The 57671-nt window shown below is 64.1% G+C and carries 48 protein-coding genes, 1 tRNA gene and 1 riboswitch (1 of these 50 running past the window's edge); of the genes, 28 read left to right on the top strand and 21 right to left on the bottom strand.

The window, feature by feature from the left end; genetic code table 11:
• A protein-coding gene (locus ASD82_RS14070) for a fumarylacetoacetate hydrolase family protein (protein WP_056718445.1) crosses the window boundary here: on the bottom strand, positions 1-430 show its 5' portion. Its footprint begins 257 nt before the window's first position; only the first 430 of its 687 coding nucleotides appear in the window; its start codon is at positions 428-430; its stop codon lies off the left edge, out of view.
• Between the two features lie 212 nt (positions 431-642).
• Here ASD82_RS14070 and ASD82_RS14065 point away from each other — a divergent pair, with 212 nt between their 5' ends.
• The 4 genes from ASD82_RS14065 (at position 643) to ASD82_RS14050 (ending at position 5391) form a co-directional block, all read left to right on the top strand.
• Complete coding sequence (locus ASD82_RS14065) at positions 643-1884, top strand: efflux RND transporter periplasmic adaptor subunit (RefSeq protein WP_235580726.1); 1242 nt, start codon at positions 643-645, stop codon at positions 1882-1884.
• A gap of 67 nt (positions 1885-1951) precedes the next feature.
• A complete protein-coding gene (locus ASD82_RS14060) occupies positions 1952-2641 on the top strand; it encodes an ABC transporter ATP-binding protein (RefSeq protein WP_056718443.1) in 690 nt (229 codons plus the stop codon).
• Between the two features lie 250 nt (positions 2642-2891).
• A complete protein-coding gene (locus ASD82_RS14055; protein ID WP_056718442.1) occupies positions 2892-4052 on the top strand; it encodes an ABC transporter permease in 1161 nt (386 codons plus the stop codon).
• Between the two features lie 10 nt (positions 4053-4062).
• Complete coding sequence (locus ASD82_RS14050) at positions 4063-5391, top strand: ABC transporter permease (protein ID WP_056718512.1); 1329 nt, start codon at positions 4063-4065, stop codon at positions 5389-5391.
• 110 nt (positions 5392-5501) lie between these two features.
• Here ASD82_RS14050 and ASD82_RS14045 read toward each other — a convergent pair whose 3' ends face one another.
• From ASD82_RS14045 to ASD82_RS14035, 3 genes are all read right to left on the bottom strand, one after another.
• Positions 5502-6890 (bottom strand): TIGR00366 family protein, encoded by a 1389-nt coding sequence (locus ASD82_RS14045; RefSeq protein ID WP_056718511.1) that lies wholly within the window; start codon positions 6888-6890, stop codon positions 5502-5504.
• A gap of 186 nt (positions 6891-7076) precedes the next feature.
• On the bottom strand, positions 7077-8009 hold the full coding sequence (gene yedA / locus ASD82_RS14040) for a drug/metabolite exporter YedA (RefSeq protein WP_056718441.1): 933 nt from the start codon (positions 8007-8009) through the stop codon (positions 7077-7079).
• Between the two features lie 122 nt (positions 8010-8131).
• Positions 8132-8407 carry a hypothetical protein gene (locus ASD82_RS14035; protein ID WP_056718440.1) on the bottom strand — a complete coding sequence of 92 codons (276 nt, stop codon included), beginning with the start codon at positions 8405-8407 and terminating at the stop codon, positions 8132-8134.
• A 77-nt stretch (positions 8408-8484) separates the two neighbouring features.
• Here ASD82_RS14035 and ASD82_RS14030 point away from each other — a divergent pair, with 77 nt between their 5' ends.
• Positions 8485-8841 carry a Rieske (2Fe-2S) protein gene (locus tag ASD82_RS14030; protein WP_056718439.1) on the top strand — a complete coding sequence of 119 codons (357 nt, stop codon included), beginning with the start codon at positions 8485-8487 and terminating at the stop codon, positions 8839-8841.
• Positions 8842-9055: 214 nt separating this feature from the next.
• Here ASD82_RS14030 and ASD82_RS14025 read toward each other — a convergent pair whose 3' ends face one another.
• The 7 genes from ASD82_RS14025 to ASD82_RS13995 all read right to left on the bottom strand — a co-directional run bounded on the left by ASD82_RS14025 (position 9056) and on the right by ASD82_RS13995 (position 15505).
• Positions 9056-11176 carry a YjbH domain-containing protein gene (locus ASD82_RS14025; RefSeq protein WP_082585365.1) on the bottom strand — a complete coding sequence of 707 codons (2121 nt, stop codon included), beginning with the start codon at positions 11174-11176 and terminating at the stop codon, positions 9056-9058.
• A gap of 238 nt (positions 11177-11414) precedes the next feature.
• A complete protein-coding gene (locus ASD82_RS14020; protein WP_056718438.1) occupies positions 11415-12188 on the bottom strand; it encodes a capsule biosynthesis GfcC family protein in 774 nt (257 codons plus the stop codon).
• Complete coding sequence (locus ASD82_RS14015; protein WP_235580725.1) at positions 12185-12946, bottom strand: YjbF family lipoprotein; 762 nt, start codon at positions 12944-12946, stop codon at positions 12185-12187. Before ASD82_RS14015 ends, ASD82_RS14020 begins: the two co-directional genes overlap by 4 nt.
• Positions 12947-13046: 100 nt before the next feature.
• Complete coding sequence (locus ASD82_RS14010; protein ID WP_056718509.1) at positions 13047-14066, bottom strand: polysaccharide biosynthesis/export family protein; 1020 nt, start codon at positions 14064-14066, stop codon at positions 13047-13049.
• A 171-nt stretch (positions 14067-14237) separates the two neighbouring features.
• Positions 14238-14507, bottom strand: coding sequence for a hypothetical protein (locus ASD82_RS14005; RefSeq protein ID WP_007807159.1), 270 nt, complete (start codon positions 14505-14507; stop codon positions 14238-14240).
• Positions 14508-14743: 236 nt separating this feature from the next.
• Positions 14744-15064, bottom strand: a complete 321-nt coding sequence (locus ASD82_RS14000; RefSeq protein ID WP_007807157.1) for a hypothetical protein — start codon at positions 15062-15064, stop codon at positions 14744-14746.
• Positions 15065-15235: 171 nt separating this feature from the next.
• Positions 15236-15505 carry a hypothetical protein gene (locus ASD82_RS13995; protein WP_007807155.1) on the bottom strand — a complete coding sequence of 90 codons (270 nt, stop codon included), beginning with the start codon at positions 15503-15505 and terminating at the stop codon, positions 15236-15238.
• A 299-nt stretch (positions 15506-15804) separates the two neighbouring features.
• On the opposite strand from ASD82_RS13995, the gene ASD82_RS13990 reads away from it, so the two are divergent.
• The 16 genes from ASD82_RS13990 to ASD82_RS13920 all read left to right on the top strand — a co-directional run bounded on the left by ASD82_RS13990 (position 15805) and on the right by ASD82_RS13920 (position 36085).
• Positions 15805-16239, top strand: coding sequence for a low molecular weight protein-tyrosine-phosphatase (locus ASD82_RS13990; protein ID WP_056718436.1), 435 nt, complete (start codon positions 15805-15807; stop codon positions 16237-16239).
• A 35-nt stretch (positions 16240-16274) separates the two neighbouring features.
• Positions 16275-18479, top strand: a complete 2205-nt coding sequence (locus ASD82_RS13985; RefSeq protein ID WP_056718435.1) for a polysaccharide biosynthesis tyrosine autokinase — start codon at positions 16275-16277, stop codon at positions 18477-18479.
• 194 nt (positions 18480-18673) lie between these two features.
• The gene (locus ASD82_RS13980) at positions 18674-19954 is read left to right on the top strand and encodes a nucleotide sugar dehydrogenase (protein WP_056718434.1); all 1281 of its coding nucleotides are present in this window, start codon (positions 18674-18676) and stop codon (positions 19952-19954) included.
• A gap of 67 nt (positions 19955-20021) precedes the next feature.
• Positions 20022-21158, top strand: a complete 1137-nt coding sequence (wecB, locus tag ASD82_RS13975) for a UDP-N-acetylglucosamine 2-epimerase (non-hydrolyzing) (protein ID WP_200950316.1) — start codon at positions 20022-20024, stop codon at positions 21156-21158.
• 46 nt (positions 21159-21204) lie between these two features.
• Complete coding sequence (locus ASD82_RS13970) at positions 21205-22470, top strand: oligosaccharide flippase family protein (RefSeq protein WP_162253831.1); 1266 nt, start codon at positions 21205-21207, stop codon at positions 22468-22470.
• Positions 22467-23636 (top strand): hypothetical protein, encoded by a 1170-nt coding sequence (locus ASD82_RS13965; protein WP_157599283.1) that lies wholly within the window; start codon positions 22467-22469, stop codon positions 23634-23636. The genes ASD82_RS13970 and ASD82_RS13965 overlap by 4 nt, the downstream gene beginning before the upstream one ends.
• 498 nt (positions 23637-24134) lie before the next feature.
• On the top strand, positions 24135-25397 hold the full coding sequence (locus ASD82_RS17445) for an O-antigen polymerase (RefSeq protein ID WP_082585362.1): 1263 nt from the start codon (positions 24135-24137) through the stop codon (positions 25395-25397).
• On the top strand, positions 25394-27535 hold the full coding sequence (locus tag ASD82_RS13960; RefSeq protein ID WP_056718430.1) for a bi-domain-containing oxidoreductase: 2142 nt from the start codon (positions 25394-25396) through the stop codon (positions 27533-27535). Before ASD82_RS17445 ends, ASD82_RS13960 begins: the two co-directional genes overlap by 4 nt.
• A gap of 230 nt (positions 27536-27765) precedes the next feature.
• Positions 27766-29355, top strand: a complete 1590-nt coding sequence (locus ASD82_RS13955; protein WP_200950314.1) for a heparinase II/III-family protein — start codon at positions 27766-27768, stop codon at positions 29353-29355.
• The gene (locus tag ASD82_RS13950; protein ID WP_056718428.1) at positions 29356-30582 is read left to right on the top strand and encodes a glycosyltransferase family 4 protein; all 1227 of its coding nucleotides are present in this window, start codon (positions 29356-29358) and stop codon (positions 30580-30582) included.
• Positions 30579-31757, top strand: coding sequence for a LegC family aminotransferase (locus ASD82_RS13945; protein WP_056718427.1), 1179 nt, complete (start codon positions 30579-30581; stop codon positions 31755-31757). The genes ASD82_RS13950 and ASD82_RS13945 overlap by 4 nt, the downstream gene beginning before the upstream one ends.
• A 124-nt stretch (positions 31758-31881) precedes the next feature.
• Complete coding sequence (locus ASD82_RS13940) at positions 31882-32517, top strand: DUF6088 family protein (protein WP_235580724.1); 636 nt, start codon at positions 31882-31884, stop codon at positions 32515-32517.
• Positions 32510-33526, top strand: a complete 1017-nt coding sequence (locus ASD82_RS13935; protein WP_082585369.1) for a nucleotidyl transferase AbiEii/AbiGii toxin family protein — start codon at positions 32510-32512, stop codon at positions 33524-33526. Before ASD82_RS13940 ends, ASD82_RS13935 begins: the two co-directional genes overlap by 8 nt.
• Positions 33527-33619: 93 nt before the next feature.
• Positions 33620-34807, top strand: coding sequence for a UDP-N-acetylglucosamine 4,6-dehydratase (locus tag ASD82_RS13930; protein ID WP_056718424.1), 1188 nt, complete (start codon positions 33620-33622; stop codon positions 34805-34807).
• A 3-nt stretch (positions 34808-34810) separates the two neighbouring features.
• Positions 34811-35476: a sugar transferase gene (locus tag ASD82_RS13925; protein WP_056718423.1), complete on the top strand. Its 666-nt coding sequence runs from the start codon at positions 34811-34813 to the stop codon at positions 35474-35476.
• 6 nt (positions 35477-35482) lie between these two features.
• Positions 35483-36085, top strand: a complete 603-nt coding sequence (locus ASD82_RS13920) for a GNAT family N-acetyltransferase (RefSeq protein ID WP_056718422.1) — start codon at positions 35483-35485, stop codon at positions 36083-36085.
• Here ASD82_RS13920 and ASD82_RS13915 read toward each other — a convergent pair.
• From ASD82_RS13915 to ASD82_RS13900, 4 genes are all read right to left on the bottom strand, one after another.
• The gene (locus ASD82_RS13915) at positions 36061-36798 is read right to left on the bottom strand and encodes a YdcF family protein (RefSeq protein WP_056718421.1); all 738 of its coding nucleotides are present in this window, start codon (positions 36796-36798) and stop codon (positions 36061-36063) included. The two genes, ASD82_RS13920 and ASD82_RS13915, sit on opposite strands and share 25 nt — an antisense overlap.
• Before the next feature lie 12 nt (positions 36799-36810).
• Positions 36811-37914 carry an undecaprenyl-phosphate alpha-N-acetylglucosaminyl 1-phosphate transferase gene (locus ASD82_RS13910; protein ID WP_082585361.1) on the bottom strand — a complete coding sequence of 368 codons (1104 nt, stop codon included), beginning with the start codon at positions 37912-37914 and terminating at the stop codon, positions 36811-36813.
• 697 nt (positions 37915-38611) lie between these two features.
• Positions 38612-39964: a phosphomannomutase/phosphoglucomutase gene (locus ASD82_RS13905; protein ID WP_056718419.1), complete on the bottom strand. Its 1353-nt coding sequence runs from the start codon at positions 39962-39964 to the stop codon at positions 38612-38614.
• Positions 39965-40430: 466 nt separating this feature from the next.
• Complete coding sequence (locus ASD82_RS13900; RefSeq protein ID WP_200946054.1) at positions 40431-42272, bottom strand: SLC13 family permease; 1842 nt, start codon at positions 42270-42272, stop codon at positions 40431-40433.
• Between the two features lie 321 nt (positions 42273-42593).
• On the opposite strand from ASD82_RS13900, the gene ASD82_RS13895 reads away from it, so the two are divergent.
• On the top strand, positions 42594-42941 hold the full coding sequence (locus ASD82_RS13895) for a DUF559 domain-containing protein (protein WP_056718417.1): 348 nt from the start codon (positions 42594-42596) through the stop codon (positions 42939-42941).
• Between the two features lie 113 nt (positions 42942-43054).
• Here the strand turns inward: ASD82_RS13895 and trmB are convergent, their stop codons facing one another.
• Both trmB and ASD82_RS13885 read right to left on the bottom strand, forming a co-directional pair.
• A complete protein-coding gene (trmB, locus tag ASD82_RS13890; RefSeq protein ID WP_056718416.1) occupies positions 43055-43759 on the bottom strand; it encodes a tRNA (guanosine(46)-N7)-methyltransferase TrmB in 705 nt (234 codons plus the stop codon).
• A gap of 197 nt (positions 43760-43956) precedes the next feature.
• On the bottom strand, positions 43957-46137 hold the full coding sequence (locus tag ASD82_RS13885; RefSeq protein ID WP_056718415.1) for a DUF6600 domain-containing protein: 2181 nt from the start codon (positions 46135-46137) through the stop codon (positions 43957-43959).
• 249 nt (positions 46138-46386) lie between these two features.
• Here ASD82_RS13885 and ASD82_RS13880 point away from each other — a divergent pair.
• The 5 genes from ASD82_RS13880 to ASD82_RS13860 all read left to right on the top strand — a co-directional run bounded on the left by ASD82_RS13880 (position 46387) and on the right by ASD82_RS13860 (position 50157).
• Positions 46387-46460: transfer RNA gene (locus ASD82_RS13880), tRNA-Gly, on the top strand.
• A 39-nt stretch (positions 46461-46499) separates the two neighbouring features.
• Positions 46500-46952, top strand: a complete 453-nt coding sequence (locus ASD82_RS13875) for a RimK/LysX family protein (RefSeq protein ID WP_056718414.1) — start codon at positions 46500-46502, stop codon at positions 46950-46952.
• Positions 46953-46962: 10 nt separating this feature from the next.
• On the top strand, positions 46963-47883 hold the full coding sequence (rimK, locus tag ASD82_RS13870) for a 30S ribosomal protein S6--L-glutamate ligase (protein WP_056718413.1): 921 nt from the start codon (positions 46963-46965) through the stop codon (positions 47881-47883).
• A gap of 320 nt (positions 47884-48203) precedes the next feature.
• Positions 48204-48890 (top strand): response regulator transcription factor, encoded by a 687-nt coding sequence (locus ASD82_RS13865; RefSeq protein ID WP_007809337.1) that lies wholly within the window; start codon positions 48204-48206, stop codon positions 48888-48890.
• Positions 48874-50157 carry a HAMP domain-containing sensor histidine kinase gene (locus tag ASD82_RS13860; protein WP_056718412.1) on the top strand — a complete coding sequence of 428 codons (1284 nt, stop codon included), beginning with the start codon at positions 48874-48876 and terminating at the stop codon, positions 50155-50157. Before ASD82_RS13865 ends, ASD82_RS13860 begins: the two co-directional genes overlap by 17 nt.
• A gap of 168 nt (positions 50158-50325) precedes the next feature.
• On the opposite strand, the gene ASD82_RS13855 is transcribed toward ASD82_RS13860, so the two are convergent.
• The 4 genes from ASD82_RS13855 to ahcY form a co-directional block, all read right to left on the bottom strand.
• Positions 50326-51243 carry a branched-chain amino acid transaminase gene (locus ASD82_RS13855; RefSeq protein WP_056718411.1) on the bottom strand — a complete coding sequence of 306 codons (918 nt, stop codon included), beginning with the start codon at positions 51241-51243 and terminating at the stop codon, positions 50326-50328.
• Positions 51244-51309: 66 nt separating this feature from the next.
• Positions 51310-51891 (bottom strand): DUF4124 domain-containing protein, encoded by a 582-nt coding sequence (locus ASD82_RS13850; RefSeq protein WP_056718410.1) that lies wholly within the window; start codon positions 51889-51891, stop codon positions 51310-51312.
• Positions 51892-51917: 26 nt separating this feature from the next.
• On the bottom strand, positions 51918-52742 hold the full coding sequence (gene metF / locus ASD82_RS13845) for a methylenetetrahydrofolate reductase [NAD(P)H] (RefSeq protein ID WP_056718409.1): 825 nt from the start codon (positions 52740-52742) through the stop codon (positions 51918-51920).
• Between the two features lie 233 nt (positions 52743-52975).
• Positions 52976-54415 carry an adenosylhomocysteinase gene (gene ahcY, locus ASD82_RS13840; protein ID WP_056718408.1) on the bottom strand — a complete coding sequence of 480 codons (1440 nt, stop codon included), beginning with the start codon at positions 54413-54415 and terminating at the stop codon, positions 52976-52978.
• Positions 54416-54496: 81 nt separating this feature from the next.
• Positions 54497-54629: riboswitch (S-adenosyl-L-homocysteine riboswitch) on the bottom strand.
• A gap of 111 nt (positions 54630-54740) precedes the next feature.
• Here ahcY and ppc point away from each other — a divergent pair.
• Positions 54741-57446 carry a phosphoenolpyruvate carboxylase gene (ppc, locus tag ASD82_RS13835; RefSeq protein WP_056718407.1) on the top strand — a complete coding sequence of 902 codons (2706 nt, stop codon included), beginning with the start codon at positions 54741-54743 and terminating at the stop codon, positions 57444-57446.
• Positions 57447-57671: the final 225 nt, after the last annotated feature.

Below are 57671 nucleotides of genomic sequence, written 5' to 3'. Positions count from 1 at the left end.
GGCGCAGCGCCGACACCGGCGCGGAATGATCGAAGGCCTTGGCCACGTCCCACGGGTGACCCTTGGCCTTGGCCTGCGCCTGAAGGTCGCGGCGGGTCAGGTCCAGTCCCACGCCGTAGCCGAAGATCAGCGAGCCCGCCTGTTCCGGGGCGATGTCGCAGCCACCGCCGGCCAGCGCCACCACCATCTCCACTTCGTGGTGCAGTTCCGTTGTCATCGAGGGATACGGTACGTCCGCACCGTCGCTGACCACCGCGTCGGCCGGCTTGCAGAAAAACATCGGGGCGGACTTGTCCACCGCCGCGCCCATCTCGCGGGCGTGCTCGGCGTAGTTGCGGCCGATGCAGAACACGCGGCGGACCGGAAAGCGCTGGTCGCTGCCGATGATCGGCAGGCTCGGGACGGCGGGAGTGGCGATGGCGTAGGTCATGCGGCAAGCGTAGCAAAGGCGGCCCTGTCGGCGCAGGCTGCGAGCCAGGCGCGGGTGCCGGGCTGTCGATCCGCCACGGTCCCGTTCGTCGACAGACAGTGGGGCGGATGACAGCTGTCACGTCCGATGATTGATGCTGGCTCATGGCGACGCCCCGGCGCGTCGTTCAAGCTTGTCTCATCGGGAACATGGCCTGGAACGCGGGAGTGGATGTGGACAACACCGAGCTGCTGAAGGAACTGCGCATCGAGCGCCATCAACGCGAGGAACACGGCGGTGGCGGCGCCCGCTGGCCGTGGATCGTGGCCGCCGGGCTGGCCCTGGTCGTGCTGCTCGGCGGTGCCGGCTGGTTCTGGCTGGGCCATCGCGCCGTGCCGGTGCAGACCGCGACGGCGGTGGCGGCCGGTGCGGACAGCGGCGCCGGCGCCGTGCTGCAGGCCACCGGCTACGTCACCGCCCGTCGCCAGGCCACCGTGTCCGCCCAGATCACCGGCACCCTGACCGCGGTGCTGATCGAGGAAGGCGACCACGTGAAGCAGGGCCAGGTGCTGGCGCGCCTGGACGACAGCGGCTACCGGGCCAACCTCGCCGCGGCCCGGGCCCAGGCCGACGCGGCGCATGCGCAGGTCGCCCAGTACCAGGCGCAACTGGCCCAGGGCGTGGCCGACGCGCGGCGGCTGCAGTCGCTGGTCGGTCGCGGGCTGGTCTCGAAGCAGAGTGCCGAGCAGGCGCAGACCCAGGTGGACAGCCTGCGTGCCCAGCTCGGCGCGCAGCGGCAGCAGGCCAAGTCCGCCGATGCACAGGCCGCCGTGGCCCAGGTCAATTTCGACTACTGCGTGGTGCGTGCGCCGTTCAGCGGCGTGGTCACCACCAAGGACGCGCAGGTCGGCGAGATCATCTCGCCGCTGTCCGCCGGTGGCGGCTTCACCCGGACCGGCGTCGGCACCATCGTCGACATGAGTTCGCTGGAAGTGGACGTGGACGTCAACGAGGCCTATATCGGCCGGGTCAAGCCGGGCATGTCGGCCGAAGCCGTGCTGGATGCCTACCCGGACTGGAAGATCCCCGCCCGCGTGGTCGCCATCGTGCCCACCGCCGACCGTGGCAAGGCCACCATCAAGGTGCGCGTGGCGCTGGAACAGAAGGATGCGCGCGTGGTTCCCGACATGGGCGTGCGGGTGTCCTTCCTGGAGGAGCGGCCGGATGCCGCCGCGCCGATCCCGCAAGGCGTGCTGGTGCCGGCCACGGCGATCGTGCAGCGCAACGGCCGCAGTGTGGTGTTCGTGGTCGACGGCGGCGCAGTGCGCCAGCGCACCGTCAGTCCCGCGGCGCAGGCCCGGGGCGAGTTGCGCCTGCTGCCGGCGGCGGTGAAGCCGGGCGACAGCGTGGTGCTGGCGCCGCCAGCCGACCTGCACGACGGTTCGGCCGTCCAGACGAAAGTCGCCACGCCATGAGTCATGAACAGATGTCCTCTTGCGGCGGCCTCCGCCGCAACCGTCACGCAGCCTTCGGAGAAACAGCATGGGCACCCTGATCGATATCCAGAACCTGGCCAAGACCTATGAGCGCGGCAAGCAGAAGGTCGAGGTGTTGCACCACGTCAACCTGGCGATCGCCCAGGGCGACTTCCTGGCCCTGATGGGCCCGTCGGGTTCCGGCAAGACCACCTTGCTCAACCTGATCGGCGGGCTCGATACGCCCAGCGCGGGCAGCATCAGCGTGGGCGGCCAGCGCATCGATCAGCTCGGTGGCGCCGCGCTGGCCAAGTGGCGGGCGTCGAACGTGGGCTTCATCTTCCAGTTCTACAACCTGATGCCGATGCTGTCGGCACAGCGCAATGTCGAACTGCCGCTGCTGCTGACGAAGCTGTCGGCGTCGCAGCGCCGGAAGAACGCGGCGATCGCGTTGCAACTGGTCGGCCTCGCCGATCGCGCCAGCCACAAGCCGAGCGAACTCTCCGGCGGCCAGCAGCAGCGCGTGGCGATCGCCCGCGCGATCGTCTCCGATCCCGAGCTGCTGGTCTGCGACGAGCCCACCGGCGACCTCGACCGCCAGTCCGCCGAAGACGTGCTCGGCCTGCTGCAGCAGCTCAACCGCGAGCACGGCAAGACCATCGTGATGGTCACCCATGATCCGAAGGCGGCCGAATACGCCAGCCATACGCTGCATCTGGACAAGGGCACGTTGGTCGAGCAGGGGGCGCTGGCGTGATGGGCTCGCGGCGAAGAGCGACCCCACCCCGGCCCTCCCCTGCGATGCAGGGGAGGGAGCGCAGCGGCTTTGCCCCTCCCCCTGCTTGCAGGGAGAGGTTGGGAGGGGGTAAGGCTTTTGACCTTGCGATCAAGAGCGCCCCCACCCCAACCCTCCCCTGTAAACAGGGGAGTGGGCTTTACGCGCACTTCTCCGGCTTCCGCGTCGCCGTGCCGACGTGGCAGCACCGTGATCCGCAGAGGATTCCGTCATGAAATATCTCCACCTGATCTGGGCCGCGCTGTTCCGGCGCAAGACCCGCACCTTCCTCACCTTGGTCTCGATCATCGCCGCGTTCCTGCTGTTCGGCATGCTCGACGCGGTGCGCACCTCGTTCGACCAGGCGGGCAAGAGCGCCAATGGCGCCGAACGCCTGCAGACCGGCTCGAAGCTGTCCTTCATCCAGACTCTGCCGTCGTCGCTGGAGCTGCCGATCGGCAAGGTGCCCGGGGTCAAGGCGGTGGCCTATGCGAACTGGTTCGGCGGGGCCTACCAGGACCCGCACAACCAGATCTTCAGCTTCGCGGTGAGCCCGAACTACATCGACCTGTTCCCCGAGGTCGAGGTGCCGGCGGCGCAGCGCAAGGCGTTCGACGAGACCCGCACCGGCGTGCTGGTCGGCGAGGATCTCGCGGCGAAGTACCACTGGAAGGTCGGCGACAAGCTGCCGCTGCAGTCCACCATCTTCCCCACGCACGACGGCAGCAAGAACTGGTCGTTCGACATCGTGGGCATCCTGCACCCGAAGGACAAGAACGCCGGCGGCATGTTCAAGCAGCTGATCCTGCTGCACTGGAAATACTTCGACGACAGCACGCCCTACAACCGCGGCTCGGTGGGCTGGTACGTCAGCCGCGTCAGCGACGTGAACCAGGCCGACCGCGTGGCCAAGGCGATCGATGCGATCTCGGCCAACTCCGACCACGAGACCCGCACGCAGACCGAACAGGCCGCCACGGCGAACTGGATCAAGCAGCTGGCCGACATCGGCCTGATCGTCAGCTCGATCATGGGCGCGGTGTTCTTCACCCTGATGCTGCTGTCGGGCAACACCATGATGATGGCCGTGCGCGAACGGACGTCCGAGCTGGCGGTGCTGAAGACGATCGGCTTCTCCAGCGCCAGCGTGCTCGGCATGGTCCTGGCCGAATCCGTGCTGCTGTTGCTGATCGGCGGGGTGATCGGGCTGGGCATTGCCACCGCGCTGATTCCCGCGGTGGCGGCCGGCAGCGGGCTCGGCCTGCCACCGGTCGGCGCGGGCAACTGGGTGCTCGGCATCGTGCTGATGGCCGTCATCGGCCTGGTGGTGGGGGTGATACCCGCGGTGCGCGCGATGCGCCTGAACATTGTCGATGCACTGGCCGGCCGCTGAGGAGATCACCATGAACAAGTTCGGAAATTTCATGATCGGCCTGGGCCTGGTCGTTGCGCTGGTGGTGACGCTGGGCATATGGGTGCGCCTGCCATGGCCGGCGGTGCTGGGGCTGGCGGTGCTGTTCGCACTCTGGATGGCGTTGACTCGACAGGGGCGCCAGGCATCCTCGGTCACGGCGGTCGGCGTCAGCACCTTGCGCCAGCGGCTGGGTTCCTCCTCGGTGATCGTGATCGGCATTGCCGGCGTGGTCGGCGTGCTGGTGGCCTTGCTGGCGATGGGCGAGGGCTACAGCGAAACGCTGCGCAGGACCGGCAGCACCGACACCGCCATCGTGATGCGCGGTGCCTCTGCGTCGGAAGTGATGTCGGTGCTGGAGCGCGACAACGTGGTGGTGATCCCGCAGGTCGCCGGCATCGCCCGCGACGCCCAGGGCAAGCCGATCGCCTCGCCGGAGATCGTGGTCGCCGCGAACCTGCAGCTGAAGGGCGGCACCGAGGACGACGTCGGCAGCGTGCAGTTGCGCGGCATCGGCGACGAGGCATGGACGGTGCGGCCGAACGTCAAGGTCGTCGCCGGGCGCAAGTTCAAGCCGGGCATGCATGAGCTGATGGTGGGGCAGGGCGCCCAGCGCGAATTCGCCGGCCTCGAGGTCGGCCACCAGGTGAAGCTGGGCAACCAGCAGTGGACCGTGGTCGGCCAGTTCGCCTCCGGCGATGCGCTGGATTCGGAGCTGTGGGCCGACGCCAACGTGGTCGCCGATGCCTATCGCCGCGGCGGCAGCCGCAACTCGGTGACGCTGAAGCTGGCCGACCCTAACGGCTTCGACGCGTTCAAGGCCTCGCTCGAAGCCGACCCGCGCCTGAAGGTCGACGTCGACACCACCCTCGACTACTTCAGCAAGCAGTCCGAAGGCACCAGCAAGATGATCCAGGGCATCGGCATCACGGTCGGCGTGATCATGGCGATCGGTGCGATCTTCGGCGCGCTCAACTGCATGTTCGCCGCCGTCGCCGCCCGCGCCCGCGAAATCGCCACGCTGCGTGCGATCGGTTTCCGCGGCACGCCGGTGGTGGTGGCGATCATGCTGGAAACGATGCTGCTGGCGCTGATCGGCGGCCTGCTCGGCGGCGCCCTGGCGTGGCTGATCTTCAACGGCTATACCGCGTCGACGCTGGCGGCCGGTTCGGTGGGCAAGCTCAGCTTCGAGTTCAGCGTCACCCCCGCGCTGCTGTGGAGCGGCCTGAAATGGGCGCTGGCGATCGGCTTCATCGGCGGCCTGTTCCCCGCCATGCGCGCCGCGCGCTTGCCGGTCACCACGGCGCTGCGCGAGCTCTAGAAGGCAGAAGTGAGTGGAGAGGAGTGAGGAGTGAGAGAAGGCAGGAGCGGGCATGGTCGGCACGGCGCGCTTTCTCTCATTCCTCACTCCTCCTCCCTCGCTCCTCGCTCCTAAGGCATCACCGGCGGCACATACTCCAGCGTCATGCCCAGCAGCCATAGCATGCCCAGCACCAGCGGCACGTGTACCACCAGTTGCACGAAGGTGTAGCCGACCACGTCGCGCGCCTTCAGCCCGAGCACGCCGAGCAGCGGCAGCATCCAGAACGGGTTGATCAGGTTGGGCAGCGCCTCGGCCGCGTTGTACACCTGCACCGCCCAGCCCAGGTGCACGTGCAGGTCGTTGGCCGCCTGCATCACGTACGGCGCCTCGACCAGCCACTTGCCGCCGCCGGATGGCACGAAGAAGCCGAGGATCGCCGAGTACGCGCCCATCACCGCGGGGAAGCTCTCGGTGCCGGCGATGTGCACGAACAGGTTCGACAAGCGGTGCGCCAGGGTGGCGCCATCCGCGCCGGGCACATGGGTGAGCAGCGCGGCGATGCCGCCGTACAGCGGAAACTGGATCAGCACGCCGGCGGTGCTGGGCACGGCGCGATGCACCGCATCGAGAAAGCTGCGCGGGCGCCAGTGCAGCAGGATGCCCAGGGTCAGGAACAGGAAGTTGTAGGTGTTGAGGTTGGCGATCGCGCTGATCGCCGGCTTGCTGGCGAACTCGTGGCCGAGCCAGCCCAGTCCCAGCAGGCCGATCGCCAGCGACAGCAGCGGGCTGTATTCCAGCCACTCGCCCGGACGCGTTCGCGGCGGCAGCGCCGGGATCGAGTTTTCCGCCACGTCGAAGTCCTGCGCGGTGCGTGCGTTCGCGTCCGACGGCGCGGTGAACCAGCACACCAGCAGCGACACCACGATCAGCACTGCGGTCAGCACGATCGACTGCCACAGGAAAATCGTCTGGCTGAAAGGCAGCACGCCGGTGATCGCCAGCAGGCCCGGCGGCATGCTGGCCGGGTTCGCCTGCAATTGCGCCGCGGACGATGACAGCCCCATCGCCCAGATCGCGCCGAGGCCCAGATACGCCGCCGCGCCGGCCGCGCGGTAATCCATGCGCAGGTCGCTGCGCCGTGCCAGCGCGCGCACCAGCAGGCCGCCGAACACCAGCGAGAATCCCCAGCTCAGCAGCGACGCCAGCATGCTGACCAGGGCGATGTAGACGATCGCGCCGCGCCCCGTGCGCGGCGCCCGCGCCAGCACGTCGATGAAACGCGCCACCACCGGCGCGGTGGCCAGCACGTAGCCGCCGATCACCACGAAGGCCATCTGCATGGTGAACGGGATCAGGCTCCAGAAGCCGTCGCCGAACGCGCCGACGGCGGCGACGGGTGTCGCGCCAAAGGCCAGCGCCGCCAGCGCCACCAGCACCACGCCCAGCGCGGCAAACACCCACGCATCCGGAAACCAGCGCTCCGCCCACGCCGCACTGCGCAGCGCCACGCGCGCCATCCAGCCATCGTGTTGTGCATTCATGTCGTGCTCCTTCCGCAATCGGTCCATCGTCACGCCTGACTCGACCGAAGAGCAACCCCACCCCAGCCCTCCCCTACTTCGCAGGGGAGGGAGCAGAGCGCGCAACGCTCCTCCCCCTGCATGGCAGGGGGAGGTTGGGAGGGGGTGCGCTCTTGATCTCGCTCAGGTGGAAGCCGCGACTCCAACCTGCTTCTTCTGCTTCGCCAGCGTGATCACGACCAAGCCGCCCAGGATGATCGCCATGCCCAGCAAGTCGTACGGTCCCAACTGCTCGCCGGCCAGCAGGATGCCGAGCAGCACGGCGACGGGTGGATTCACGTAGGCATAGCTGGTAGCCAGCGCGGGACGCGCGTGCTTGAGCACGTACAGGTAGGCGCTGAACGCCACGATCGAACCGAACACCGCCAGATAGATCAGGGCCAGCGTGGCATGCATCGTGGGATGCGCCGGCAGGCGTTCGCCGCTGAGGAAGCCGAACAGCAGCAGCGCGACGCTGGCGGTCAGCATCTGAGCGGCGGTATTCATCGGGCCTTGCGGCATGTCGCGTCGACGGCTCCAGGCCGAACCGAACGCCCAGCACATCGCCGCCACCAGCAGCGCGATCGCGCCGAGCCGCGAACCGGACAGGCTGCTGCCCAGGTTCAACACGATCACGCCGACGAAGCCAATCACCAGGCCGATGCTCTCGCGCCGGTTCGGCCATTGCCCATACATGCCGGTGAACAGCGCGGCGAACAGCGGCATGCTGGCCACTGCCACCGCGGCGATACCCGAGCTGACCCGCTCCTCGGCAAAGCACACCAGGCCGTTGCCCATGCCGAGCAACAGCAGACCGGTGAACGTGGCGTTGCGCCATTGCAGCGACGTCGGCGCCGCCATGCCGCGCCAGCGCAGGAATCCGTACAACGCGACACCGGCACCGAGGAAGCGAATGCCGGCCAGCAGGAACGGCGGGTAGCTTTCCAGCGCGAACCGGATGCCCAGGTAGGTCGAGCCCCAGATCACGTACAGCGCCAGCAGCGACAGCGGAATCAGGACGCGGGGATCGGTCAGGCTGCGCGGCCTGGCCGCGTCAGAGGCAGAGGTAACTTGCATGGAGGCGGATCGTGTGGGGACGGCGCATTATCCGCGTGTTACCCGTAGGAGCGCACCCTGTGCGCGATAGCTCTTCGTCACCTGACGGAAAACTATCGCGCACAGGGTGCGCTCCTACAGGATCAATGCGCGACGGGGCGACCCTGGCGGATCACCACGAACTCGCCTTCCAGCACGGCCGGCTGGCCATTCCCAGCCGACGCCGTCCGCTGCACCGGCGAACGCCCCTGCTTCCACTGGCGCACGGCCAGCAACAAGATGCCGCCGACCAGCAGCACGCCAGCCACCACCAGCCCGAATACCAGCAGCACACCGAGCACGGCCACGCCCAGCACCAGCGAGAGGGCGCGCGCCAGCGGGTGGCGGGGACGACGGAGAGGCGGCAGGGAGAAATGCATGTGTTAAAAATCCGTGTGGTAAAATCAACGACTTACGCGACCACCATGGGGCCATGCGGTCCCCGAGGCAAGTGCCGATGGATATACCTACCCCCGCCGAATTGTCGCAACCACCGGCCCTGTGCCGGCTCGACGACATCCCCGACGGCGGCGCCACCGCGGTGGACGCCAGCCTGGCTGACGGCGAGGAAAGCGTGATCCTGCTGCGTCGTGGCGAGCAGGTGCACGGCTATCTCAACGTCTGTCCCCACGCCGGCCGCCGCCTCGACTACGCCCCCGGCAAATTCCTGCTGAAGAACGACACCCTGATCTGCGCCGTGCACGGCGCCACCTTCAACCAGGGCGATGGCTTGTGCATCGCCGGGCCCTGCCGCGGCGAGCACCTGCGCATGGTGGCGGTGCAGGTGGAAGAGGGCGAGGTGAGGCTGGCGTAGCGCGGTCGGCCGGAAGAGCGACCCCACCCCAACCCTCCCCTACACGTAGGGGAGGGAGCAAGGCGGCTTCGCTCCTCCCCCTGCTTGCAGGGGGAGGTTGGGAGGGGGTGGCGCCGGGTGGCGAGGAAGCAAGATCAAGAGCGAACCCCACCCCAACCCTCACTGCGACCGAAGGGAGTCCCCTTGCGGGACGAGCGGGGAGGGAGCAAGGCGGCTACTCGGTGATCTTCTGCAGGTTGTCATCCAGCAGGTCGCTGTCGCGGTCGCTGGTCAGGTCGTAGAGGTTGTAGCGCTTGGCCAGGCGGGCGCCGCCGTCGCGCAGCAGGGGCTGCCACAGGATGTTGGCGCTGCTGGTGTGCGAGCTGGGCAGCATCAGGTCGAACGGGATCGACAGGTAGATGCCCTTGTCGAAGCTGCCTTCGCCAAACTGTTTCGCCGAGACATTGGTGAACGTGGCATACGCGCCCATGCGCACGCCGTTGTGGAACTGGCGCGACACGTCGATGGTGGCGCCACGGTCGCCGGCCAGGTAGCGGCCGTAGCTGAGCGCCAGGGTGACGTCCTTGTAGCCCAGGTCGAAGTAGCCCGTCACGTGGCCGGTGGCGACGTGGTAGCGGCGGAACGAGAAGTCCTGGTCGAAGCCGCGCTGCTTCACCCAGTTGGCATCGACGCCGATCGCCCAGCGTTCGCCCATCGGCCGGTACAGCACTTCGCCGCCCACGCCGCCGTACATGCTTTCCAGCATGCCGCCGTATAGAAGGCCATACAGATCGGTGCCAAGACGACGGCTGGCGGTGAGCTGGAAGACAGGCATGGTCAGCCGCGAGCTGGTCAGGTACTCGCGCACATAGGTGCGCACGCGCGGCAGGTTGCTGGGCGCGTCGTACTTGAAGTGGTCGTAGTTGTTGAGCAGGTTGGCGCTGAAGTTGCCGCTCCACCACAGGTTCGGGGTGAAGTGGAAGTTCGCGTCGTAGTTCGCGTACACCTGATACAGGATGAAGGCATCCGGGCCGCCCAGCGATTGCGCGTAACCCACCGCCAGACTGCCGCTGAACTTCTTCGGCGCGGCCCGGTACAGCACCTCCTCACGCTGTGGCAATGGCGGGTTCTGCTCGACGCTGCGGCTGAAGGCGGGCAGGTCGATGTCGTAGTTCAGCAGTTCGTCGAAGCGCTGCCGATGCATGCTGGTCGCCACGATCGGCAGGCCTTCGCGGGTGGACACCACGGTGTACCAGTCGGTGCCCGGCGCCAGCTGGTTGTCCAGCACGCGCGCGGTGCGACCCAGCGCCTTGGCTGGATAGAAATAGCGCTGCTGTTCGCCGGTCACCACCACTTCGCGGCCACGACGGCTGATCTTCGACACCTCGATGCCGGCGTTGTCGCGCAGCTGCTTGCTCACGGCCGTCCAGTCGACCTGCTGCGGGGTTTGCGTGGGCGGCTTGTCGGCGCGATCGGGTAAAGGCGGATCGAGCAGCTTGGTGGGGCCGCTGCTCTGGGCGAGGTTGGTGTGCAGGGTGAAACCGAACATCGCCACGCGCCCGCGCTCCAGCGCCAGGCTGAAGTCGACATTGCGGTTCAGGCGGTAGACCGCGCCGATATTGATCGGCATGCGTTGCGGCTGGTTGTTGCTGGATGGTTCGTGCTTGTAGTCGTTACCTTCGTATTCGAGCTTCAGGATCAGCGGCTGCCATGGCGTCTGGTAGCTGATGCCGCCGAACAGCGCTGCGCGCCCGCGGAAATAATTGTGGCTGTTGAACTGGCCGCCGGGATTGTTGCCGCGTCCGGGTCGCGTATCGAACTTGTCGCTGAGGATCGAGAACGGATTGCCGATGTCGCCGCGATTGCCCATGTAGCCCCAGGCCATGCCCAGGCTGGCGTCGATCGGTCCGAAGCGCTTGCTGGCCACCACGTATTCGCTGGAGAACAGCCCGGTGCCGCCGAGGTCGCGAATGCCTACGGACACGGCCGGCAGGTAATGGCTTTCGCGCCACAGTCGGACCTTGGCGTCGATCGACTTGTCCTTGAGGCTCTGGTCGCCGCTCAGGCTTGACGGCCCGTATAGACGGTTGGCGATGTTGATGTAGCGAAAACTGCCTTCCAGCCACGGCAGCGGCTGCAGGGTGAAGTTGTAGCGCGTATACGGCGAGGTGCGGCTGGCGGTGAAACCCACTTCGCCCTCATCGGCCATGCGCGCGGTGGGCGTCTGCAGCAGGCCGGCGCCGCCGAAGTCACTTTGCGTCGGCGCGTTCTGCGCGTGCACCGAACAGGTCAGCAACCAGCCGGCCAGCGGCAGCAGGCAGGTGCATTGACGGCGGATGTGCTGGAGGGTGTTCAAGCCTGTGGGGTCCGTGGCGTGGTGCGGTGGTGCGATGTGTTTGATGCGATGAGCCGGGGCTGGTGCAGGCGGGCAAGGAGATCAAGAGCGACCCCACCCCGGCCCTCCCCTGCAAGCAGGGGAGGGGGCACAAGCAGCGGCGCGCTCCGGCTCTTCTCCCTCCCCTGCTTGCGACCGAAGGAAGTCCCTATGTGACAGGGGAGGGCTGAGGTGGGGTGTTCTTCGCGAACTACCATCATCACGGCGACCTCTCCGGCCCCGGCAACACCTGCGTTGCCAGGAACGCGGCGATGTCGCGGTTCATCGTGGCGTCCACCCTGCGGGCGGCGCTTTCGCGCAGCGGCACGTAGATCACCGCGCCTGGCGCCAGTGCCTGCGCCTCGCTGCGATTCCACAGGGCCACGCCCTGCACGAACACGTGGCCATCCGGCTCGATCACGTAGATGTTGTCGCGATCCGCGGCGTCGCCGAGCGCACACGCGTCCACGTAAAGCCGCGCATCCTGCAATGGCACCAGCGGCAAGGTGCAGGGTTGCTGCACGGCGCCGACCACGCGGATGCCCTCGGGACGCAGCGGATAGAACAGCTCGTCGCCAGCAGCCAGCAGGTGATTCTTCGGTGCATTCACTTCCACCGCGCGTGGATCGAGCAGCGCCGGCGACTCACGTCCGGTCACCGGCAGCGAGCTGATCCAGCTCCGCAGCGCCGCGCTGCTCGCGGCCAGTGCCTGGTCGTCGCCTGCCAGCGCCCGCTGCTGCAGGCTGGCCAGGTCGAACAGCACGCCGGCTTTCATGCGCTGCTGCGTGGCCAGCAAGCCTGGCCGCAACCAGGCCGTGCCTTTCATGTAGGCCTGCGGCAGCGGCTGCGCGGCGATCGCGGCATCGCTGAGGCGGGCAGGGTCGTTCAGTTCCGTGTGACCCGGGTGCGCCACGGCGCCGCTCACCTGGACCTGCACGGCGGCGGCCGCCGTCGACCAGGCCAGCATCAGCAGCACGAAGCATGCGCGGTTCATGGCTGCGGCTCGCGGTAGGGGCGCAGCTGCACCAATTGCAGACTCAATCCGGGCGCCACCTGCTGGTCACTCTTCCAGATGAAACCGTCGCGTGGGTCCACCCAGTAGTGGTTGGTGACGCGGTAATGCAGCGACGGCACGTCGAGCTGCTCGTCCACCCGCAGCACGTCGTGGGTCTGATCGAGAATCGTGATCTGCTCGCGACCCGCCGGTGTCAGCGTGGCGTCGACCGGCACGCCGTAGCGATAGCCCGGCGACCAGTCCTTGCCCATGCGATAACTGAGCGGCGCGGTGAGCGTCTGCAGACCGCGCGCGAACGGATCGTCGGCAGGCAACTGCACGCCGTCGAGGTCCTGTCCCAGTCCGGTGGTCTGCACCACACGGCCGTGCTCGATGAAGACAACCACGCCATGATTGCCGTACCACGCCTGGCGTCCGCCGTCGACGTTGCCCAGGATCAGCACCGCGCTGCCTTCCGGACTGGTGGCCTGCAGCTGGAAATACGGCTTGGCCGCCACCTCGGCCGCGGTCGGCTGCACCTGCGGCCGGCCCTTCACGGCAAGCCGCATGGCCTTGATCGAGGATCGTGACAACTCGCTGCAGCCGTGCAGGCCGAGCAGCAGCGGGCAGGCCAGCAGCAAAAACCACGCGGGCAACGTACGCGCGGCAGCGGCATGTGCTGTCGACACGCCGGTGCGTTCGCTGTTCGTCAACTGGTCTGGTGGCAAGCCGAAGTCCTCATCCTGATCGGGTGGCATGGCTTCGTAGGGCGGGTACTGCCCGCCGCACCCGCCCATCGCAATGTATCGAAAAGACGGCGGGCATTGCCCCCCTACGCAATCCCGCAACCGGCCGCGCTCAGAAATCCTTGTTCGCGTTGGCCGCCGAATTGATCAGGCCCGAGAACGGCAGCAACTGGCTGAAGAAGCGGTTCCAGCGGGTCACGCCGGCCGGTCCCACGAACACCACGTCGCCGGGCTTCACCATGAACTGGTCGGCCAACGCGAAGGCGGCCGGCGAGCGTGCGTCCAGGCTGAACACCTTCGACGGCGCCTGCTCCAGATCCTTGACGCCACGGATCACGTACACCGCCTTGCCCTTGGCGCTGAGCGGGTTGAGCCCGCCCGCGCGTCCCAGTGCCTGGGTCAGGCTGAGGTCGGACGTCTTGAAGTTGATCGCCATCGGCCTGACCACTTCACCCACCACGTACACTTCCTGGCGATCGTTGTACGGCAGGAACAGGCGATCGCCCGGTTTCAGGTAGATGTCCTGCGCCAGCTTGTCGCCGCTGTTCAGTGCGTCCAGGTCCAGCGGGTAGTCCTGGCCGTCGCGGGTCAGCACCAGGCCGGAGAGATTGGCTTGCTCGGTATTGATGGTGGCCGTGCCCAGCACCTGGGCCAGGGTCAACGGCACCGCCGTGATCGGCTGCGGATCGGTCTTCACGAACGCACCCTGCAGCAGCACGCGCTGGCTGCCATAACCGACGACGCTGACGTCAACCTGCGGCTTCTCCACATAAGCGGCCAGCTTCTTGCTGATCGCTTCGCGCAATTCCTCGATCGTCATGCCGGTCACCTTCAATGTGCCGACATAGGGGTAGAACAAGGTGCCATCCGAGCGCACCAGACGGCCATTCGCCACCGTGGCCTGCTGCGGGCCGGCTGGTGAGGTCAGTTCCGGGTGTTCCCACACCGTGATGAACAGGCTGTCGCCCGCACCGATCCGGTACGACTCCGGCTGGTACGCCAGCAAGGCTGGAGGCACGGCCGTGGCCTGGGCGCTGGCGCGATCCATGGCGATCAGCTTCGGCGTGATCGGGACCAGTTCGACCTGGCTGTTGTCGACCGTGTCGCCGCGGGAGAGTTCGCTGGTCGACATGTGCTGGCCCGGCGCAAGCGCACAGCCGTTCAACAGGGCGACACAGGCAACGAGGAGAAGGGCAGGTGATGTTTTCACGATGGAGGGGGCTCAAGGCGACGGAGGGAACGACAGACACGACAAACGTGCCGAACGAAGTCGGCACGTTTGTTCGAGATCAGTCACAGGATATCAGTGGGTACCGGTGGTACCAGGCACCGGATGCGAGTCGTCGCGAGCCACGCCAGCCACCACGCCGACGGTTGCCACCACCGCGATGGTCACCGCGATCACCTGGCCAGCGGTGATGCCGCCCGTGGAGGCAACACTGGCGGCGTTGGCGCCTGCCACTGTTGGCTGGGCCGGTGGGTTTTGGGCGTTGTCCGATTGCGGCTGCGCCGCCATGGCCAAGCCGGAAGCCATCAGTCCAGCGGTCAGAAGTGCGGGAAGAATCATTTTCATGTGTTGCTCCTTGTGACCGGTGTTCGGGAAAAAACAGCGCCGTCAGTATAACCAGCGGTCGTGAAGGAACCATGTACGCGGAGGCTGGTGTAGTGAAGGTGAAGGCCGACAGGGGCAGCAACGCAGAGCAGGAGCACCCCACCCCCGCCCTCCCCCTGTCGAGGCAGGGGAGGGAGAAAAGCCGCTCGCAGGAGGAGTGGACAAGTCGGGGAAGGGCCGCCCGACTTAAATACGTGTCAATGCGTGCCGGTGGTGCCGGTCGTTCCCGTGGTGCCGGTCGTCCCCGTGCCTCCGGTGCCGGGAACATGTCCATGGCTGTCGTCATTGCCCGCTCCTGCGGCGACGGCGACCACGGCAGTCACGGCAATGCCCGCGGCGATGGCCTGGCCCGTCGTGATGCCACCGGTGGAGGCGGAACCGGCGGCGGCTGCGCCGGCGACGGCCGGGGTCTGCGAGGGGCTCTGGTTCTGGGCGCCCGACGGCGTCGGTTCTGCGGCCTGGGCCATTCCCGTAACGAACAGGCCAGCGGCCAAAAGACTTGCAAGCATGATTTTCATGGGCTATCCCACGGCACCGGGATCCCGCCTGTCACCGAACCATACCAAAGCGAGGTTAAGGAAAGATGTATGGGGAAGAGTGAACCCCAAGCTTGCGTCCCAGGCCTCGCGGCGCGCGCACAAAAAAGCCGCGCCAGAAGGGGCGCGGCTTCAATGAGGTGGTGCGTTCGCTCAGTTCGTACCGGTGGTGCCGGTCGGCGGCGGTGTGCTGGTCTTGTGGTCGTTGCCGCCACTGGAGGCAGCCACGATGGCGCCTGCGACAACCACGCCACCGATCACATAGAACGGGGTCATCTCACCCAGCGACTGCGTCGTGGCGGTCTTCGCGCCGGCAACCGCGGGTGCCGGCGGCGGGGTGGCGGGCTGCTGCTGATCAGCAGACTGGGCCAGCGCGGAACCCATCAGGCCCGTCGCCAGAAGCGCAACGATCATCTTCTTCATGAATATTTCCCCGGGAGATATGGCGTCAAGCGGACGTGAATTCCGTGCTCGGCGAGTATAACCACAATTTCGCAGGGGTACATACATGAACCAGTCAGGCTGAGGCCGCCAAGCTGGCCGGGCTTCGGTTATCATGCCGGGCTGGTCAGGGAACGTGCATACGTCGCGGTTGTGGAGATGTCCACGGAACGTTGCGCAATGCCCAATCAGCAGCTCCAGGGGGAGTGTTCAACAATCCAGAGGAGCGCGGGGCGCCGGCACGACGGGCGACCTTGCCGGGTAATCGAGGAGTCATCGAGTTGTTCAAACGGATATTGACCGTCTGTATTGGCAACATTTGCCGCAGCCCCACCGCCGAATATCTGTTGCGCGAGCGCCTGGTTTCGAAGGACATCGAAGTGAGCAGTGCGGGTTTGCACGCCATGACCGGTTATCCGATGGATGCCACCGCGATGCAGGTGATGGCTGAGCACGGCATCGACGGCGCGGCCCATCGCGCACGTCAGCTGACGCCGGCCATGCTGCGCGAAGCCGACCTGGTGCTGGGCATGGAGAAAAGCCACGTCGACGCGATGGTGCGACTGGCTCCGGAAGCCAGCGGCAAGATCTTCGTACTGGACAAATGGGTACAGGCACGTGACATCCCCGACCCGTACCGCCAGCAACGCCCTGCGTTTGATCACGTACACGATTTGATCACACAAGGTGTTGATAGCTGGCTGCGCTACCTGTAACCCACCTTATATATAACGACTAGGAAAGCTCCTGCATGGCTGCTACGCAAACCCCGTCGTCCAGCGACGACGAAATCGATCTGGGCGAACTGCTCGGCACCCTGGTCGACCACAAGTGGCTGATCCTCATCGTCACCGGCGTGTTCTTCGTGGTCAGCGTGGCCTACGCGCTGCTGGCCACGCCGATCTACCAGGCCAATGCGATCGTGCAGGTGGAGCAGAAGGTGCCCAGCCTGCCGGGCCTCAGCGATCTTACCCAGACCCTGGGCGCTTCCAGCTCCGAAGCCACCACCGAAATCGCGCTGATCACCTCGCGCACGGTGATCGGCGGCGCCGCCGACAACCTGCATCTGGCGATCAGCGTCACGCCGCACCACTTTCCGCTGTTCGGCAACTTCCTTGCCCGTCGCTATTCGCCGGACAAGCCGGGGGCCGTGGCCCCACCCAAGTTCGGCATGAACAGCTACGACTGGGGCGGTGCCGCGCTGGACATCTTCCAGCTCGACGTGCCCGCCCGCCTGCAAGGCAAGACGCTCACCCTGGTCGCAGGCAACAGCGGCGCCTTCAGCCTGCGCGATGACGACGGCAACGTCTTGCTCAACGGCCAGGTCGGCCAGCCGGCCAGCGGCCACGGGGTCACCATCCAGGTGAAGGCGCTGGCCGCCAACCCCGGTACCTGCTTCGACGTGGTGCGTCAGCGCGATCTGGCCGTGATCACGCAGTTGCAGCAGGACATCAACGCCAGCGAGCAGGGCAAGGACTCCGGCATCCTCGCGCTCACCTACAACAACGCCGACCCGGCCTTGGCGACCAACCTGCTGGATCAGGTCAGTGAGATCTACGTCAAGCAGAACGTGGACCGCAACTCCGCCGAGGCGGCCAACAGCCTGAAGTTCGTCAAGGAACAGCTGCCCAACGTGCGCCGCGACCTGGAAAAAGCCACCGCCGCGCTCAACGCGTTCCAGACCCAGGCGCACTCGGTCGACATCACCATGCAGACCAAGGGCCTGCTGGACCAGACCGTCGCCATCGAAACCAGCATCCAGCAGCTGCGTATGCAGCAGGCCGACATCGAGCGTCGCTTTACTCCCGAGCACCCCGCCTACAAGGCGTTGATGCAGCAGATCGGCCAACTGCAGGCGCAGAAGGATGCGATGGAGAAGCAGGTCGGCGAACTGCCCGACACCCAGCAGGAGCTGCTGCGCCTGACCCGCGACGTGCAGGTCAGCAACGAGACCTATACCAACCTGCTCAACCAGGCCCAGCAGCTGGACATTGCCCGCGCCGGCACCGTCGGCAACGTGCGCATCATCGACAAGGCGGCGGTGGATACCAGCCACCCGGTGAAGCCGAAGAAAGCCATCATCGTGCTGGGCGGCACCTTCCTCGGCGGCTTCCTCGCCGTGGCCTTCATCTTCCTGCGCCAGATGCTCAACCGCGGCGTGGAAGATCCCGCAGCCATCGAGCAACTGGGTTTGCCGGTCTACGCCTCGATCCCGCTGAGCGAGCAGGAAATCGCCATCTCGGTGAAGGACGTGCACCACCACGGCAGCAACGGCAGGCAACACTTGCTGGCGGTGAGTGCCCCGGCGGACCTTGCCACCGAAGCGTTGCGCAGCCTGCGCACCAGCCTGCATTTCGCCCGGCTGGAGGCAAAGAACAACCTGCTGATGATCTCCGGCTCCAGCCCCAACGCCGGCAAGACCTTCGTCTCGGCCAACCTGGCCGCAGTGATCGCCCAGTCAGGCCAGCGCGTGCTGCTGATCGACGCCGACATGCGCAAGGGCGGCCAACACAAGGTGATGGGTGGCAAGCCGGAAAACGGCCTGTCCGAGCTGATCACCGGACAGCTCGAACTCCCCGCCGCAATCCGCCCCGTGCAAGGCGTCGACAGCCTGCACTTCATTGCCCGCGGCAAGGTCCCGCCGAACCCGTCCGAACTGCTGATGCACGCCAACTTCACCGCGTTGCTCAACAAGCTGATGCCGATCTACGACCTGATCATCGTCGACACCCCGCCGATCCTCGCGGTGACCGATGCCGCCGTGATCGGCCACCACGCCGGCACCAGCTTGCTGGTGGTGCGCTTCGGCCTGAACCAGGCGCGCGAAATCGCCCTGGCCAAGCAGCGCTTCCAGCAGAACGGCGTCGATATCAAGGGCGCCATCTTCAATGCCGTAGAACGTCGCGCCGCCGGCTACTACTCCTACGGCTACTACGAATACAAAGCCGCCAAGTAGCGGCACTTCTTCCTCCCCTGCGTGCAGGGGAGGACCGAGGTGGGGTAGCTTTTGCCCCAAGCTTCTGCTCCAAACCCGCATCGCCCCTGCAACAAGAAAACCCCATAATCACCGGTCGAGCCAGCCCCACACGCTCCCGCTAGACGTCTGCCCACACCAGACGAACCCAATTCAAATCGCCCTACGGAAGCCCCATGCATTCACTGGACAACACGAAGATCGCCATCATCGGCCTCGGCTACGTCGGCCTTCCGCTCGCCGTCGAATTCGGCAAGCACTTCGACACCGTGGGCTTCGATATCCACGTCGCGCGCATCGAACAGCTGCGTGCCGGTATCGACCACACCCAGGAAACCTCGGCCGAGGAGCTCGCCGCCTCCCGCCGGCTGACCTACACCAGCGACCTGCAGGCACTGCGCGACAGCAACGTGTTCATCGTTTCCGTGCCCACCCCCGTGGACGAGCACAAGCGCCCCGACTTCACCCCGCTGATCAAGGCCAGCGAGTCGATCGGCAAGGTCCTGAAGCGCGACGACGTGGTGATCTACGAGTCCACCGTTTACCCCGGCGCCACCGAGGAGATCTGCGTGCCCGAGCTGGAGCGCGTCTCCGGCCTGAAGTTCAACGTGGACTTCACCGTGGGCTACAGCCCCGAGCGCATCAACCCGGGCGACAAGCAGCGTCGGCTGGTCAACATCCCCAAGATCACCTCCGGCTCCACGCCGGCCGCGGCGGATTACGTGGATGCGCTGTATCGCACCATCATCCTCGCCGGTACGCACAAGGCGCCCAGCCTGAAAGTGGCCGAGGCAGCCAAGGTGATCGAGAACACCCAGCGCGATGCAAATATTGCGTTGATCAACGAGTTCGCATTGATCTTCCATCGCCTGGGCATCGACACAACCGACGTGCTGGAAGCGGCCGGCACCAAGTGGAATTTCCTGCCATTCCGTCCCGGCCTGGTCGGGGGACATTGCATCGGCGTGGATCCCTATTACCTGATCCAGAAGGCACAGGCGGTGGGCTATTACCCCGACATCCTGCTGGCCTGCCGCCGGATCAACGATGGCATGGGCCAGCACGTGGCCAGCGAAGTGGTGAAGCTGATGATCGGCAAGGGCCACGCGATCAAGAACAGCCGTGTGCTGGTGCTGGGCCTGACCTTCAAGGAAAACTGCCCCGACCTACGCAATACGCGGGTCGTTGATCTGGTTCGTGAATTCGAGAGCTTTGGAGCAATGGTCGACATCTACGACCCTTGGGCGGATGCCGCAGAGGCCAAGGCTGAATACGGAGTAGACGTATTGCCAGAGGCTCCGACGCCCGGTAGCTACGATGCGGTTGTCATTGCCGTAGCGCATGACGAGTTCAAGTCTGGCGGGAGTGCCGGGGTTCATGCCCTCGCGAACGGCCGCGCTGTGGTCTATGACATCAAGGGCATCCTGCCAAAGGATGAGGTAGACGGCCGTCTTTGAGTTGCACAACGGATGCAGCCATTTCCGTTTCCTAATCAATTAACTTTGGATCAGCGTTGATATGCCGATGAAAAAACTTCTCTGCATCGTGGGTGCGCGCCCCAACTTCATGAAGATCGCTCCGATCATGCGTGCTCTTCGCGAAGATGCTCCGGGCATCGAGGCGAAACTGGTGCATACCGGTCAGCACTACGACTATGCGATGAATGAAGCGTTCTTCCTGCAACTAGAAATTCCGGCGCCGGATATTTCGCTGGAGGTCGGCTCTGGCAGTCATGCGCAACAGACCGCCGAAATCATGAAGCGCTTTGAGACAGTCGTCGACGCTGAGCAGCCAGATTGCGTATTGGTCGTGGGCGATGTGAATTCCACCATTGCTTGCGCCTTGGTCGCTGCAAAAAAAGGCATTAGGGTGGTGCATGTCGAAGCAGGGCTACGTTCGCGTGATCGCAGCATGCCTGAGGAAATTAATCGGATATTGACCGATCAATTGTCGGACCGGCTCTACGTGACTGAGCGCGAGGCTATCGGTAATCTCCGGGCCGAGGGGATTGCGGAAGAACGAGTTGTATTCGCCGGTAACGTGATGATCGATACGTTACTGCATAGCCTCCCGAGAGCGATTGCTGCACGACACACCATCGAACAAGCATGTGCGCTGGCGGGTTCAGAAAAAGATGCAGATACTTTCCTGCGTGCTGATCGTGGATATGCGGTACTGACCTTGCATCGGCCTTCAAATGTGGACGATCCGACTGTGCTGGTGAACTTGCTGACGGTGCTTGAGCAGCAATGCCAGGAACTGCCTCTCGTTTTTCCGGTGCACCCGCGCACCCGCGCCAAGATCAGCGAGGCGGGCTGCGGGCCATTCTTGGAAAATAGTCGCGTGCTGGCGCTGCCTCCCATCGGCTACTTGGAAATGCTCGGATTGATGAAGGAGGCGCGGGTTGTGCTCACGGATTCAGGCGGTCTGCAGGAAGAGACAACTGCCCTTGGTGTGCCTTGCCTCACTCTGCGCGAAAACACGGAGCGGCCGATAACAATCGAACAGGGAACCAATACCTTGGTTGGGGTTGAACCGGACCGCATAAGACTTGCATTGACAAATATCGCCGAGCAAGCCATGTCACCGCGGCAGCCCGAGTATTGGGATGGTGCTGCAGCACAGCGCATTTGCCGGGACCTTGCTGAATGGCTCCGATGAATTGCCATCTTTCGAGTGGCCTTGAAAGGCGTTCTTGGGGACTGGCTTGATCAGGAAACTAGCCGGCACGGCGGCGTTAACCGCGATCAGTGCCGTTGCCTCCCGTGGCGTCCTCTTTGCCGGAGCCTTGATTTTTGCTCGGGCTCTTGGTCCGGTTGATTACGGAACATTCAGTCTTCTGCAGATGACCGCGCTGCTCTTCACGACCTTCTTTGCGCTGGGTCTCGGGCAGATGGCAACCAAGATTGTTGCCGAGGCAAAAAGCGGATCAGTAAACGCCGTTGCAGTTTCTGTGACAGTGTCCTTCGGTGCTGGCGTGGCGTGTGCGGCCCTGTTCATGGTGGTCTTGATTGCGTTTGCCCATCCATTGGCAGTGGCTGTGAACAAACAGCCGCAGGATGCGCCCCTGTACATGATGTCTGCTCTGCTTGTGCTGACGGGTACGCTCATTCCGATACAGAACGGTATTGCGCTCGGTCTGGGTGAAGTTAAGAGGCAGGCAATAGCCAATGTCGTCGCTGCGCCGCTGGCACTTTTGGTGATTGTCTTCGCTTCTTGGCGTGGGGGCGTTACGAATGCCTTGATAGGCTATATCTGCGCGCAGGCCGTAGTGCTGGGTGCTCAGCAGATGGCCTTGAGCAAGTCGTTCAAGAACCTTCCCTCATGGTGGGATCCGCGAATTCCAACGCGGAAGGATTGGGAGGTAGCCTGGCGCTTCGGCGCTCCAACGTCAGTAGCTGGCATGCTGACGGTACCGAGTTCTTGGCTCGCGTTGTTGTTTCTTGCGCGAACAACGGGAAATGTTCAGGTAGGTCTGTTCTCCTTTGCCAATCAGTTTCGAGCGATTTCGCTATTTGGCATCGGGACGATCGCCAATGCCTCGTTACCGCAGCTGACTACATTTCTAACGACACGCAATTACGTCGGTTACCGTCGACTCTCGACCTTACTGGTTACCGTGATGGTTGCTGCCACATCAGTACTCAGCCTGGCTGTATGGGTATTTGGAGAAGACATGTTCAAGGTTTTCATTCCAAAATATATCTTGGCAGAACCGGCTCTGCTAATCCTGACAATATCATGTATCGCCACTGCGGCGACCTCGATCTACATGCGGAGTGCCACCGCCGCAGGTGATGCACGCACTCTCATCTATGGGAATGCTGCATTCGCCGTCATGCTCGTGCCCCTTGCATATTTCTGGACCCCCAAAGGCGCAACGGGCTTGGCTCTTGCTACTTTGGCCGCGTGCGTACTTCAGACCCTTGTTTTCTATATTTTAGAGCGGCGTCGAGTAAGAGGATTCAAGTGAACGTAGCCAAGCCATCGAATTGCGCGCTACGCCGGCATGAGCGTCTGCGGGTGATAGCTCCCTTGTCGGCATTGTCCAGACGCACACGCTTGTTCAAACTCGCGAAGTTCGTTCGTGCCACCAAGGGACTAGATATTACTTTGCTTGGTTGGGAACGGAGGTTAGGAGAAGGGAAGGAAACCTACCTCGACTTCGACGTGCCGAAGGAATATGTGCTGAAAGGAGGCGGTTACGGTGGCGCGAGCGTTAGGGCGCGGTATGTCTTATGGATGTTTCGGATATTTTTCAGGTCGCTGAAATACCGCCGCGGTGACCTCGTATGGGCGTTGGGTTTCGAAAGTGCGTTTCCTGCCTTGCTCGCAGGAAGAGTGCGTGGCTTCGATGTCATATTTGATGATGCCGACCGCTTCTCGCTCCTGTTTCCGCTGCCGAAGGTTATTAAGGGGATTGTGGCGAGCCTTGAGCGGTGGACTTCACGTCGTGTTGCTGTCCACGTAATCCCGGGTGTGGAACGCTACGACTTCGAGAGCTCCCGCTTCTACCTGTTGCGCAACATGCCAAGTGAGGTAGAAATCGAGACAGCGCGGATGCTTTACCAGCAACGCACGTGGCCCAAGGCGGCTTTGATGATCAATATCAATGGATGGCTAGGTTCGGGAAGGGGAATGAGCGTCGCACTGGCCCTGTCAAAAAGGCTGCAAGGTGCTGATGTCGGTTTCCTGATGGCAGGAAAGTTGGATTGCGACGAGGCCAAAGAGTTGGCCAAGCGCCCCCAGGTGCATTATCTAGGCGAAGTTTCCAACGCCGAGGCATTGTCGACCTACTATGCCTCCGACTACGTTTTCACCTATTACAAGCCAGACAGTGTCATCAACAGGTTCGCCGAGTCCAATAAATGGGGCGATGCGTTCAAGACAGGTGTTGGCATTATTGTGAACAAGGAGGTTGCGACAGCGGCGTACGTAGTCAATGGGGGAGCCGCGATCAGCGTAGAGTACGACGATCTTGATGGACTGGTTGCCGCGATTGAGATGGCTCTTCACGACAAGTCCCTGGTCTTGGGACACAAAGCGGCTAGCAGCGAACTAGGGACAAAGTACGGATACTACGAATCGCAGCTGAAGCAACTATTTCGGAAGCTGGAGGTGGGTCATGGGGTTGGCTAGGAAGTTCGAAAAAATTGTCTGCTTTACGAGTGTCCGCGCTGTGGCCAGCTTTCGGCCGCGCTGGGCCACCAACATTTTGCTCTACTTTTTTGAACGCTGGGGTATGAGGTTTACGGGACGGCCTAATTACATTTCTTCGAAGACATGGTTTGATGGTACAGACTACAGTCTAATAACCATCGGTAATCAGGTGACTATTTCTAGTTACATCCGGATACTGACGCATGACTGGGCGCTACATACTGTCGCAAAGGCTTTTAATCTACATCAAGACAAGCCTATTGGGAGAATTAAACCGGTTACTATAGGTGACTATTCGTTCATTGGCACGGGATCAATTTTAATGCCGGGGTGTGAGATTGGAAAGGGTTGCATTATTGCGGCTGGAACAGTAGTTCGAGGGAGAGTCCCTGATTTTAGCATCTACGCAGGAAGCCCAGGCCAAGTGATAGGTAGCAGCAAAGAGTATTTGATAAAGAATACCGGCGCCGATTTGAAATGATCCTCTTTGCGTTCACTCTTTTCACAGTATTTACCATTTTTGCCATCTATGCTCACAAGAACATAATGGCAATTAATCCAGTTGTTGGTTTTTTGCTATTTAATTGGATTATGGGTTGCGGTGCAATGCTTTTTTTAGATCTAAGGATTGAGGCAGATGTTTCACATTGTATAGTTATTTTGATCTCGCCTTTGCTTCTCATGTCAGGATCGCTGCTTGTCACGCGAACTCTCGGAGTTAGAAGGAATTATGTCCGATTCTGGGGTGCTCCGATTGTAGACGAACATGTCCGAGTTGTGCGGCGGGCTGCTATATTATTTTTGTTATGCGTGCTCATTACGCTGCTCTATTATTCGGCCGTCGGCTATAATCTTTTTGTCTCGACATTGTCGGGTGGTGTCAGCAATTTCACGGATATGAGATTGGAAGCCTATTCGGGAGACAAATATTTCGCGCCTGGATACGTCAATCAGTTTAAAAACACAATGTTGCCACTGCTCTATTTTTACTTCTGCTTTAAACTAAAAGGTCGTAATTTCGGCGTTACGTTCATTATGTTTGGGCTTGCGTTCCTCCTCTATGCGCTCCTCGGCACAGGGCAGAGGACGTTCTTGGTTATATCGTTCCTCATGTTTATTTATTGTTTCATTGCGTATCGTGGCGGGTCTATCCCTGTTCGTTATTTGATAGTTCCGCTGGCAATTGTTCTATTTCTTTTTTCATACATCTCACTTCAGTTAGGTCGGTCAAGCGGTTCGGGGGTTGTTGGAGGCTTTGGGGAAGTACTCCATCGAGTATTCGAGTCTAATCAATATAGCGCGGTTGTTGGTTTTAGGTATGTCTACGAAGTTGAAGGAGTTCGCTACGGCGCACCGTGGCTTCAGGATTTTGCTGGTCTTCTACCGGGTTTGAGAGGGGACGATATATCTAATAAAATTTTCTATATCCTTTTTGGATCTTATAGGGGAACGTCTCCATTAAGCATTTGGGGGTCAGTATATTATAACTTCGGTATGCCTGGGGTTATATTTTTTGGTGCGCTCTTCGGGAGCGTATTTCAGCTTTCTTATTTGACTCTCCTTAAGGGTCCGAAGACGCTTTTCCGGCTTTTATGCTACTCAGCGATATTTTTGTATTTCTCCATTTGGGTCGCTGGCGGTCCTGTTCAACTCATAAATAATGGATTGTTTGCCGTTGTTTTAATGCTAGTAATGGTTAAGTTGACTTATAAGAATGAGAGAGGGGTAACGGCAATATGAGGCAGGTTCTGCAAAACATGGCGAGCGGCGGAACGCTGTTGGTCGAAGCTCCTTCTCCTGAGGCTTCAGTAGGGCAGCTATTGGTTGGAGCCACAGTATCTTTAATTTCGTCTGGCACGGAGCGAATGCTGGTGGATTTTGGACGTGCCAGTTATTTGCAGAAAGCCCGCCAGCAGCCCGAAAAAGTAAGGATGGTCTTGGACAAAGTCCGGACAGATGGGATCGCTACCACGATTGACGCAGTGCGCTCTAAACTGGCGCAGCCCTTGGCGCTCGGGTACTGCAACGTGGGCGTGGTTGCTGAATTGGGTCGGGGTGTGGACGGAGTCAAGGTAGGTGATCGCGTTGTCTCCAACGGACCACATGCCGATGTAGTTCGTGTTGGTAAGAATCTCTGCGCGAAAGTTCCCGACGTGGTTGACGATGAGAGCGCCGCGTTTACGGTCGTGGCAAGTATTGGCCTGCAGGGTATCCGCCTTCTGCAACCCACGTTGGGGGAAGGCATCGTAGTGATCGGGGTCGGCCTGATTGGTCTGCTGACAGTTCAATTGTTGCGAGCGCAGGGCTGTCGGGTGCTTGCCATCGATTTTGACGAGAGCAAGTTGGTTCTTGCGCGCCAGTTTGGCGCGCAGACTTGCAACCCCGCCGCTGGAGAGGATCCTGTGGCTGCTGGAATGGCGTTCAGTCAAGGGCGCGGCGTTGATGGCGTGATCATCACGGCATCAACAAAGTCTTCTGATCCTGTATCTCAAGCAGCCCGCATGTGCCGCAAGCGCGGTCGCATAGTCCTGGTAGGCGTAACCGGGCTGGAGTTGAACCGCACGGAGTTTTACGAAAAAGAGCTTACCTTCCAGGTATCTTGTTCGTACGGTCCCGGCCGATACGACCCTTCCTACGAAGAGAAAGGGCAGGACTATCCGTTTGGACTAGTACGCTGGACCGAGCAGCGCAACTTCGAGGCGGTGTTGGACCTGATGGCATCAGGTCAATTGGACGTTCGCCCGCTGATCACGCATCGGTTCGCTTTCGAGGATGCGCCAAACGCCTACGACCTATTGAGCAGTGACAAGTCGGCATTGGGTATTTTGCTCAAGTACGATTCAGTGCTCACGAGTCGAATGCAGCGACAAGTTACGCTGGCATCCACGCCAGTCGCATTTGATGCCGCTCGCCCAGTCGTGGGCTTCGTCGGCGCCGGAAACTACGCATCACGCATCCTAATCCCTGCGTTCAAGGCAGCTGGCGCCCAGCTAGGCACTATTTGCACAGCTGGCGGTGTAAATGCGGTTATTCATGGGCAGAAAGCGGGCTTCGCGACTGCCTCCACAGACGTGGATGCGATGCTTGCCGACCCTGGGATCAATACAGTGGCGGTTGTTACCCGGCACGACTCACATGCGCGTTTCGTACGGCAGGCGCTGGCGGCCGGCAAGCACGTGTTTGTCGAGAAGCCCTTGGCGATCACTCGTGATCAACTTGAACAGGTAAAGGTTGCTTACGAGCAGTCTCAAGCGAGAGGAACGGCCCAACATCTGATGGTTGGCTACAACCGCCGCTTTTCCCCTCAGGTGCAGAAGATGAAATCCTTGCTTGCGCCGATGCGTGAGCCAAAATCCTTCATCATGACCATGAATGCCGGCGCAATCCCTGCAGATCACTGGACTCAAGACCCTGCTGTTGGCGGTGGAAGGATCATTGGGGAGGCCTGCCATTTCATTGATCTGATGCGCTTTCTGGCCGGCTGCGAGATCACATCGGTGCAAGCTCGTCAGATGGGTGGTACCGCGGGTGTCTCCGTGACGGAGGACAAGGCCGTCATCACACTTGGATTTGCGGATGGGTCGTTCGGCGCCATCCATTACCTCGCTAATGGTGCGGCGAGTTTTCCGAAAGAGCGGATCGAGGTATTTGCCTCCGGCCGCGTTCTGCAATTGGACAATTTCCGCAAGTTGAGGGGGTTCGGTTGGCCGGGTTTCAGTCGCATGAACCTTTGGCGGCAGGACAAGGGGCAGCAGGCTTGCGCCGCAGCCTTCCTCCAGGCGGTGGAGTCCGGTGCAGACACGCCAATTCCCGCTGATGAGGTATTCGAGGTGGCGCGCGTCACCATCGAGGCGGCCGAGATCCTCAGGCAACAATGAGCGCTTTGGTGACCAAGGCAAGGACGGCACTTTCGCTGGGATTGCCGAATCTGATTCGGGTAGCGAATTTTCGCTTGGGGGTGCGCCTGGGTTGGAATCCGGTCCGTCGATTGAGCGCCAGGTTGCCCGATGGACCTTATCTCCAGATGCCATCTGGTGTGAGGTCAGAGGTTGTAGCGCCAGATCGTTGGTGGTCGGCCGCGGATTATTTTGGTCGGTGGCCAGTCAGCGTGAGCGAGCAGGCACCGGACTGGCATGCGAATCCACTCACCGGGCAGCGGGTACAGAATCCACAGCGTCCATGGTGGCAGATTGCCGACTTTGATCCCGTCGTAGGCGATATCAAGGCGATTTGGGAGTCGTCCCGATTCGATTGGGTACTTGCCCATGCCCAGCGGGCGTCCCTCGGTGAGCTGGCTTCGCTCGACCGATTGAATCGTTGGTTGTCGGACTGGTGCATCAACAATCCGGCCTATGACGGACCTAACTGGAAGTGTGGCCAGGAGACGTCGATACGTGTCATGCATCTGGCCATGGCCGCATTGATTCTCAAGTGTGAAAGATCACCAGCTACCTCGCTTCTGGATCTGATCAAGGTGCACTTGCAGCGGGTTGAGCCCACGATCGGCTATGCAGTGGCGCAAGACAATAATCACGGCACGTCTGAGGCCGCGGCGCTGTATATCGGGGGAACCTGGCTGGCCGCGTCTGGCGACCAGACGGGTAAGCATTGGGCAAGATTGGGCAGGAAGTGGCTTGAAAACAGGGTGGGGCGATTGATCGCTGCCGATGGCAGCTTCAGTCAATATTCGATGACGTATCACCGAGTGGCGCTGGATACGTTGTCCATGGCAGAGGTCTGGAGACGCAAGTTTGGCGACGCGTCGTTCAGCGCGCGATTCCAGAAGCGCGCCAGCGCAGCCACGTCATGGCTGCAAGCCATGACCGATGTAGGCAGTGGTGACGCACCCAACCTTGGAGCCAATGACGGTGCCCGGCTGCTCCCCCTGACTCAGACGGGGTATCGGGACTTTCGTCCTTCAGTCCAGTTGGCCGCCGCCTTGTTCAGTGGGCGCAGCGTCTACCCTCGGATGGATGATGTCCTGCATTGGCTTGACATTGCCGTGCCCACTGCTGACGCGGCACCTCCAACCTCGGTGCGATTCGATGACGGCGGCTACGGGATTCTCCGTCGTGGCGAGGCGGTTGCCGTGATGCGGTTTCCCCGGTTTCGCTTTCGCCCCAGCCAGGCGGATGCGATGCATGTGGACTTGTGGCTCGCGGGTGAAAATGTATTGCGGGATGCCGGGACCTATGGCTACAACGTCGATGCGAAGTGGCTCGATTATTTCGGTGGCACCGAAGGTCACAATACCGTGCAGTTCGATGATCGCGACCAGATGCCTCGCTTGGGACGTTTTCTGTTTGGCGACTGGTTGAAAGCCGAAGCTGTCCAGGGGCCGACGGCGGATGCTGGCGAGGAACGTTTCTCGGCGATGTATCGTGATGGACAGGGCGCTTCCCATCGTCGCACGTTGTCTCTGGGCAACCACGTTGTGCAGGTCGAGGACCAGGTGTCGGGCTTCCGCGAAAAGGCTGTACTGCGCTGGCGCTTGAAGCCGGGTGATTGGAAGCTATCGGGTCTGCAGGTCCAGTGCGGTGAGCATGTATTGGCCATTGCTACGGATGTCGCCATTCGTCGCATCGCCTTGGTCGAAGGTTGGGAATCGCGCTATTACCTTGAAAAAACGTCAGTGCCGGTACTGGAGGTCGAAATAGACCAGCCCGGCACACTGATCTCTTCCTACACTTGGGTGTAAATGAAAGTTCTCTATTTCCATCAGCATTTTTCGACACCCAAAGGATCGGCCGGCATCCGCTCGTATGAGATGGCCCGGCGGCTCGTTGCGCGAGGTCACGCCGTCACGATGGTATGCGGCAGCTACGGTGGCGGGGAAACCGGCCTCTCCGGCGAGTTCGTGAATGGCCGGCGCCGTGGAATGGTCGATGGCATCGACATCATCGAGATGAACCTTGCCTACTCGAACAGCGATGGTTTTGCGAAGCGCGCGATGACGTTTCTGCGCTTCGCCTGGCGCAGTGTCGCGCTCGCCTTTACCGAACCCTATGACGTGCTGTTTGCCACCACGACGCCGCTGACCGCCGGCATTCCAGGCATCTTCGCGCGCTGGTTGCGACGCAAGCCCTTTGTGTTCGAGGTTCGCGATCTCTGGCCGGAACTGCCGAAGGCGATGGGCGTTATCACCAATCCGCTCGTGCTGTGGGCAATGTCTGTGCTTGAGTGGCTGTCTTACCGTTCGGCAACACGATGCATCGGACTCTCGCCAGGTATCGTTGACGGCATCGCTAAACGCGGCGTCGATCGCAACCGCATCGCCCTGGTGCCGAACGGTTGCGACCTCGGAATTTTTGGCAGCACCGTTGAGGCATGGCGACCCGAAGGGATCGCTATGGATGACTTGATGGCGGTGTTCGCCGGTACGCAAGGCAAGGCCAATGGGCTGGACGCTGTCCTGAACGCTGCAGTTGAGCTGAAACGGCGTGGCAGGGCGGACATCAAGTTACTGTTGATTGGGCAGGGCGCTCTTAAACCCGCGTTGCAGGCGCGGGCAGTCGCTGAGAACTTGGACAATGTCGTGTTTCATCCTCCGGTAAACAAGGCGCGGCTGGCCGGGCTCATGGCCGCGACGGACGTTGGCATGCAAATACTCGCCAACGTGCCCGCGTTCTATTACGGCACGTCGCCGAACAAGTTCTTCGACTATCTCGCCTCGGGCCTGCCGGTGCTGAATAACTACCCTGGCTGGCTGGCTGAGCTGATCGAGCGCCACGGTTGCGGTTTTGCAGTGCCGCCGGATGATCCAGTGGCGTTTGCCAATGCGCTCGAAGTTGCCGCAGCCGATAAGGTGGCGTTGAAGGCAATGGGGCAGCGTAGCCTTGCGTTGGCCCGAAGTGATTTTGACAGGGCGCAGCTCAGTGAGCGTTTCGTCGATTGGCTGGAACTGGCAAAGGATGATGCGAAATGAATGAGGCCAAATTTGCAGCTGTAGTCGATTTCGCCCGATCGATCTATGGCGATGGCTTTGTCACGTTGCACCGCCCCGTGTTCTCGGGCAACGAAAAACAGTACCTGATCGACTGCATCGACTCCAACTTCGTGTCGTCGGTGGGCGCGCGCGTCACCGAGTTCGAGCAGCAGATCGCCGCATTCACGGGCGCCAAGTACGCCATCGCCACCGTCAACGGCACGGCGGCGTTGCATGCGGCGCTGCAGCTGGCCGGCGTGTCGCCCGGTGACGAGGTGATCTCCCAGGCGCTCACCTTCATCGCCACCTGCAATGCGCTGAGCTACGCCGGCGCACATGCGGTGTTCGTGGACGTGGATCGCGACACCATGGGCATGAGTGCGGATGCGCTGCGGCGCTTCCTCACGGACAAGGTGGAGCGCCGCGGCGGCCAAGCCTTCAACAAGGCGACGGGTCGGCGTATTGCCGCGTGTGCGCCGATGCATACATTCGGCTTGCCCTGCCGCATCGAGGAAATTGTGGCGCTGTGCGACGAGTACGGCATTCCGGTGATCGAGGATGCCGCCGAGTCGCTGGGCAGCTATGTGGGTAGCCGGCATACCGGCACGTTCGGCAAGCTGGCCACGTTGAGCTTCAACGGCAACAAAGTGATCACCACCGGTGGCGGCGGCATGATCATCACCGATGACGAGGAGCTGGCGATCAAGGCCAAGCACCTCACCACCACGGCGAAGATTCCGCACCCGTATGAGTTCGTGCATGACATGACCGGTTACAACTACCGGATGCCGAACCTCAATGCGGCGCTGGGCTGCGCGCAGATGGAGGAGTTGCCGAAGTTCCTGGCGATCAAGGCGGACGTGGCCCGTCGCTACGCGGATTTCTGTGCTGCGCAGGGGATCGCGTTGGCACAGGCTCGCGAAGGCACGGTGGCCAATTACTGGCTCAACGCGATCGTGCTGGATTCGCTGGAGCAGCGCGATGCCTTCCTCGAATACACCAACAATCGTGGTGTGATGACTCGCCCGGTGTGGCGTTTGATGACGCGACTGGAGATGTACAAGGATTGCCAGCACGACGGGCTGGAAAATTCGCGCTGGCTGGAGGATCGCGTGGTCAATCTGCCTTCCAGCGTGCCGGACGGGGCGATGGCGGGAGATCAAGGGGCGGGATGAGGGGCTTGGCATCACGTGGCGAACTGGCGGCATTCGGTTTCGTCGGAGCTGAGCCAGCACATCGAGCTGTGCCCCCAAGCGGAGCGTTGATGTATGCGTCCTGGCTGAACGCGGGGACGCTTGCATGGCGGGATCTGTCAGAAACCATGGTAGTATTTCTGACATGACTTCCTTGCCCGACATCATCCAGGCCCATGCCGCCAGCCTGCCCGAAGGGGCTGTGCTGACGGCGAAGGCATTGCTGCATCTCGGAAATCGTGCTGCGGTGGATCAGGCGCTGGGACGGCTGACGCGTGCCGGGTCGCTGTTGCGGGTCGGGCGCGGCGCGTATGTGGCTCCGGTATCTGGCCGGTTTGGTTCGCACCCGCCGGAGCCAATCAAGGTGGTGGAGGATTGGGCGCGCCAGTTTGGCGAGACCGTGCTGCCGCATGGCGGCTTGTCCGCCAACCGGCTGGGGCTGACCACGCAGGTGCCGGTGCAGTCGATCTTTCTTACCAGCGGGCGCAGTCGCCAGTTGAAGGTGGGCAAGCTGAAGGTGGAGTTGCGCCATGCGCCACCGCGCACGCTTGCGCTGGGGCGATCGCGTGCCGGCGAGATCGTGCGTGCGCTGGAATGGCTGGGCCGCGAACATGCCGGCGAAGCCGTCGTACGCATGGCGGGCACTCTCAGCGCTGTCGAAAAGCAGGAACTGCTGGGCGCCCGGCCATTGATGCCGGGTTGGTTGTCGGATCAAGTGAGCCGGGCGGTTGGGCGTGCCTGAATCGTATTTTGACCTCGACAACGAGAATCGGCGGCAGTTGCTGCTGACTGCGGCGGGCCAGTTAGGCCGCGATCCCGCGCTGCTGGAAAAAGATATCTGGGTGGTCTGGTTGTTGCGCTGGCTGTATGCCAGCCCCTGGCGCGAGCACCTCGTGTTCAAGGGCGGCACCTCACTGTCCAAGGTGTTCGGCTTGATCGATCGCTTTTCCGAAGACATCGACCTGACCTACGACATCCGTGAGCTGTTGCCTGACCTGGCCGACCAGGGGGCTGATCCGTTGCCGGTCAGCCGCGCTCAGGCGGATCGCTGGAGCCGGCAGGCGCGCGATGCACTGGCGCAATGGGTGGAGCAGCAGGTGCAGCCCGCGCTGGCTGAGGCGACACAAGCCGTCGGGGCCGGCGTACGCTGCGCGGCCGATGTGTTGTTCGTGACCTACCCGGCGACGTTCGCGCATGACGGCTTGTATATGAGCCCCGAGATCAAGCTGGAGTTTGGTGGACGCGCGACTGGCGCGCCCACACAGCTGGCAGCCGTCATCTGCGACGCCGCTGCGGTGCCGGCGCTGGCAGCGCTCTTGCCGCATGCGCCGCAGGTGCAGGTGATGCAGGCCGCACGTACCTTCTGGGAGAAGGCGACCGCCGCCCACGTCTATTGCCTGCAGCAGGTGTTGCCCGCGGAGCGCTTTGCGCGGCACTGGTTCGACCTGGCCTGCATGGAACGTGGGGGCATCGTCGCGTCGGCATTGGCTGACACCCATCTGGCGGCTACCGTGGCCGCGCACAAGCAGATGTTCTTTCGTGCGAAGGCCGACGATACGTCGGTCATTGATTATCATCAGGCGGTCACCGGCCACCTGCAGCTGGTACCCGATGCTGCGGCGGCGGCGCGTCTGCACATGGACTACGATGCCATGCGCTCTGGTGGCTTCCTGGGCAGCTGGCAGCCGTCATTCGATGAGGTGCTGGCGATATGCGCGCGCATCGAGGAGCAGGCCAATGCCGCGCCATGAGCCCTGCCACAGGCAGCACGAATCCGGTATACGACACAACGGCATGGCCCCGTGCCTGTTGCCCGAGACCCTTTTTCCAAACCAGCTGATGCCATGAATATTCTTGAACTCGTCGGTCGCAAGCGGCCATTGTTTGATACGGACGTGCAGGCGCACGAAGCGGAGCTTTCTTCCAAGGTGGCATCCAGCCGCTTCCTGGTGATCGGTGGTGCCGGCTCGATCGGCCAGGCGGTGACACGCGAGATCTTCAAACGGCATCCGAAAGTGCTGCACGTGGTGGATATCAGCGAGAACAACATGGTTGAACTGGTGCGCGATATCCGCAGCACGCTGGGCTACATCGACGGCGACTTTCGCACCTTTGCGATCGACTGCGGCAGCCGCGAATTCGAGGCGCTGATGAACGCCGGCGACGGCTACGACTACGTGCTCAACCTGTCGGCGCTGAAGCATGTGCGCAGCGAGAAGGACCCCTTCACCCTGATGCGGCTGATCGAGGTGAACGTGCTCAACACCATCAAGACGATCGAGCTGGCGAAGGCCGGTGGGGCCAAGAAGTACTTCTGCGTCTCCACCGACAAGGCGGCCAACCCGGTCAACATGATGGGCGCCAGCAAGCGGATCATGGAAATGTTCCTGATGCGTGCCAGCGAACAGCTGCCGATTTCGACGGCGCGCTTCGCCAACGTGGCGTTCTCCGATGGCTCGCTGCTGCACGGCTTCAACCAGCGCTTTGCCAAGCGCCAGCCGATCTCCGCGCCGAACGATGTGCGCCGCTACTTTGTCACCCCGCAGGAATCAGGCGAGCTGTGCCTGATGTCGTGCCTGCTGGGCGACAACCGCGACATCTTCTTCCCGAAGTTGAGCGAGGCGCTGGACCTCACCCGCTTCTCGGATATCGCGGTGCGTTACCTGGCTGCACTGGGCTTCGAAGCCCACGAGTGCGCCAGCGAGGACGAGGCCCGTGATCGCGCCGCCGAATTGATCGCACAGAAGAAATGGCCGTGCTATTTCTTCCCCAGCGACACCACCGGCGAGAAGGATTTCGAGGAGTTCTTCACCGACCGCGAAATGCTTGACATGCAGCGGTTTGAAAATCTCGGCGTGATCAAGAATGCGCCTGCTTATGATCAGGCGAGGCTTGATCATTTCCTGGCCACGCTGGACGCGATCCGGCAGCAGCCGAGCTGGGAGAAGGCGCCGATTGTCGACCTGTTCAATCACATGATTCCGGACTTTGCCCACAAGGAAACCGGCAAGTATCTCGACGGAAGGATGTAAGGCATGCAGCGATTGTTCGATATTCTGTTGTCGGGGCTGGCCCTGCTTGTGCTTTCGCCCTTGCTGGTTCCGATCGCCATTGCCCTGCGTTTCAGCGGCGAAGGCGAGATTTTCTACGTGCAGCAGCGGATCGGTCGTGGCGGCAAGCCGTTCGGCCTGTACAAGTTTGCCACCATGCTGAAGAACAGCCCGAACCTGGGCACTGGTACCGTCACGGTGAAGAACGACCCGCGGGTGCTGCCGCTGGGCGGTTTCCTGCGCAAGACCAAGATCAACGAACTGCCGCAGCTGCTCAACATCCTGCTCGGCGACATGAGCCTGGTCGGGCCGCGGCCGCAGACCCAGCGTTGCTTCGACGCTTTTCCGACCACGTCGCAGGTTCAGATCATCAAGGTGCGTCCGGGATTGTCCGGCATCGGCTCGATCGTGTTCCGCGACGAAGAGGAATTGATGCACGCCAGCGTGGAGCCGGAGAAGTTCTACGACGACGTGATCATGCCGTACAAGGGTGCATTGGAAGAGTGGTACGTCGCGAACCAGGGTTTGCGCACCTACGTGATGTGCATCGTGATCACCGCGTGGGTAGTCCTGTTCCCGAAGTCGTCCATCGTGAAGAAGGTTTTCCCAGGCTTGCCGGTTGAGCCCGCAGCCTTGTCGGGCGTGGTGTGAGGCTCGATGGAACGCCGTGATCTCTATCAGCAGGTTGCCCGGTTGCATGTGGACAACATCAACAAAGGTTTCCTGGCGACGTTGGGTACGGGCTTTGTCGCACTGATGTATCAGGCGATCGACGAGGCGCCGGCCAGCGTGTTGCTAGTCGAAGAGCGCGACGGTCGCGTCGTCGGCTTTGTGGCGGGTGGTTGCGGCATGGGCGCCATCTACAAGCGCATGTTGCGTTCGCCATTCCGCCTCGGAGTCGCCCTGCTGCCCTCACTGGTGCGGCCGGGACGCATCCTGCGGATTCTCGAAATCCTGCGCTACAGCCGCGGCCACAGCCTGCCGCCGAACCTGCCGGAGGCCGAATTGCTGAGTATCGCGGTCGACCCATCCTGCCGTGGGCAGCAGGTTGCCGAGCGGCTGTATCGTCGACTGGAAGAGCATTTTCGGAAAACCGGCATTCTGTCCTTCAGGATCATTGTGGGAGAGGCACTGGCGCCCGCGCACAAGTTCTATCGGCGGATGGGGGCTGTACCGACCGATCAGGTGGCGGTTCACCAGGGAGAACAGTCAACTGTGTATGTGCAAACGTTGGCTCAGGTCCAGCCACACAGTCCATAGGCGAACAAGCCCAGGTATTCGTGTAGATAGGTATGACTGCGCAACAAGGCAGAACGATGAGGCAACCAGGCATTGCCCTCGATGGTGGGCTTCACTTGGGGCATGGTCGGCGCAGGGGTGGCGTCGATATCCTGTTCGCGAAGTACCGCAAGTGCGCGAGGCATGTGATAGGGCGAGGTCACCAGGAGAACGCGGCCAAGCTTTTCCTGTTTGAGGATGCGTGAGGAGTACAGCGCGTTTTGGTAGGTGCTGTCGGCCTGGCGCTCGACCCTCAACGCCGCCTTCGGCAGCCCTTTTGTTTCGAGTATCCGGGCCATCTTGATCGCGCCACCCTTGTTGGCCGACAGCACCATGATCGGTGCGCGTCCTGCGCGGTAGAGCTGATAGGCAAAGCCCAGGCGATTGCGGCTGATCCTGTTCGGGTCAGCTGTCCAATCGGTTTTCGGATCGGGCATGCCATCGCCGCCGAAGACCACGATGGCATCGACGATGGGGTAGGTGCTTGCTGGCGAATAGGGATATGGCGACTCGAGATTGTCGCGCATCAGGCCAACGAAGGCCGGAGTGGAGCAGAGATAGAGCCAGGCAGCGGCAATCAACAGGAATGGCCAGCCGGTTCGATAGCGCCGCAAAACCAGCAAAGCCAGCCCGATCCCCGCGACAAGACACGACTGCCAGATCGGCGAGTTCAAACGGTCCAGCAAGTGATCCACGACTAAGAGGGGTCAATCCGCCTCGGCGACGGAATCCCTGTTGACACGCTGGCGCGCGAGCCGGACGACGTGGTCGTCATTGGCGGCGAGCGGTTTGGCCATGTGCATGCCTTTCCCGGCTTGCTGGCGAACCCAGATCCGCGTGACCGTGACTGTATAGACCATGGAGAAAATGCAGAACGCTGCGAGGTTGGTGCCAGAACCCAATCCCAGTGAACTGGTCACGCTGCCAAGAAAGGCCATCGACGCCGCCAGTGCGACCAACGCTACCAGGCTGGCGCGCGGACCCAGGCCCATGCCCATCAGGATGTGGTGGATGTGGCCGCGATCGGGCTTGAACGGCGACTTGCCCTGGCGCAGGCGGCGGTACATCACGGCCAGGGTGTCCAGCACGGGCAGGGCCACGCACCAGAGTACGTCGACCGGCGAAAGTTGACTGTGAGGTTCCTGGCTGAGGCGGATCAGGGTCCAGGCCAGCAGGTAGCCAAGCACCATGCTGCCGGCGTCGCCCATGAAGATCTTGCGACCCATCAGGCCGAGGTTGGCGAAGAGGTAAGGGATGGCGGCGATGGCCAGCAGGGTGATCAGGGCCAGCGATCCGCGCAGCGCGTGGGGGCCGGCGAACAGCACGATCGCGGCGATGCTGACCAGGGCCAGGCTGCCAGCCAGGCCGTCGATGCCGTCCATCATGTTGAAAGCATTGAGCAGGCCGATCACGGCCACCACGGTGAGCGGGATGCCGACCCAGCCCAGCGTGAGCTCGTAACCGAAGATGTGTCCCAGGGAATGGATGTAGACGCCGGTGCTGCCGATGACGGTCAGGATCAGGATGGTCTGCACCAGCAGGCGGGTGCGCACGCTGAGGTCGGAGCGGTCGTCCAGTGCGCCCAGCAGTACCAGCACGCATGACGTACCCAGCAGCACCTGGCCGAACAGCTGGAACCGGCCCCAGATGCAGGCACCCACCAGCACGCCGATGAAGATGGCCAGGCCGCCGACCAGCGGCACGCTGCCGACGTGATGCTTGCGTTCGTTGGGGTGGTCCACCAGTCCAAGCGCGCCCGCGAACCGCCGCAGGGCGATGATCGCGACGAGCGAGGTGATGGCCGTTGCCACGCAAGCAAGAATCATCCGTGTGTCCTGCATGAGTTATGAGTCTCCAGTATCCCTGTGGACTATTTCAAAACAGCACGATCCGGGTGGACGGAGAGTGTCGCCTTTTTATGAGTCCTCTACCTTGCCGGCAGTGGACATTTTGGTTAAGGCCAGCTCTTTGCGGACACCAACCGGGCAACATCGAGGCCTGGACCCGGCTGTCCGGAACAGCGCCGCCGTTCCACCAACCGTACTCAGGCTCTACAGCAACCCGGCCCCCTGGTGTCAGAAAGAGCCGCCTTGATCCGTGATGGGCATCAAGGGTTTCCAATCTTATCAGGTATGGACGGCTGAATCGGGGAGACTGGCGAGGGCGTTCAGGCTTGGGTGGTGTAGGTGAACGGGGTGTGGGTGAGGATTCTGGATCGATGGATGGGAGGGACGTGCGTCGTTTCGTTGCAAGTTTTGCGGGAGTGGGCGTGTTTTGCGCGTGGTGTTGCTTGTTGAGGGCGGGCTTCGTCGGGTCGCAGGGAGGGCGGGTCTTCAATGAAGTGCAACGTCAAGAGCGCACCCCCTCCTAACCTCCCCCTGCTGCGCAGGGGGAGAGATCGAGCCCGAGGCTGCTGCGCAAGGGAGGGACGAGCCCGAAGCTCCGTGCCTTGCTCCCTCCCCTGCGAAGTAGGGGAGGGCTGGGGTGGGGTCGCTCTTCGCCCCGGCTCTACGCCCCCGCAATCAACGCCGAAATCTCCCCCGTGCGTTCCTGCATCAACGCCACGTCGCCACGCGACTCCACGTTGAGCCGGAGCAGCGGTTCGGTGTTGGAGCTGCGCAGGTTGAAGCGCCACGGGCCGAAGTCGGCGCTGATGCCATCGGTGTGGTCGAGGGCGGGTGACTGGCTGGCGTAGTGGCCCATCACCCGCTCGGTGGCGGCGCGTGCGTCGGCGACCTTGAAGTTGATTTCGCCGCTGCAGGGGAAGGCGCGCATGCGGTCTTCCACCAGTTCGGCCAGTGACAGCCCGCGGGTGCTGACCAGTTCGGCGATCAGCAGCCAGGGGATCATGCCGGAGTCGCAGTAGGCGAAGTCGCGGAAGTAGTGGTGGGCACTCATTTCGCCGCCGTAGATGGCGTTCTCGGCGCGCATGCGTTCCTTGATGAAGGCGTGGCCGGTCTTGCTGAGCACGGGGGCGCCGCCGGCCTGCTGCACCATCTCGATGGTGTTCCAGGTGAGTCGCGGGTCGTGGATGATCTTGCCGCCGGGATGGCGCGCCAGCAGGGCGGTGGCCAGCAGGCCGACCAGGTAGTAGCCCTCGATGAAGCGGCCGTCGGCGTCGAAGAAGAAGCAGCGGTCGAAGTCGCCATCCCAGGCCACGCCGAAGTCGGCGCCATGGGCGCGTACCGCATCGGCGGTGGCGGCGCGGCATTCGGGCAGCAGCGGGTTGGGGATGCCGTTGGGGAAATGGCCGTCTGCTTCGTGCTGGATGCGGATGAACTCGAACGGCAGGTGGGGCGCGAGCTGGTCCACGATCAGGCCGGCGCCGCCGTTGCCGGCGTTGACCACGATCTTCAGCGGCTTCAGCCGGTCGCGTTGGATGTAGCCGAGCAGGTGCTGGATATAGGCGGACTTGTCGGTCATCGCCCGGGGCGTGGCGACGCCGGCGGGGATGGGCGCCTGATGACTTGCGGCGAAGTCGCGGATCGCGAACAGGCCGCTGTCGCCGCTGATCGGCCGCGAGCCTTCGCGCACCAGCTTCATGCCGTTGTAGTCCATCGGATTGTGGCTGGCGGTGACCATCACGCCGCCGGCGGCGCCCAGGTGCATGGTCTGGAAGTAGACCTCTTCGGTGCCGCCCATGCCGATGTCGAGCACCTCGCGCCCGGCCGCGTGGAAACCGTCGGCCAGCGCCGCCTGCAACGCCGGACTGCTCAGGCGCACGTCGCGCCCCAGCACTACCGGGCCAGGGCCCAGCTGTGCGGCCATGGCCAGCCCAATGCGACGCGCCAGGTCTTCGTCCAGCTCGTCAGGCACGCGGCCGCGGATGTCGTAGGCCTTGAAGCAGGGGAGTGGGGGCATGCAGTCGTTCCACTAAGTGGTTGGTAACCCCGCATTGTAGTCGCCGCCGCCGTTTTGCTCCCTCCCCTGCAGGTCCCGCAAGGGGACTTCCTTCGGTCGCAGAAAGAGTTGGGCGACCGTAGGGGAGTGCTTTAGCTGAGGGGTTGCTCTTGGGGTGGAGCGCAAGATCAAAAGCGCACCCCCTCCTGACCTCCCCCTGCAAGCAGGGGGAGGAATCGACTCGGAGCCTCGCGCTCTGCTCCCTCCCCTGCTCGCAGGGGAGGGTTGGGCGACCGCAGGGAGTGCTTTAGCTGAGGGGTCGCTCTTGGGTGGGGAGCAAGATCAAGAGCGCACCCCCTCCTGACTTCCCCCTGCAAGCAGGGGGAGGAATCGACTCGGAGCCTCGCGCTCTGCTCCCTCCCCTGCTCGTCCCGCAAGGGGACTTCCTTCGGTCGCAGAAAGGGCCGGGGTGGGGTCGCTCTTCGCTCTAGCGGAACAACAAATTGATCGCCACCAGCGTGACCACCAGCACCACCAGGGTCAGCGGTACGCCCACGCGCAGGAAGTCCCTGCCTTTGTAGCCGCCGGGGCCGGTGACCATCATCAGGGCCGGATGGCCGGAGCTGAGCAGGAAGGTGTTGGAGGAGGATACGGCGACGATCAGCGCATAGGCCGACGGGTTGCCGCCGGTGGCGACGGCGACGCTGATGGCGATGGGCACCATCATCACGGTGGCGCCCACGTTGGACATCACCTGCGAGAACAGCAGGGTGAGCACGGCCAGGCACAGCTGCAGCACCCACGGCGATGCGCTGCCCAGATGATCCAGCACCACCTGGGCGATCCACGCGGCGGTGCCGGTGGCGTCCATCGACCAGCCCAGCGGAATCAGGCAGGCGGTGACGAAGATGGTCTTCCAGTTGATCGCCTTGTAGCCCTCGTCCATATTCAGCACGCCGGTGAGCAGCATGCCGATCGCGCCGGTCATCATCGCCACCGACAGGTCGAGGTTGGTGAACAGGGCCAGGCATTTGGCCAGCAGGAAGAAGCCCACCGCCTGCCAGATCTTGCCGGGGCGCTGCTGTTCCTTGGGGATGTCGGTGACCACGACCAGGTCGCGGTCTTCGGCGGCCAGCGACAGGTCGCGCCAGTTGCTGTGCAGCACCACGGTGTCGCCGGCGCGCAGGCTGACGCCGCGCACGTCCTCGCGCAGCACCTTGTCGCCGCGGGTCACCGCCAGCACGGAAATGCCGAAGCGCTTGCGCAGGCGCAGCTCGCCCACGGTGTGCTTGATGAAGCGCGACACCGGTGGAATCACCACTTCGGAAATGCCGGCGCGGCTCGGGTTGAACAGCTCGCCCAGCTGGCGCATGCGGGTGGACAGGCGGCACAGCTGGTTGTTGGCGAACTGGTTGAGTTGCTCGCGTGGGCCGAGCACGCCCAGCACCGAGCCGACCCAGATCACGTGGTCGGCCGGCGGCGCCATGCGCGCGTCGTTGCCGCTCTTGATCGCCAGGATCAGCGGCGCCTCGTACAGCTGTTCCGCCTCGCCGATGCTCATGCCGACCAGCGGGCTCTCGGCGGTGACGGTGAGCTCGGCGGTCTCGCCGACGATGCCGTAGGTTTCGGCGAAGTAGCTTTCGGTGCGTCCGGGCGTCACTTTCAGCCGTTCGTCCTCGTGCCCAGGCAGCAGCTTGCGGCCGAAGAAATAGAAATAGGCGATGCCGACCACGGCCAGCGCCAGGCCCACCGGGGTCACGCTGAACAGGCCGAACTTCGGGATCGTGTGCGCGCCCGGCGGCAGGTTCACGTTGGCACTGGCGATCAGGTCGTTCAGCACGATCAGTGGCGAGTTCGCGATCAGCGTGGTGTTGGTGGCGGTGAGGATGCAGAACGCCATCGGCAGCAGCAGCCGCGAAATCGGCACGCCGGTGCGCGCGGCGAGCCGGCTGCTGACCGGGATCATCAGGGCGGCCAGCGCCTGGCTGGGAATCACCGCGCTGAACAGGCTGGCGACCATGTTGATCACCATGCCGAGGCGTGACTCCGCCCCGCGCGCCATGCGCATCACGAAGTTGGCGGTGAGCTGCAGCACGCCGGCGCGGTCCAGTCCCTCGCCCATGATCATGATCGCGATGATCGCGATCACCGCGTTGCCGGCGAAGCCGTTGAACACGCGATCGGACGGAATCAGCCCGGTCAGGCCGATCACCACCACCACCAGCAGCGCCACCATGTCGGCGCGAATCCACTCCAGCACCAGCATCAGCATGGTGAAACCCACCAGCCCGAGCACCAGGATCATTTCGGGGGTGAGCGAGAGCGCCATCAGCTGACGTCCCTGCGGCGCAGCGGCTTGCGGTGGATACGGCGGGGCAGTGGAAACTTCACGCTGCTGTCGATTCGTCCCTGGGCGGATGTCCGTGAGTATAAGCGGGGTGGTGCGGTTGCTGGTGAACCTGAGGCCAAGAGCTTGACCCCAAGAGCTTGACCCCACCCCAGCCCTCCCCTGCGAGCAGGGGAGGGAGAAGTGCGGTTGCGATGAGTTATGTGATGCGGTGAGGGAGCACGCCGTACTGCTCCTCCCCCTGCTTGCAGGGGGAGGCTGGGAGGGGGTTACGCTTTTCCACCCCCAGCGAAAGGACTCGCCATGCACATCAAGTGGATCCGTGCCCGCCGCCTGCGCAATGAAGGGACCGATGCCGAGCGGCGTCTGTGGCAACACCTGCGGCATCGCCAACTGGCCGGCCACAAGTTCCGGCGGCAATATCCGCTGGCCAGTTACATCGTGGACTTCATCTGCGTGCCCGCGCGGCTGGTGGTCGAGCTGGATGGCGGCCAGCACCTGGACGCAGTCGAGTACGACCGGCGACGCACGGAAGCTCTCGAGCGTGAGGGCTATTGCGTGCTGCGCTTCTGGAATGACGATGTGCTGCTGCGCACGGAGGATGTGGTGGGGGAGATTTTTCGGGTGCTGGAGGAGAGGTCAAGAGCGTGACCCCACCCCGGCCCTCCCCTACGTTGTAGGGGAGGGAGTAGTTCCGGCGAGCTCGCAGCTTTTCTCCCTCCCCTGCGAAGTAGGGGAGGGTTGGGGTGGGGTCACGCTCTTGCTCAGACTTTCCGGTAAAGCAAATCCCAAACCCCATGCCCCAGCTTCAGCCCGCGCCGTTCGAAGTGGGTTTCGATGCGCCACTCGGGTTTCTCGGCGTACTGCCCGGCGCCGAGCTGGTTGCGCCAGGCGGGGGCGGCTTCCATCACTTCGAGCATGTGTTCGGCGTAGGGCTGCCAGTCGGTGGCCAGGTGCAGCAGGCCGTTCGGGGCCATGCGCGAGGCGAGCAGGGCGACGAATTCGGGCTGGATCAGGCGACGTTTGTTGTGGCGCTTCTTGTGCCACGGGTCGGGAAACCAGATGCGCGCCTCGGCCAGCGTGCCCGGCGTGATCTCGTATTCCAGCACTTCCACCGCATCGTGTTTGTAGATGCGCACATTGCTGGCGTCGCGGGCGGCCAGTGCGTTCATCAGCCGGCCCACGCCGGGGCCGTGCACTTCCACGCCGAGGAAGTCGCGGGCCTGGTCGTGCTCGCTGGCCCAGGCCAGCGCCTCACCGTTGCCGAAGCCGATCTCCAGCACCAGCGGCGCGCTGCGGCCGAAGCTGGCGGTGAAGTTGTGCGGCGCACCGCGGTAGTCGATGCCGAAGCGCGACCACAAGGTGTCGAAGGCGCGCTGCTGCGCGGGCGTCATGCGGCCCTCGCGCAGCACGAAGCTGCGGATGCGGCGCATGTAATCGGGTGTGGGGGAGTCGGTGGGCTCGGACATCCGCCTATTGTAGGGCTTGTGCCGGCGTCGGCTGATGCCGGATGCGTTGGACGCTCTTCGCCTCAAGCGCAAAGTCAAAAGCGCACCCCACCCCGACCCTCCCCTGCGAGCAGAGGAGGGGGCCTAGCCTGAGGCTGTGCGTTCCACTCCCTCCCCTGCGAAGTAGGGGAGGGCTGGGGTGGGGGCCGCTCTTGCCCCTAGTGCCGCCGATCTTCCCGATCCAGCCGCTCGGCGCCCTTTCTCGGTGATGGCCGCGACGTGTTCTGCTGCGGTCTGGGTGCTTCGACTCGCGGTGCCGGGCGTTGCTGCGGCTGGTAGCGCGGCGGCGGTGGCGCGCTGGGACGGGGTTGTGGTCGCGGCGCTTCGCGCATGGGCTCGCGCTGCATGGGTTCGGGGCGCTGGAAGCGTGGCTGCGGACGTTCGAAGCGGCGTGGTTCGGGCTCGCTGCGCGCGGGCGTGGTGACGGGCTGCTGCGGTGTCACGCGCTGGAATCGCGCGCGGTCATACGGCACCACGCGCGCATCGTCGCGCCGGGTCGGCGGCATCGGGCGGGGCGCGCGCTCGTTGACCGCCGGCGTGGGCGGACTCGGGGCGATGTAGCTCACTCCGGGACGTTGCATGCTTTCGCGGCGGTCGGCACCGTAAGGACTGGGTGGATGCGCGAAGCGGGCCGAGCGCAGTTCGCCGTCGTCACGGGCATTGTTCATGCGGTCTTCGCGAGTGGCCGGCGTGATGCGAGGTACCGTCGGCAATTGCGCCGTTGCGGGCGCGGTGCGGCGCACGTTGCCACCGTCGCGATCGGCCATCGGCGGGCGTCGCGCCGGGCCCTGGCTGCCCAGCACGCGCACCCGTCCGCTGGAGGTGTCGCCCGTCAGCTTGCCGTGGTTCGGCACGGGGGCGTCGTGGATGTTCGGTGGCGCGCGACGGGCGACCACCTCGCGGGTGAAGCCGCCGGCGGGGAGGTTGCGCACGTGGGTGGTGCGCGGCCCGTGGTCGCCGCGGTCGGTGGGACGCACGCCGGCGATGTCGCGCGTGCGCAACGACGTGTCGGTGAGCTTGCGCGGATCGACATGCAGGCGATTGCCCTTCACGCGATGACCGCCGGCGAAGTTGTCGCCGGACACCGCGGTGAAACCGCGAGGCGCGCCGCGATGGTGGTCGCCGCGGGCGAAGTCGCCGCGACGATAGCGGTTGTAGTGGTCGTCGACGTCGCGCCGCGGATCGTGTCCGCCGCGCACGCGGATGTTGTGCACGTTGACGCGGGTGTAATAGCGGCGGCCGCAGCGATACCACGGGTTGTAGATGTCGCCCGGGCCCAGCGGGAACCAGCCCACCGGCGCGCCACCGATGCCCACCGACCAGCCACCACCACCGACGAAGGCGACCAGTGCCGGCGCGTAGATTGCACGCACGCCGCGGGGGCCGGGAATCCAGCCCCAGCCGCGCTGGGTGTAGGCCCAGCGACCGTAGTGGTACGGCGCGTAACCCCAGGGCGCGTCGTCGATCCAGGTCCATCCCCAGGGCGCGATGTAGGTCCAGTGTCCGTTGCGGTACGGCGCCCAGTCCGAACCGACGTTGCGCGGATACCACACGGCGCCGTATTCGCTGCTGTCCTGCCAGGCGCCGTACTGGTCCAGGTCCTGGTAGCCGACCACGTCGTCGGAGACGTACTGGCTGCTGTCGGACTGTGCGTAGCGGCGATCGCGCTCGCTGGCCCAGCGATCGAAGGCGTCGCCGCCGGCGATGTCGCTGATCGTCACCATGCTCAGGCTGGCGTCGGTGAAGCGGTAGCTGCGGCCGGGATTGATCGAGCGCTGGGCGTTGTTCTCGCCGAACACGGTGGCGGCGCCATCTAGCGCCGCGATGCGCGTGCTGCCGTCGCGCGGATCGACGTCGACGCGGAACGTGCCGGGTTGGTCCACCACCAAGGCCACCGCGGGGGTGTCGATCTCGTAGCTTTCGCCGTCGCCGAGCCGGCGCACGGTGAGGCTCAGGCTGCCCTGGGTCAGCTCGATCTGCGCCAGCTGGTCGTTGAGGTCGAGCAGGCCGAGGTCGGACTGGCCGTCGATGCGCAGGGCGCCGCCGTCGAACTCCAGCTCGGCGCGCGTGCCCGCCGCACTGGAGAGTTTGTCGCCGGTGGTCAGCGGGCGGTTGACGTTGGCGTCGCTCCAGTCCTTCGCGCCGGAAGGCAGGAAGCCCAGGTCGCCGCCGACATACGACAGGCGCGCCACCCGGGTCGGCGGGTCGGCGCTGTCATCGGCGTCGGATGGGGCGTCGGATTGCGCCTGCGCCAATCCGGCGACCAGGCACAGCAGCAACACCGCCAGCACGCGCCGGTAGCGGCGCCATGAAACAGGGGACTCGGCAAACCTGGACATGCGGCTCTCCTTGGCAAGTGCAGATGAGGCGGGAGCGGGGCGGGGTTTCGTCATGGGGTCGTGAACGCGCAGTGTCGACCAAACGATGACCCCGCGCCGAGTATGCGCAGGCGATTGTTCAGCACCCGTTGGGTGCGCCGCTCCTGGCCATTGCTCCCTCCCCTGCTCGTAGGGGAGGGCCGGGGTGGGGTCGCTCCTGACGCCGCCTTCCAACCACGCGAATCCCGGGTTACCATCCGCCGGCCAAGTGCGGGTGTAGCTCAATGGTAGAGCTGTAGCTTCCCAAGCTACTGACGAGGGTTCGATTCCCTTCACCCGCTCCACTCCCCGCTGCATCGATCCCCGAGCTTTCCACAACCCACATGGCGGATCTGATTACCTTGGGCTGGCGGGAGCGGCTGGCGTTGCCGCAATTGGGCATTCCCCTGCTCAAGGCCAAGCTCGATACCGGGGCGCGCAGCAGTTCGCTGCACGTGGACACCCTCGAAACCTTCCAGCGCGACGGCGATACCTGGCTGCGCTTCAGCCTGCACGTGGGGCGGCGCTCGCCGCTGGCGATCAGTTGCGAAGCGCCTGCGCTGGATCGGCGCACGGTCACCGATACCGGCGGCCGCCGCACTGAGCGCTGGTTCATTCGCACTGCGGTAGAACTGGCCGGGCAGCGATTCGAGATCGACGTCAATCTCACCGATCGCCGGCATATGCTGTTTCCGATGTTGCTGGGTCGCAGTGCGCTGAGCGGGCGCGTTGCGGTGGACCCGGCGCTTTCCTATACCCAGCCGCGGCCGTCGACCACGACCGCGCCATCCCGATGACGGCCTGCCCATGAAAATTGCGATCCTGTCGCGCAATACCCGACTGTATTCGACCAAGCGCCTGGTCGAGGCCGCGCGCGTGCGCGGGCACGTGGTGCGGGTGTTCGATCCGCTGCGCTGCTACGTGCGCATCGCGCCGGGTGCGTCGTCGATCCGCTTCAAGGGCAAGGAGGTGCGCGACATCGATGCGGTGATCCCGCGCATCGGCACCTCCAGCACCTTCTACGGCACCGCCGTGCTGCGCCAGCTGGAGATGATGGGCGTGTACACGCCGAACCCGTCCGACGCAGTGCTGCGGGCGCGCGACAAGCTGCGCTGCCTGCAGATCCTGGCCGCCCAGGGCATCGACATGCCGGTGACCGTGTTCGGCGACAACCCCGACGACACCGAGGACGTGCTGGCCCTGCTCGGCGATCCGCCGCACGTGATCAAGTTGAACGAGGGCAGCCAGGGCACCGGCGTGGTGCTGGCCGAGAAGCGCGCGGCTTCGCAGAGCGTGATCGAGGCGTTCCGCGGCCTGTACGCCAACTTCCTGGTGCAGGAGTTCGTCGCCGAGGCCAAGGGCAGCGACCTGCGCTGCTTCGTGGTCGGCAACCAGGTGGTCGCGGCGATGCAGCGCGACTCCAGCCCCGGCGATTTCCGCGCCAACCTGCACCGCGGCGGCAGTGCGAAGGCGGCCACGCTGAGCGCCGACGAGGAGCGCATCGCGGTGGCGGCGGCCGGCGCGCTGGGCCTGGGCGTGGCCGGCGTGGACCTGCTGCGTTCGAACCGCGGGCCGCTGCTGCTGGAGGTCAACGCGTCGCCCGGACTGGAAGGCATCGAGGCCGCCACCGGGGTGGATGTGGCGGCGGCGATCATGGCCTTGCTGGAAGCGCAGGCTGCCGTAAAACCCGGCGAAACCCGCGCCCGCCGGCGTCCCGCGAAGGCCTGACGGCCGTCGTCGGCTTCCCGCCAGGATGTGAATTGACACGGTGTTAACTCGCTCATAACCCGCCACGCCCTATAACGCTTCCACTGTTTTTTGCGACACCGCGACCCGCAGGGTGCGGCGCCGGCAGACGATGGTATCGGGGCAGTAACTTGGGCCCAGGTGGGCGACGGCGAGTCGCGCATCTGGGCTTTTTCTTGCCCGCACGAGTGCCACACGAACGCGCGTTCAGGTTTCTTTCGCTGCCGCCGCGCTGCGTTCATCCAAGATTGTTAAGCTGACAGCCCCAGCCGGCCCGTGAGCCGGCTGCGCAGGAGTGACACATGCGCGTACTGGTGATCGAAGACAACAGCGATATCGCGACCAACATCGGCGATTACCTGGAAGACCGGGGTAACGTGGTCGATTTCGCGGGTGACGGCGTGACCGGCCTGCATCTGGCCGTGGTGCACGATTTCGACGTGATCGTGCTGGATCTCACGCTGCCCGGCATGGACGGCCTGGAGGTCGCCCGCAAGTTGCGCCACGAGGCGCACAAGCAGACGCCGATCCTGATGCTGACCGCGCGCGACGCGCTGGAGCAGAAGCTGACCGGTTTCGAATCGGGCGCCGACGACTACATGACCAAGCCGTTCGCGCTGCAGGAGCTGGCCGCGCGACTCGAAGTGCTGGCACGCCGAGGCAAGGGCCCGCAGAGCCGCGTTCTGAAAGTGGCCGACCTCACCTTCAACCTCGACACGCTGACGGTGAATCGCGAAGGCAAGTCGATCCAGTTGAACCCGATCGGTCTGAAGCTGCTGCAGGCGCTGATGGAAGCCAGTCCCTCGGTGGTCACCCGGCAGGACCTGGAACAGAAGGTGTGGGGCGAGGAACTACCCGACAGCGATTCGTTGCGCGTGCATATCCACGGTCTGCGCGCCGCGATCGACAAACCCTTCGAGAAGCCGCTGATCCACACGCGGCACGGCATTGGCTATCGGATGGTCGAGCCGGATGCAGTCCAGGCGTAAGCTTCGTTTTCGGTTGATCCTTTCCTTCACGCTGTTCGGCTTCGGCCTCAGCGCGTTGTTTGCGTTCGCCGCGTTGAATATCCGCACCCGCCTCGAGGATCAACTGATCACTTCGAGCCTGCAGGACGAGGTTGACCACCTCAACGCGCAAGTGCGCGCCCACCCGGATCGCGCGCCCTCGTTCGACATCGTCAAAGCCGCCTCGTGGAGCGACCGAACGATCTACAAGGCGCCTCTCGACTGGCAAAACCTCGACACCGGCGTGCACGACATCTACGAGCCGCAAGCGGACGGGCGCACGCGGCATTACAAGCTGGCCGTGCGGCGCATGGACGGAATCATCAGCTTCCTCCAGTACGACGTTTCGCGTGACGAACTGGGCAAACAGCAATTGCTGGCCAGCGTGATCGGCGCCGTTTTTCTTTTCGGATTGCTGTCTTTGGCCATTGGCCTGTGGCTGTCGCGCAAGGTGCTCAAGCCGGTCAGCGAGCTGGCCAACCGCCTGCGCGATTTCCGCAAGGCCGGCAAGGCCGAGCCCCTGGCCCAGCATTTCGCCGACGACGAGGTGGGCGAGCTGGCGCATGCGCTGGACGAGTATTCGGCGCGGCTCACGGCGATGGTCGAGCGCGACCGCGAATTCAATTCCGACGTCAGCCACGAACTGCGCACGCCGCTGGCGGTGATCGCCAGTACCACCGAATTGCTGCAGGGATCGCCCGATCTCACGGAAAAGCTGAGCGAGCGGCTGAAGCGGATCGAGCGCGCCTCGCGCCAGGCCACCGAGCTGATCGAGGCCTTGCTGCTGCTGTCACGCGCCGAGCGGCGTGGCCCGACCCGCGGCGAAACCACCGAGGTCGGCAAGGTCGCCGCCGACGTGATCGAAAGCCAGCGTCCCCAGGTGCGCGGCAAGCCGCTCACCGTCGAGCTGCGGACCGAGCAGCAGGTCAGCGTGAATGCCCCGGCCTCCGTGTTGTCGGTGGCGCTGACCAACCTGATCGGCAACGCGATCAAGTACACGCTCGAAGGCAGCGTGCAGGTGGTGGTGGGCAACGGCAGCATCGAAGTGATCGACACCGGCCCGGGCATCAAGCCGGAAGATGCCGAGCGCCTGTTCCAGCGCGGCGTGCGCGGCGAAGGTGCCGGCGGCAGCGGTGCCGGGCTGGGTCTGGCCATCGTGCGCCGGCTGTGCGAACTGTATGGCTGGAATGTGTCGATGCGGCCCCGCAGCGATGCCAACGGGGCGATCGCCTGCATCAGGTTCGGCTGAATTCCTGTTTCCCGAGAGTCAAAAGCGACCCCACCCCAACCCTCCCCTGCGTTGCAGGGGAGGGAGTCAGGCGGCGTTGCTCCTCCCCCTGCGTGCAAGGGAGGGAGCTGGGCGGCGTTGCTCCTCCCCCTGCGTGCAGGGGGAGGTTGGGAGGGGGTCGCTCTTGACTCAGACCTGCTCCAGCCAGCCCCACTTGTCGTGGGTGCGGCCGTCGAACAGGCCGAAGAACAGTTCCTGCAGGCGGCGGGTGACGCGGCCGGCGGTGCCGTTGCCGACCTGCTTGCCGTCGACCGAGCGGATCGGGGTGACTTCGGCGGCGGTGCCGCACATCAGGATCTCGTCGGCGAGGTAGAGGTATTCGCGCGGCAGGTCGCGTTCGACCACTTCGATGCCGTCTTCGCGGGCCAGTGTCTTCAGCGTGTCGCGGGTGATGCCGGTGAGGATCGAGGCGCTGGCCGGGGTGGTGTGCAGCACGCCATCGAAGACCAGGAACAGGTTCTCGCCGGCACCTTCGCTGAGCAGGCCGCTGGAGGCCAGCGCGATGCCCTCACCGAAGCCGAGGCGACGCGCTTCGCGTGCGATCAGCTGACCGGAAAGATAGTTGCCGCCGGCCTTGGCGCCGGCCGGGATGGTGTTCGGCGCGAAGCGCTGCCAGCTGGACACGCAGGCGGTGATGCCGTTTTCCAGGGCCTCTGGCCCCAGGTACGGGCCCATCGGCCATGCCGCCACCGCGACGTCGATCGGGGTTTCCGCGGACAGGCCGAAGCCGCCCAGGCCCCGGTAGGCCACCGGGCGCAGGTAGGACGCGCCCAGGCCGTTCTTCTTGATCACCGCGCGGCAGGCCGCAGCCAGTTCGTCAGCCGTGTACGGCAGCGCCATGTCGTAGATCTTGGCCGACTGGTACAGCCGGTTGATGTGGTCGGTCAGGCGGAAGATCGCGGCGCCGTCGGGGGTGGCGTAGCTGCGGATGCCTTCGAACACCGACGAACCGTAGTGCAGGGCGTGGGACATCACGTGGGTGGTCGCCTCGGCCCACGGCTTGATCTCACCGTTCTGCCAGATCCACTCGGGGTACTGCTGGGCCATGTCGATTCTCCAATGGGGACCGCCCATGATAACTGCTGTCGGCAGAGCCGGCGTCAATGGGCGCCTTCATTCAGCGTTGCGCAACCACAGGCAGCCGGCCTGGTGGACGATGTCGAAGCGCAGTTCGCGCGAGTTGCCGTTGCCGTCGCTGTCGGCGGTGTGCACCACCAGCTGATTGTGTGCTGGCGCTGTCGGGGCTGGGTCGACGTTCATGGCGAATGGATCGGCGAGGCTGCTGGCCGATGCCGGCGCCGCGGCGGACTCGTCGGGCGCCTTCACGTCCAGCAATGGCTGTTTCATCAGCCGGGTCAGCGACTGGATGTCGGCTACGGCCGCGCCGCGGCCGTAGCCGTCCCACAGCATCATGCCCGCCAGCCGGTTGGCGTCATGGCTGGCGAAGGCATCGATCACGCCCTGGCGCAACGCACCCAGAGTGGCGGCGCACAGGGTTGGCGTGGTGGTGGCGGTCACGGCGGGTGCCGACGCGGCGACACGACTGGCTGGGGTGGCCTGCAGCGCGGCGCAAGGCTGGTCGGTGAAGACCGCACTGCCATTGGCGCCGATGCAGCGATGGATCGGCGTCTGCGCCGCGACGGGCGCGGCCCAGGCAAGCGCGATCAGGCAGAGCAGGGTGGCCAGGCGATACATCGCGCCAGCATACCCGCCACCGCGTCTCAGGAAAGTTGCTGTAGTACCGCTTGCGTGGCGCGGGCCCGGTTCAGCGTGTAGAAGTGCAGGCCGGGCGCACCGCCGTCGAGCAGGCGCCGGCACAGTTGCGCCACCACTTCGGCACCGAGCGCGCGCACGGCATCGGCGTCGTCGCCGTGGGCCTGCATGCGCTTGGAGATCCAGCGCGGGATCTCCGCGCCGCACATCTCGGAGAAGCGTCGCAGCTGGCTGAAGTTGGTGATCGGCATGATGCCCGGCACGATCGGCACCTCGACGCCCAGCTTGCGCACGTCGTCGACGAAGCGGAAATACGCATCGGGGTTGAAGAAATACTGGGTGATCGCCCCGTTCGCGCCGGCGTCGACCTTGGCCTTGAAATGCTGCAGGTCGCGCAGCGCGTCGTCGGCCTGCGGATGGGTTTCCGGATACGCCGCCACCTCGATGTGGAAGTGGTCGCCGCAGTGCGCGCGGATGAAGGCCACCAGCTCGGCCGCGTAACGGAAGTCGCCCGCCGTGGCCATGCCCGAGGGCATGTCGCCGCGCAGCGCCACCAGCCGTCGATAACCGGCCGCGCGATAACCGTCCAGCAGTGCGGCGATCTCGGCTTTGGTGCCGCCCATGCAGGACAGGTGGGGCGCCACCGGCAGGCCATGCTGCGCGTGCAGCCGCGCCACGGTGTCGCCGGTATAGCTCAGCGTGGAGCCGCCGGCGCCGAACGTCACCGAGGCGTATTCCGGCTGGTGCGCCTTCAGCAGCTGCGCCGCGCGATCCAGCTGCGCGCGTTGCTCGTCGGTCTTGGGTGGAAAGAATTCGAAGCTGATCGACGGCATCGCTGGGCATCCGGTGGGCGGTGCCGGGGAGTATATATCTTTGTTTCGCGATGAAGCGATAGATAGCCGAACACGGAATGGGGAATCGGGAATGGAGAATGGTCAAAGCGTGGACGCTTTGGCTGGCTTGGGGATCACGAGAGATGCATAAAAAAACGGGACGCATCGCTGCGTCCCGTTGTGCAGGAGAACCGGGGCGATTCCCCATTCTCTATTCCCCATTCCCGGCTACATCAGTAGCGGTAGTGATCCGGCTTGTACGGACCTTCCACCGGCACGCCGAGGTACTTCGCCTGCTCGTCGCTGAGCGTGGTCAGCTTCACGCCGATCTTCTCCAGGTGCAGGCGGGCGACTTCCTCGTCCAGCTTCTTCGGCAGGATGTAGACCTTGTTCTCGTAGCTGTCCTTATGCTCCCACAGGTCGATCTGGGCCAGCGTCTGGTTGGCGAACGAGTTGGACATCACGAAGCTGGGGTGGCCGGTGGCGCAGCCCAGGTTGACCAGCCGGCCTTCGGCCAGCAGGAAGATCGCGCGGCCGTCGGAGAAGGTGTACTTGTCCACCTGCGGCTTGATGTTGAGCTTGGTCACGCCGGCCATCGCGTTCAGCGCGTCGACCTGGATCTCGTTGTCGAAGTGGCCGATGTTGCAGACGATGGCCTGGTCCTTCATCGCCTTCAGGTGATCGAGCCGCAGCACGTCCTTGTTGCCGGTGGTGGTGACGTAGATGTCGCCGCGGCCCAAGGTCGATTCGACGGTGTTGACCTCGAAGCCCTCCATCGCCGCCTGCAGTGCGTTGATCGGATCGATCTCGGTGACCACCACGCGGGCGCCGTAGGCACGCAGCGAGTGCGCGCAGCCCTTGCCCACGTCGCCGTAGCCGCAGACCACGGCGACCTTGCCGGCCAGCATCACGTCCATCGCGCGCTTCAGGCCATCGGCCAGCGACTCGCGGCAGCCGTACAGGTTGTCGAACTTGGACTTCGTCACCGAGTCGTTGACGTTGATCGCCGGGATCAGCAGCGACTTCGCTTCGGCCAGCTGGTACAGGCGATGCACGCCGGTGGTGGTCTCCTCGGAGACGCCCTTCCAGTCCTTGACCACGGTGTGCCAGTAGCCCGGGCGCTCGACGTGCACGCGCTTCAACAGGTTCTTGATGACCTGCTCCTCGTGCGAGGAGGCTTTTTCATCGACCCACTTCGAACCGTTCTCCAGCTCGTAGCCCTTGTGGATCAGCAGCGTCACGTCGCCGCCGTCGTCGACCACCAGCTGCGGGCCGAGGAAGCCGCCCTTGCCGTCGGGGAAGGACAGCGCGTCCAGCGTGCAGTCCCAATACTCTTCCAGCGTCTCGCCCTTCCAGGCGAACACCGGCGTGCCGGTGGCGGCGATCGCGGCCGCGGCGTGGTCCTGGGTCGAGAAGATGTTGCACGAGGCCCAGCGCACGTCGGCGCCGATGTCCTTCAGCGTCTCGATCAGCACCGCGGTCTGGATCGTCATGTGCAGCGAACCGGTCACGCGCACGCCCTTCAGCGGCTGGGCGGTGGCGTGCTTGCGGCGGATCGACATCAGGCCGGGCATCTCGTGCTCGGCGATGTCCAGTTCCTTGCGGCCGAAATCGGCGAGCGAGATGTCGCGGATCTTGTAGTCGTGGGTGTTTTCTTTCAGTGCGGCGTTCATGGATATCTCCGGTTAGTGCGAGCTTTTTTGAAGAGTCCGGCCATGGTTGGCCGGTCTTTCTTCGCGAAGGGGCTCGCGTAAAGCAACCGGGCGCCGTTGTGGAACGTGCCGCGCCGAGCCTGGCCGTTGTCGTGAAGAGTCCGCACCAGGGATGTGCGGGGTTTTGCGGATGGATCCGCCTTCACTACCAACGGTCGCAGCGCCCCTCGGCGGGCAGTGCAAAGGACGCATTGTAGCGGCAGACATGAGCTTATGCCGCATCGTCGGGTGTCTCCCGGATCAGGATTGGTTAGGCTGGAGGCTTGACCAGCCAGGGAGCCACCGCGTGGAACAGAGTCGCGAACCCGAATTCCTGCCGCCGGACGGCCCGCTGCGCGAGGACGTCAGCCGGCTCGGCGCGATGGTCGGCCGGATGCTGGCCGAGCAGGGCGGCGGCACTTTCTTCCAGCGGGTCGAGCAGGTGCGCATCGCGGCCATCCATCGCCGCCGCGAAGGTGCTTCGGTGGACGAGCTGGCCGACTCGCTGGCAGGCCAGGACGCCGCCCAGGCCGAGGCGCTGGCGCGCGCGTTCGCCACCTACTTCCAGGCCGTCAACACCGCCGAGCGGGTGCATCGCATCCGTCGCCGCCGCGACTACCAGCGCGAGGGCAGCGCGCCGCAGCCCGAATCGCTGCTCGCCGTGCTGGGTCGGCTGAAGGCTGAAGGCGTCGGCGCCGACGAGCTGGTCGGCTGGCTCGACCGGCTGTGGATCGAGCCGGTGTTCACCGCGCATCCCACCGAGGCCGTGCGTCGCTCGCTGCTGGAGAAGGAACAGGCGATCGTGGCCTCGCTGATCGATGGCTTCGATCCCCAGCGCACGCCGCAGGAATGCCGCGAGGACGACCAGCGCATCTACATGGCGTTGTCCGCCGGCTGGCAGACCGCCGAGGCCTCGCCGGTGCGGCCCAGCGTGCAGGACGAGCGCGAGCACGTGGACTTCTACCTGACCAACCCGCTGTACCGGATCGTGCCGGCGCTGTACGAGTCGCTGGCCCAGGCGTTGCAGGAAACCTACGGCCTTGCGATCAAGCTGCCGCAGTTGCTGCGTTTCGCCAGCTGGGTCGGCGGCGACATGGACGGCAATCCGAACGTGGGTGCCAACACCATCGCCGACTGCCTCGACTCGCAGCGCACGATGGTCATCGAGCGCTATCGCGAAGACGTGGCCGCGCTGGCGCGATCGCTCAGCCAGACCGAAGGCCGGGTCGCGGTCACCGGCGCCCTGCTGGCGCGCGTGGCGGACTACCGGACGCGCTTTCCCGATGCCGCGGCACAGATCCGCCCGCGGCACGCCGACATGCCGTACCGCTGCCTGCTGCAGCTGATCGGTGCGCGGCTGGCACTGACCCAGGACCAGCAAACGGACGGCTATGCGTCCAGCCAGGAATTGCTCGACGACCTGCAGCTGATCGCCGACAGCCTGCTGCAGCATCACGGCGTCCATGCCGGCGCCTACTCGGTCGAGCGCCTGCTGTGCCGTGTGCGCAGTTTCGGCTTCCACCTGGCCCGACTCGACGTGCGCCAGGACTCGCGCGTGCACGACGACGCCCTGGCCGCGTTGCTCGGCGACGCGGGCTGGGCCGGCCGCGATGGCGCCGAGCGCGCCGAGCGACTGCGCCCGTACGCCAGCGGCGAGGCGAGGTTTCCCGACAGCGACGATGACAGCGCCACATCGCTGCAAGCCGTGTTCACCACCTTGCGCGACAGCCGGGAAAGCCACGGCGTCGACGCCACCGGCCTGTACATCATCAGCATGGCCCGCAGCGCCGCCGACGTGCTGGCGGTGCTGGCGCTGGCGCGGCGGGGCGGGTTGGTCGACGAGACGAAGGACGTGCCGCTCAACATTGCTCCGCTGTTCGAGACCGTCGACGACCTGAAGAACGCGCCGGCCACGCTGCGGGCCCTGCTCGACGATCCGGTCTACCGTCGCCACCTCGCCGCACGCGGCGACCAGCAGTGGGTGATGCTGGGCTATTCCGACAGCGGCAAGGATGGCGGCACGCTGGCCTCGCGCTGGGGCCTGCAACGCGCCCAGGTGGAACTGCTCGAAGTGGCGAACGAAGCGGGCATCCAGCTGGCCTTCTTCCACGGCCGCGGCGGCTCGGCCAGCCGCGGCGGCGCGCGCATCACGCCGGCGCTGATGTCCTCGCCGCGGGGCGCGGTGGCCGGCGTGCTGCGGGTGACCGAACAGGGCGAGGTGATCCATCGCAAGTACGGCATCCGCGCGCTGGCGCTGCGCAACCTCGAACAGACGGTCGGTGCGGTGCTGCGCGCCAGCCTGCGTCCACGCGAAAGCGAGCCGCGCGAACAGCGCTGGCGCGAGCAGATGGACGCCTTGTCCGCGGCCAGCCGCAAGACCTACCGCGCCTTCGTCGAGCGCGCTGGCTTCGTCGACTATTTCCGCAGCGCCACCCCGGTCGACGTGATCGAGCAGATGACCCTGGGCTCGCGGCCGGCCAGTCGCCGCAGCATGCGCGGCGTGCAGGATCTGCGCGCGATCCCGTGGGTGTTCGCCTGGACCCAGTGCCGCTCGATCCTGCCCGGCTGGTACGGCCTGGGCAGCGCGCTGGAGCAGGGCGCCGGCGAATTCGGCGAGGACGCGCTGGCCGAGATGGCGCGCGACTGGCCGTTCTTCGCCAACCTGCTCGATGACGTGGAGATGGTGCTGGCCAAGTGCGACCTCGACATCGCCGAGGCGTTCTCGAAACTGTCCGGTCCCTTGCACGACGAATTCTTCGGCCTGATCCGCGACGAGTTCGCCCGCACCCGCCACTGGCTGCTGCGACTGAAGCGCAGCGACGCCCTGCTGCAGGGCGACCCGCGCCTGGCCGCCTCGATCCGCCTGCGCAATCCCTACGTCGATCCGATGAGCCTGCTGCAGGTCGACCTGCTGCAGCGCTGGCGCGCCGGCGATCGCGCCGACGACGCCGTGCTTCAGGCCCTGGTCGCCTGTGTCAACGGCGTCTCGCAGGGTTTGCAGAACACCGGCTGATTCAACGAAGACCCCACCGCCGCCTGCCGTCCCGCGCAGGAGCCCACTCGCGCACGATGCTTTTTGCCTGCTTTATGTTTCAGAGCGAAGAGCTTTCGTCCTCCTTCGGAGGGCGAGTCACTTTCTCTCGCTTGCCCGAGAGAAAGTAACCAAAGAGAGGGGCACCCCGCTTCCGCGCCTTGCGGACATCGGGCAACCGCTCCTGCGTTGCCTCAACTCCGGCAT

This window comes from Rhodanobacter sp. Root179 (assembly GCF_001428465.1).
In the GTDB taxonomy this organism is placed as follows: Bacteria; Pseudomonadota; Gammaproteobacteria; order Xanthomonadales; family Rhodanobacteraceae; genus Rhodanobacter.
This window is presented reverse-complemented; position numbering and strand designations above follow the sequence as displayed.

What these genes read in the sequence shown, in the direction of transcription:
- ASD82_RS14060 (WP_056718443.1), top strand. Translation starts at nt 1,952, where the DNA reads ATGGGCACCCTGATCGATATCCAGAACCTGGCCAAGACCTATGAGCGC.
- ASD82_RS14055 (WP_056718442.1), top strand. Translation starts at nt 2,892, where the DNA reads ATGAAATATCTCCACCTGATCTGGGCCGCGCTGTTCCGGCGCAAGACC.
- ASD82_RS14050 (WP_056718512.1), top strand. Translation starts at nt 4,063, where the DNA reads ATGAACAAGTTCGGAAATTTCATGATCGGCCTGGGCCTGGTCGTTGCG.
- ASD82_RS14045 (WP_056718511.1), bottom strand. Translation starts at nt 6,890, where the DNA reads ATGGCGCGCGTGGCGCTGCGCAGTGCGGCGTGGGCGGAGCGCTGGTTT.
- yedA (WP_056718441.1), bottom strand. Translation starts at nt 8,009, where the DNA reads ATGCAAGTTACCTCTGCCTCTGACGCGGCCAGGCCGCGCAGCCTGACC.
- ASD82_RS14035 (WP_056718440.1), bottom strand. Translation starts at nt 8,407, where the DNA reads ATGCATTTCTCCCTGCCGCCTCTCCGTCGTCCCCGCCACCCGCTGGCG.
- ASD82_RS14030 (WP_056718439.1), top strand. Translation starts at nt 8,485, where the DNA reads ATGGATATACCTACCCCCGCCGAATTGTCGCAACCACCGGCCCTGTGC.
- ASD82_RS14020 (WP_056718438.1), bottom strand. Translation starts at nt 12,188, where the DNA reads ATGAACCGCGCATGCTTCGTGCTGCTGATGCTGGCCTGGTCGACGGCG.
- ASD82_RS14015 (WP_235580725.1), bottom strand. Translation starts at nt 12,946, where the DNA reads ATGCCACCCGATCAGGATGAGGACTTCGGCTTGCCACCAGACCAGTTG.
- ASD82_RS14010 (WP_056718509.1), bottom strand. Translation starts at nt 14,066, where the DNA reads ATGTCGACCAGCGAACTCTCCCGCGGCGACACGGTCGACAACAGCCAG.
- ASD82_RS14005 (WP_007807159.1), bottom strand. Translation starts at nt 14,507, where the DNA reads ATGAAAATGATTCTTCCCGCACTTCTGACCGCTGGACTGATGGCTTCC.
- ASD82_RS14000 (WP_007807157.1), bottom strand. Translation starts at nt 15,064, where the DNA reads ATGAAAATCATGCTTGCAAGTCTTTTGGCCGCTGGCCTGTTCGTTACG.
- ASD82_RS13995 (WP_007807155.1), bottom strand. Translation starts at nt 15,505, where the DNA reads ATGAAGAAGATGATCGTTGCGCTTCTGGCGACGGGCCTGATGGGTTCC.
- ASD82_RS13985 (WP_056718435.1), top strand. Translation starts at nt 16,275, where the DNA reads ATGGCTGCTACGCAAACCCCGTCGTCCAGCGACGACGAAATCGATCTG.
- ASD82_RS13980 (WP_056718434.1), top strand. Translation starts at nt 18,674, where the DNA reads ATGCATTCACTGGACAACACGAAGATCGCCATCATCGGCCTCGGCTAC.
- wecB (WP_200950316.1), top strand. Translation starts at nt 20,022, where the DNA reads ATGAAAAAACTTCTCTGCATCGTGGGTGCGCGCCCCAACTTCATGAAG.
- ASD82_RS17445 (WP_082585362.1), top strand. Translation starts at nt 24,135, where the DNA reads ATGATCCTCTTTGCGTTCACTCTTTTCACAGTATTTACCATTTTTGCC.
- ASD82_RS13960 (WP_056718430.1), top strand. Translation starts at nt 25,394, where the DNA reads ATGAGGCAGGTTCTGCAAAACATGGCGAGCGGCGGAACGCTGTTGGTC.
- ASD82_RS13950 (WP_056718428.1), top strand. Translation starts at nt 29,356, where the DNA reads ATGAAAGTTCTCTATTTCCATCAGCATTTTTCGACACCCAAAGGATCG.
- ASD82_RS13945 (WP_056718427.1), top strand. Translation starts at nt 30,579, where the DNA reads ATGAATGAGGCCAAATTTGCAGCTGTAGTCGATTTCGCCCGATCGATC.
- ASD82_RS13940 (WP_235580724.1), top strand. Translation starts at nt 31,882, where the DNA reads ATGGCGGGATCTGTCAGAAACCATGGTAGTATTTCTGACATGACTTCC.
- ASD82_RS13930 (WP_056718424.1), top strand. Translation starts at nt 33,620, where the DNA reads ATGAATATTCTTGAACTCGTCGGTCGCAAGCGGCCATTGTTTGATACG.
- ASD82_RS13925 (WP_056718423.1), top strand. Translation starts at nt 34,811, where the DNA reads ATGCAGCGATTGTTCGATATTCTGTTGTCGGGGCTGGCCCTGCTTGTG.
- ASD82_RS13920 (WP_056718422.1), top strand. Translation starts at nt 35,483, where the DNA reads ATGGAACGCCGTGATCTCTATCAGCAGGTTGCCCGGTTGCATGTGGAC.
- ASD82_RS13905 (WP_056718419.1), bottom strand. Translation starts at nt 39,964, where the DNA reads ATGCCCCCACTCCCCTGCTTCAAGGCCTACGACATCCGCGGCCGCGTG.
- ASD82_RS13900 (WP_200946054.1), bottom strand. Translation starts at nt 42,272, where the DNA reads ATGGCGCTCTCGCTCACCCCCGAAATGATCCTGGTGCTCGGGCTGGTG.
- ASD82_RS13895 (WP_056718417.1), top strand. Translation starts at nt 42,594, where the DNA reads ATGCACATCAAGTGGATCCGTGCCCGCCGCCTGCGCAATGAAGGGACC.
- trmB (WP_056718416.1), bottom strand. Translation starts at nt 43,759, where the DNA reads ATGTCCGAGCCCACCGACTCCCCCACACCCGATTACATGCGCCGCATC.
- ASD82_RS13885 (WP_056718415.1), bottom strand. Translation starts at nt 46,137, where the DNA reads ATGTCCAGGTTTGCCGAGTCCCCTGTTTCATGGCGCCGCTACCGGCGC.
- ASD82_RS13875 (WP_056718414.1), top strand. Translation starts at nt 46,500, where the DNA reads ATGGCGGATCTGATTACCTTGGGCTGGCGGGAGCGGCTGGCGTTGCCG.
- rimK (WP_056718413.1), top strand. Translation starts at nt 46,963, where the DNA reads ATGAAAATTGCGATCCTGTCGCGCAATACCCGACTGTATTCGACCAAG.
- ASD82_RS13865 (WP_007809337.1), top strand. Translation starts at nt 48,204, where the DNA reads ATGCGCGTACTGGTGATCGAAGACAACAGCGATATCGCGACCAACATC.
- ASD82_RS13860 (WP_056718412.1), top strand. Translation starts at nt 48,874, where the DNA reads ATGCAGTCCAGGCGTAAGCTTCGTTTTCGGTTGATCCTTTCCTTCACG.
- ASD82_RS13855 (WP_056718411.1), bottom strand. Translation starts at nt 51,243, where the DNA reads ATGGCCCAGCAGTACCCCGAGTGGATCTGGCAGAACGGTGAGATCAAG.
- ASD82_RS13850 (WP_056718410.1), bottom strand. Translation starts at nt 51,891, where the DNA reads ATGTATCGCCTGGCCACCCTGCTCTGCCTGATCGCGCTTGCCTGGGCC.
- metF (WP_056718409.1), bottom strand. Translation starts at nt 52,742, where the DNA reads ATGCCGTCGATCAGCTTCGAATTCTTTCCACCCAAGACCGACGAGCAA.
- ahcY (WP_056718408.1), bottom strand. Translation starts at nt 54,415, where the DNA reads ATGAACGCCGCACTGAAAGAAAACACCCACGACTACAAGATCCGCGAC.